Here is a 56,267-nt window from a genome sequence, read left to right as displayed (position 1 = left end):
GCGGCGTGATGGGCTGGTTCAAGGAAACCATCCTGCGCCAGAAACCGTCCGGCATCAACGTCAATGTCGGCAGCGGCGCGCCCGCCGCCGGCGCCTTGCCGATGGGGCCGGTGGGCCGCGAGTTTTCCGGTGTGGCGCGTCTGGTGGTGACCAAGGACAAGGATGCGTCGCTGATGCGCGGCTACATGGAAGCGCTATCCAAGCTGCGCGCCCGCTTCAACCAGATCAAGAACCAGGGCGATACGGGCCCCGGCGCCAAGCAGTTCATGCAGCAGACGCTGGACGGCACCGGCTCGGAACTGGCCGATGCGCTCAAATATGTGGATGAACAGATGCTGACCGGCATGACCGACGCGCAAAAGCAGGCGATCCGCCCGCTGCTGGTGCGCCCGCTGATGCAGACGTTCGCCGTCATCATCAAGCCGACCGAAACGGAAATCAACAAGGTTTGGCTGGCGCAAGTGCTTGAACCGTTCCAGAAAACCCTGGCGCCCAAGTATCCGTTCTCGCCCGCCTCGGGCAGCGAGGCCAGCAATGCCGATATCGGCCAGGTGTTCGGACCGGAAGGCAGCATCGCCAAGTTCTTCAATACCACCATCGGCCCGCTGGTGGTGCGCCGTGGCGATTCACTCAGCGCCAAGACCTGGGCCAACATGGGCGTCGGCCTGGCGCCGTCCGTGGTGGCCAGCTTCCCCGGCTGGATCGCTCCGCTCAGCGCCAACGGCGTGGCCACTGCGGCCGGCGCCGGCGAAGCGCAAACCCGTTTCGACCTGCAGGCGCTGGCCGCCACCGGTGCCACCGAGTACACGATCGAGATCGACGGCCAGGCGCTGCGCTGGCGCGGCCAGCCGCAACCGTGGATCCACATGGTCTGGCCGAATCCGCAAGGCACGCCAGGCGCGCGCATCAGCGCCATCACGCCGGAAGGCCGGACGGTGGTGTTGCTCAACGAGCCTGGCCATTTCGGCCTGAAGAAAATGATCGATTCGGCCAAACGCAAGCGCAAGGATGGCGGCGTATTCGAACTGAGCTGGGAAAACAGCGGCGTGAGCGTGGCGGCCAACCTGAAGATCGTCGCCACGCCGGCGCCGGCCGCTGCGCCAGCGACCGCCTCGGGCGCCGCCGGCTTCCGCGGCCTGAAGCTGCCGGAGATCGTGGCCCAGAGCGTGCCAGCCGTCAACACTCCCGCGCCTGCGGGCGCTGCCGCGGCCCATGCCGCCGTCGCGCCATGAGCCGCACCACCGCCACCCCGATCGGCTATTTCGGCAAGCTGCCCAGCCGCGGCGACTTCGTCAAGGCCAGCGACAACCCGGCCCTGCTGAAGATCCTCGACGAATGGCTGGCGCAGGCGATGGACCTGCTCAGCGCCGACGCGCGCTGGAAGCTGACCTACGATGCGCTGCCGCCCATGCATTTCGCCTTCATCGGCCCGCGTCGCGGGCGCGCCATCGCCGGTCATATCGCCGCCAGCAGCGACGCCTCGTCGCGCCGTTTCCCCTTCCTGATGATGAGCACCATGGAAGTGGACCAGCCAGCCGCGTTCGTCGCCAACAGTCCGCTGGTGCTGTCGCGCCTGTGGAACCGGTGCGAGGCGCTCAGCAACAACATGCGCGGCCCCGATGCGGGCGACGCGCTGCACGCGGCAAGCCATGCCAGCATCGACCTCGACCTGCGCTCCGCCGCCTATGAAGCCACCTTCAACGATTTCCTCGACATGCAGACCGTGGGCGAACTCGACGCGCTGCTGGCGCCCACCGGTTTCACGGGCACTGTGCGGCAGGTGCTGCTGGCGCTGGGCCTGCTGCTGCAGCCGGTGATGGCCAGCAGTTCCAGCCGGCTGGAGAAAAGCCTGGAACTGCCGCTGCCGGCCGACCCGCTGTACCGCAACATGGTGGCGGCATTCTGGATGCATCTGATCACGCCGTTCCTGGCACGCGCCGACTTCGAGCTGGCGCTGTTCATCACGCGGCTGCGCGGACGCCAGACGCTGGTGCTGGGATTTTCCGGCGCGTCGGCGCAGACCCTGCATGTGCTGATGAACCCGCAAGCGGCACTGGAGCACCATATCGCGTTCGACGACCTGGACTGGGTCGAGGAACAGGTCGGCAACGACTATGCGATCAAGAAAGTGTCGACCTATCTGGCGCAAGCCAACCTCTCGCTCAAATCGGCGCACGATTCCTTGCGCGCCGCCTTCATCGGAACCTGACCATGCGCGTATCCCGGATCGTTTTCTTCATCAGCATGGCGCTGGCCGCCATGTCCGCTTCAGCGCAAGCGCCGGCACCGGCCGTGCCGGCGTCCGTCGCCATATCGATACCCACGGCCGCCACGCCGCAGCCGGGCCAGGTGCTGGCCGCAGGCACCGTACCGGACGAAGCGAGCAAGGCCGCCGTGCTGGCGCGCCTGCGCGAGCTGTACGGCGCCGACAAGGTGGTTGACCAGATCGCCGTCGGCCAGGTGGTGTTGCCTGCCAACTGGAACGCCTATGTGCAAAAGCTGCTGTCGCCCAACCTCAAGCAGATCAGCCGCGGCCAGCTGAAAATCGACGGCAGCGTCGTCAGCGTGCGCGGCGAAGTGGCCAATGAGGCCCAGCGGCAAAAAATCGCCAGCGACATCGCCACCAGCCTCAATCCCACCTACACCGTCAATAATGGCCTGCGTGTGTCGGCCAGCGAACAGGGTGTACTCGACACCACCCTGGCCAACCGCACCATCGAATTTGAAAGCGGCAAGGCCACGCTGACGCCGTCGGGCCGCGCCATCCTCGATGAAATGGCGGCGGCCATGCAAAAACTGGCCGGCCGCAAGGTGGAAATCATCGGCCATACCGACAACCAGGGCTTGCGGGCCAGTAACCAGAGCCTGAGCCAGGCACGCGCCGAGGCCGTCAAATTCTACCTGGCGTCGAAAGGCATCCACGGCGAACTGCTGACGGCGTCAGGGCAGGGTTCCGACCGGCCGATCGCCAGCAATGACACGGCGGACGGGCGCGCCCGCAACCGGCGCATTGAATTTCGCATGGCGCAATAACCATCCATCAGAGGACCACATGTTTTCAGCCGAACAATTATTACTTCCAATTAGCAGCGAACAGCCGGCAGGCGTGGACCTGGCGTTTTCGCCCGAACTCGACGCCATTACCCTGGCGCGCAAGTTCGACGACCCCTCGCTCGACCAGGGCGAATGGGTCGCCGACCTCAAGGAAGCCGACTGGGACTTCGTCGTGCGCAGCTGCGCCGGCCTGCTCGCCGGCAGCAGCAAGGACCTGCGCCTGGCGGTCTGGCTGACCGAAGCGGGCGCCAAGCGCTACCACTTGCGCGGCATGGCCGAAGGCTTGCTGGTGCTGGCCGGACTGTGCGAAAAATTCTGGGACCGGGGCCTGTTCCCGGAAGCGGAGGATGGCGACCAGGAGCAGCGCATCGGCAACCTGGGATGGATACTCTCGCGCATCCCGGCGCTGCTGCGCGAGGTGCCCCTCACAGCTGGCCCGGGCGGCGCCTTTTCCACCATCGATTTCGAGACCGCGCGGCGCCAGGCCGGCCCGGGTGATTCGGCCAGGCAGCATGAGGGCGTCAAGTTGTCCGACATGGAAGCGGCGCGGCGCAACAACTCGGCCGCCTTTTGCGCCAGCTTCGCCGTCGACGCGCAAGATTGCCTGGAAGCGCTGCGCAAGCTTGAACGAGTCGTCGACGCGCGGCTGGGCAACGACAGCCCGGCCTTTTCCGGCGCGCGCGAAGCCGTCGAAGCGATGCTGCGCGTGATGCCCGCCAGTACCGGCGTGGCGCCCGCCGCCACCGCCACTGGTGGCGCACCTGCTGCTGACAGCGTGATGGCGCCGGCCATGCCGGCGGTCCCGGCCGGCCCGCCCGGGGCCGTCACCACGCGCGCGCAGGCGATCGAGCAATTGCGCGCCGTGGCGCAGTTCTTCCGCCGTACCGAACCGCACAGCCCCGTTTCGTATTTTGCCGACAAGGCGGCCGATGCCGCGGACCAGGACCTGCATACCTGGTTACGTTCGGTGGTCAAGGATTCCAGTTCGCTGGCGCATATCGAAGAGCTGCTGGGCGTGCAGCCGCCCGATAATGGCTGAAACCGCTGTTCACGCCGTGGCGGCGCGTCTGCCGCCGCCACGGTGTGCAGGGTATTGCCTGATTCAGTCTGATTTCGCTTTTTCCTGGTCTTCCTCGAGCCCGGCATCATGCACGTCGTGGCCGACGCGGGTTGCGCCATCGACGATCATGCGGCTCGTTTCCTTGTACGTTGCGACCGCCTGCCGTTCCAGCCGTTTTTCCGCCTCGCCCAGGATGCGAAAACCGGCCCGGGAATCGTGCACATAGACTTCAAACAGCGTGACGCAGCCAGCCGACGGCTGCGCGCCGCCCGTGATGATTTTCAAAAACCGCTCTTCCCAGTCGCTTAAGGGGTCTTTTCGGTCTTCGACAAACAGCATGCCAGCCGGACTGGTGCGATGCAGAACTGTCTTGGCACGTTCACCGAACCACCCCAGCACGCCTGCATTGGCGTTCTTTCGTTCGCGCCAGCGCAGATATTGTGTTGTATGCGCCCCGGTAAAGGTCTTCACGTCTGCGCCCTTGATGCCCTTATGCGTCAGCCAGTTGTTTCAGTCTGGGGTCGGTGGCAAAGGATTCCAGCAGCGCCTCTCACAACTGCTTGACAAAGGACATAGGCCCCCCCATGTCGGAATGCATGCCACGGCAACCGACATTACCCCGTCCGGTCGCCGATTCCAACGGAAAGCTGGCACGCTGCTCGTGCAGGGCGATGAAATGCGTGCACTCTTCGACTACGCAATGGATGCTCTGGGTTCTTTTCCCCAGGCCATATGCCCAAAGGTGACCGGTGTCACATCGCCGACGCCAACGGCGGCGACGGTATCAAGAAACGTCTCTACCGTATCGCCAATTTCCCTTTGGTTCATCAAGATGCGCATCCCATAGCCTGGCAATATTGCCATGTTTGTTTCTCTCCCGTTGCGGCAGGTTCTTGGGATTAGCTATCGCATCCTTCTGTTTCCAATCATGATTATTTCCACTGCCATCATGAAACAAACCGCTATAGTTCTGCCCCTGGCATTCTGTCTTCTTGGGGGGACCTGACGCAGGCCATCGCCTTGGCGCTCTGTGCAGACTCTTTCCCGGCAAGCCTGCCTCGCCTATCGAGAGGAGCTTTTCTTCCTGTATAGATGATAGATATTTTTATAAAAATTCCTGAATTATTTCACAAGATCTACAGGTTTTATTCCCATATTATTTCCAGTGGAACTCCCGGCTCCAGTTCCGCCTCCTTGCCAGAAAGTGGATATTTCCGATGTCCCAGCAAGTATTTAGTTGCAAAAACCTTTAAACTTCCATCGTGAAGAAAATGGACGACAAACCTGCCGGCATCGGAAGAATCGTAACGAGGTATAGAAACCGTCTTCTCCACACGGATCGGTTTACCATTTTTTAATACATGCATGGCAATAGTCGCATTCATGCCGGGCTTCCAGGTCGCTGGTATAGAAAGACAACAAGTTTTCCCTCCACCACCTTCCCCTGGTGCCAAATAACCGGCCTCAGCTGAAGATCCGTCATCGAGTGTCACGATATAGCTTCCAACACCATTTTCGGTATGGTTATACGCAGTCAGATTCACGACTATCTTCATTGGCTCCTTGCTACAAGCAATACTTGAAAAAGACAGAACAATACATAACAAAACACAACCAAATTTCTTTCCAAATAAATTCATCATGGCCTTTCAGGAATTCAAATAAATACCGCAAATAACATCACATCAAAAAAATTACTCCCATATTATTTCAAGCGGCACTCCCGGCTCCAGTTCCGCCTCCTTGCCAGCAAGTGGATACTTTCGATGCCTCAGCAAATATTTTGTTACAAATACCTTATAACTGCCATCATGAAGAAAAAGAACGACAAACCTGGCGGCATCGGAAGAATCGTAACGAGGTATGGAAACCGTCTTCTCTACTCGGCCCCCCTTACCATTTTTTACCGTATCCATGACAATGGTCGCTTTCATTCCGGGCTTCCATGTCGCTGGTATCGAGAGGCAGCAAGTTTTCCCGCCTCCCCCTTGGCCAGGGTCGAGGTAGCCAGCCTCTGCAGACGAACCATCTTCAAGTGTCACGATATAGCTTCCAACACCATGTTCGGTGTGGTTATACGCAGTAAGACTTACAGTGGCTTTCATTGACTCTTTATGACAAGCTGCAATTGAGAGAAAAATAAAAATAGAAAAAACGGCACAACCCGCTCGCCTTTCAAATAGACCCATGAAAATAATTTCCAATAAAAAATAAAATAGATCCAATCAAATTATTCACAACAACCTACTTCTATATTATTTCAAGCGGCACTCCAGGTTGCAATTCAGCTTCTTTTCCAGAAAGCGGATATTTCTGATGCCCAAGTAAATATTTGGCCACAAATACTTTGTACCGTCCATCATGCAGGAAATGAACGACAAATCTCCCAGCGTCAGAGGCCACATAGGGCGGTACCGGCACCACTCTCTCCACTCTGACATCGTTCCCGTCCTTTATAGTATTCATGATAACGGTGACTTCCATCCCCTTTTTCCATACAGCAGGGATCGAAATACAACAAGTTGTACCTCCACCACCCTGACCTGGAGCAAGAAAACCAGCCTCAGTCCAGGAACCGTCCGCAAGTTTTACAATATAGCTACCAACTCCATTTTCAGTATGATTGTATGCAGTGAGATTCATGCTAATTTTCATGTCTTCCTTTCCACATGCCGTATTTGAAAACGCCATAAAAATACACAAAAATACATTGAGTAAATTCTGGGGAAATAGTCTCTTTATCATCTGAGTTCCTGTTATCCGTTAACCAAATACATCCTGAAATTGAAATAAAAATTAAATTAGCTTTAGGAATAGCTTATCCCTTGGGTTCATACGCCTCCCACAACGGCGGCCCCGCCTCCCAAACCGACTCCGGCAAGGCTTGCAGCGCGTCTTAAAAAGCATTGAACGATGCGGGTGGGTTTTTCATGAATGCGATAAACAAGGGCGGTTCCATGGCCTTGCCCGAGGTATACAGCGCCAGCAAGAGGTACTGCGTCTGGCGGTCCAGGTCGTCGATGCCGGCGGCCAGCGGGCGCTGCTGGCATCCTCGGGCATGGCGCACGCCTGGCCGCTGTCGGCGAACAAAATCAGCATGTGCTCCTCGAAGCGCCAGGCGATGCCCTCTTCCGTCAGCCGGCGGCGGATAAAATCGAATCCGATTCGCGGTGCTGGCAGCAATAGCTGCGCGCTGCCGCGCCATCCATGAACGGGCGCATGTCGTCGCTCCAGCGCCACCGCGCGGCCGGCGCATAGGACGGGACACGGACTCCACGATCTCGATCACGCTCTTGTCTTGCAAGACGCGCCTGTTGCGCACCTGCGTCAGCCGCAGCCGGTAGCGCGCCAGGCCGCCATTACTGCCCAGCATGGCCACCTCGCTGACATGGCCGCTGAAGCTGGCGCGGCTGCCATCAAACAGGCTCACCTGCAGCGTGGCCAGCTTGCCCAGCAAAGGCGCCAGCACCAGCTGCGCGCTGGTCGACAGGGCGATGACGTCGCGCGCGCCAATTTCCTGCAGCCGTTCGTCGGCGGCAAAGGCTTCGACCAGCAGGCCGCTGTCCGCGCCCTCGCCGACGGTCAGTTCGTACAGCCGCGTGGCGCTGGTGAAGGCGGCCAATGCGTCAACAATCTTGTCGGTCGAGGTGGATGACATGCGGTTCCCGTCAGTCGTGTGCCACGCTTACATATTTGACAATTATTGTAACGAGGAATGTATATCGCGGGAGCGCGATTGAAACCATGGCGTGTACGCCCTCGCCGCTCAGGCTGGCATCACCACGACGCCGGAGCACTGTGCGCCGTTGGCGCAAAGCGCCAGCGCCGGCTGTTCATTGGCCAGCTCTACCGCCAGCACAAGGTGAACCAGATCCGCGGCAATGCCGAAGCTACCCGCCGACTCCATGGGGCTCAGCCGCTGTTCCAGTGGATCGAGACCGGGCAGCAGGTGCAGCATCGCGGCCACCACTGCCATGCTTGCCTGCAGGCGGTGATCGGCGTCGCTGACAACATGGGCAATATCGGTGGCGTCCATGCCAGACGCCATGAGCGCGGCGGACATCACGCTGCGCACGGCGGCGTGCGTCGCGGCACCCGGCATGTTGCTGACCGGCCCCAGTATTGCGGCATTCCCCCAAGCCTGTTCCGGTGCCCTGTCCGGGTTCCACAGCACGATGCCGCCCGCGCCTTCGGCAGGAATGAAGCCCTGTGGCGCGCCGCTGGAAAACACTTGCCCCAGCGCCAGCGCAGGCGCGAGTTCTTCGGGGTCCAGCAAGCTGTCGGCACCGACGATGATGGAACAAACGGCGGGCTCGCCAATGTCGTCCTGCAGGGCCGACAGCACGGTGAAAAGATGGGCTTCGCCGGCCGCCATCGCCTGCAAGACATACGGCATGTCACGCCAGGCCGAATGCTGCCAGGCACGAGCAAAGACGGCGCCCTGTTCCTCGCCGCCGGATATCGCATCGGGCGCCAGCCAGTACACGCTGACAGGCTCATCGACGGAGCGCACCAGCTGGCCTTGCTGCGCATGCAGATCGTCAAGGATGGCGGAGAGCAAGGTCGTGATGCGCGGGATACGCAGGCGCGTGCCGGCGGCATATCCCGTCGCAGCGAGATCGAGGGGATCGACGATACCCGCATGGGCCGGATAGCCGGACGGGTGCAGGATGGCCTTGTCGGGCTTGAAGACGGACTTGCGCGCCTTGCTGCCCTCAGCCGTTTCAGTCACTGCACCATGCGGTGTCAACGCACTCCAGGCGCCGATACGCAGGCGCAAGAGGGGCGCGGGAGGCGCCGGCGCGACCTCTGGCGCCGGCAAGGAGACAGGCGCGCTTTCAGCCAAGGATGACACGGATCTTGGCGCAGAAAGAAATTGCAGGCCTGTCCAGCCCAGCAGAACCAGCAGCACGGGCGGCACGCAAACCATCAGTATCGCGCGCCCGCCTGACACATCCAGGCGCGATGGCGCCACGCTTGCCAGCAGAACAATCCAGGCAAGGCCGACAATTGCCAGCACAAATATCCACAGGACTATCTTAAGCGCCAGCCGGCGGCCCGAACGCGGTACAGGCGGTGCTTGCGGCAAGGAAATATCGCTCATGATCCGCCTACCCTATCGTGGCCACGGGCAGGCTGGCGATCAGTGCGCAGCCGCAAGCGCTCTTATGCCCATGCAGCGCCACCTTGCGCCCGCCGATGCTGAAGACGGCACTGCCTTCGATGATGGGATTGCTGCCATGGCCCGGCAACGGGCACGCGACCATGTCGCCCACCCTGGCGATGCCGATGCCGTGGATCGTGTGCACGGGAGAGGCGCTTGCCACGACGCCGCCGTGGGTGGTCTTGTCGCCGAGCCGGATGATTGCGAGCGCCATGTCAGAATCCCAGCTGATTGCGTCGGAAGGAACTCCAGCCATCTTCGATCGCTTTTGCCTGCGCATCGATGCTGTCGCCAACCGCCTTGGCCGCCTTGCTGGCGCCACTCTGTACACTGCGTGCGGCCTCCGTGGCCATCTCCTGGGCCTGGCTGGCGCCACGCTGCACCTTGCCTGCGGCTTCGGTGGCCATGTCCTTGGCCTGCTTGACGCCGCTTTGCACCTTGCGTCCGGCCTCGGCCGCCAGCTCCTGGGTCGCGTCCACCACCTCGCCGGCCTTTTTCTGCACGGCCGTGGCGGCGTCGCTGACTTCTTTCTTGACGACATTAATCGACGTAATGACCATCTGCTGGCCGCGCTTTGCGGCAGCGATCACGACCTGCTTGCCGCTCTGATACACCTCCACTGTATAGGTGACGCCCGCCTTCACGGTCTCGACGACAAATTTTTCACCCACCTTGTACGTATGCGTGGCCACCCGCTTGCCGCCTTCCCAGGTTTCCATCACGACGCCCTCGGCCCGGTGGTACACCTTGATCACGCCCTTCTTGATGGCGGTGACGGTATCGTCCAGCCAGTCCAAGCCTTGCGCCAGCACATTGCGCGAGGATTCGGTCATGCCGCGTGGACGGAAATAACTGAACGGTTCCACGCCACCCATGAAGCCGGCCTTGGAATCATGCACCGCGGATTTGATGAAATTGAGGACGGGATCGGATGCCGTCGCTTGCCACGCATCGAGCCGCCACTTTTCCGGGCGTATGGCCATTCTGTACGTTTTGCCAATGACGTGCACCGCTTCTGAGGAAACTATTGACGGCAATTGTGCTAAAGAAAATTCTTTCACCTCGCTGACGTTCAGCAACAATTTGGCTTCCCACGCAATGCCAGGATGACCTTTTTTGCTGCCAGCTGCACTCTCGGCTTCAATCAGGTCCGGTGTCTTGATTTTTCGCTTGGTCATGGTGCCCCATGTGGAATACAGGGCTTTCATGTGAGCCGTAACAGCTTGTTCCACGGTGGCGGAAGCACCAATTGCTGCCATGTATTGCTTATAAGACGCTTCGACTTCAGGCTTAAACTCAAAACGTTCTTCAAAAATTACCTTACTAGACTTATGGATATCGTCATAATCGACCAACCGTACACCGCTCTTTACTGCCTCGCGCATCATGTCGCGCATCGGAATACGCGCATAGTTATTCAAAATATTCTGGTTTTTCGGTTCGTATCCTCCTCCGACATCGGAATGGGCTCCCGGATACACTGTTTCAGTCCAACCAGACTTGAGCGCCCCATTCTTCCGGATCAGATCGACGGGAAATGAAAATCGCAACTCATGCGCCGCTACATAATGTACGCAACGCTCGACCGCATGCGGTACTACCAGATTCTTTTCATTAAAGGGTGTATCGACGTTCAGCGCTGGCAAGCCAAACGAGGCAACCGTATCGAACAATCCCATAAAGTTGAAGCGTATGGGTACTCCCTTGTAACGCAGCAAGCCATCTTTTCCAGTAGTGCATGCTTTCAGCATGTCGTTGCTGAAAGCCCTGGCCAATGCTGCGCCGCGTGAAAAGCCAAAGATAGAAAGATTAATGATGGTAATCAGGCCATGCGCCTCGATCGCGGCAGCGAGACCACTGATATTAGCCGGCTTTCCCTTTTCTCTATAGGCCTTTAATGGGATGTTCAGCTTGGCAGCGTTTTGCATAAGGACGACACGCAAACCCTCATCAACGTTCGTTTTTCCGAATTCGGTTCGGCGTGTTCCGCCAGCACCAAGCCCACGTCCAGCGGCTTCCGAATCTTCCACCCTCCTCAGCTTCTCGTCCATCCAGTCTGTCGCTGTACCATTAAAACGCGTCCCAACCCCAGCGATATAAATAGCGTAATTCGGAAAATTACCGCCCAGAAGAAATTGAGCCGACTGCCACAGCCGCGCCGGATTCGACCAACGCCGGAGGTCTTTATCCGCGTCTCTATTATTCCCAGTTCCATCAAAGTAGATACTGATATTTACAGTATCCGAGCAATTCTGTTTCGCACTGGGTTCTAAGCCGGCCACATCACGGTTGCATGCGCGAGCTGCAAGCAATTTATCGCCTTCGGCCATATTATATCTTCCTGTTAGCAAGAATTTTTTTACCTCTGGCTGTCTGTTCTGGTATGGAATCCGCAAAGGTAAATTCGACCGTATCATCGGGATAAAGATGTATACCGAGATAACGCGTTCCCGGCGATATCTGCTCCGGCGAAATAACGAGTTGGTTCTTTGGCGTCACCACCTCGCCATTGCGCGGAGTACCCTCTGGTCCATCCAATCTCCATCGCAATGTTTGAAGTCCAAACGGAATGTAAACATCGGTAATAGTGCCCGTGCGCCCGTACCTATTCATCACGCCCAAGCCGGTGCCGTTAAAAGAAATGTCAATAATGATTCGATCAATATAAGAGAACACTTCTACATGCAGCGCTGTTTCTTTTTGCATTTTTTTCTTTCCTTGTCCACAAGCCGCAAGCGGCATCATCAAACCCAAACCTATCAAGCCGATGGCACTCCGCCGGCCTGATAGCAATGGTCGTGATTTATGAATAACCATATCTCGTGCGTCGCCTGTCATGATGTTATGCCCTTATGCTGTGTGTGTGACCAAGTGTGCTGCTAGCTATCATTTCAATGCAGTCTCGTGCCGGTTTTCACCGCAGCGATATCACGGCTGCAGGCGTGGACACCTGGCCGCCCTGTTTCATATATCAGCTTGCCTAGGTAAGCGAACATCGCCATGTCAGCCAATTTCTTTCCGAGAGACATGACCGCACGCCACCAGCCAGATTGCCAGGCCAGTGCAATCACCCTGGTAGCGTGACGCCTGCTTGGCGGCGAAAGTGCCAATTTTTGATTTGCCGCGTTCCTGCATCTTTGCACCCATACTATTTCTTCCTGTCAGCAAGAATTTTTTGGCCTCTGGCTGTTAGTTCTGGTATACCCTCAGCAAAGGTGAACTCGACCGTATCGTCGGGGTAAAGATGTATGCCAAGATAGCGCGTTCCTCGCGGCATCTGTTCCGGAGAAATCACCAGCGGCCCCTTAGCGGTCACCGCCTCGCCAATGCGCGGAGTACCCCTTGGTCCATCCAATTCCCATCGCAATGTCTGAACTCCAAACGGGATACGGACGCCAACAATAGTCCCAGTCGTACCAAATTTTGCCGTCACACCCAAGGTAGTATCGTTAAAAAAAATATTGGTATGGATCCGGTCAACATAGGAGTTCATTACGACATTCAGCCATATCTCTTTCCTTACCGCTTGCCCGCAAGCCGCCAGCGGCATCATCAAACTCAGGCCTATCAAGCCGATGGCGCGACGCCGGCTTCGCGGCGAAGGTGCCAATTTTTGAATTGCCGAGTTTTTTCCATCCTTGTCACGCATGTTATTTCTTCCTCGCCGCCAGAATTTTCTCGCCTCTAGCTGTTCGGTCAGGTATGGAGTCCGCAAAGGTTATCTCGGCGGTGTCGTCCGGATAAAGATGCAAACCGAGATAACGCGTTCCGAGCGGTATCTGCTCTGCTGAAATCAACAACTGGTTTTTGATGGTCACGACCTCACCATTGCGCGGCGAGTTCCTTGGTCCATCGAGCGTCCATTTGAGCGCCTGGATGCCGAAAGGAATTCGTACCTCGGTAATGGTTCCAGTGGAACCATATTCGTCCATCACACCCAAGTCTGTGCCGTTAAAAATAATATCGAAGATGGGCTGATCGACATACGAGACCATCTCCACATTCAGCCATATCTCTTTCCGTATCGATTGCCCGCACGCCGCCAGCGGCAGTAGCAAACCGTACGCCATCCATCCGAGCGCCAGCCGCCGACCTGGCTTCGTTGCTTCCTGTTTCCAGATATTCATGGAAACTGGTCCAGGGCAGCTTCAAAGCTGATATCACCAGCCTTGACCCTTGCCAGCAGTGACGCAATGGCCGGGTTGGTCTGGAGCTTGTCGCCGTAGATCAAGGCGGCGCAGGTGTAGTTAAGAATGTCGCGCATGCCGGACAGCTTCAGTTTGCGCGCGGCCAACAGGTGTTTTTGCACGAGGCGATAGTGTTGCGCGGGTGGAATATCCATCAGCAGTTGCGGCTGGTTTTCCTGCAGCATCGACAAAAGCTGGTCCGGCATGCCCGCTTCGACCAGCATGTCGACCTGCACCTGGGCCAGCTTGAGCGGCAAGGTCACCCGGTGGGGAGGCAGGCCGTGATCATTTTCCCCTGGCAGCACCTGCTGGGGATGGCCGTCGCGGTCCCAGTACCACCATGCCTGTATGCCCTGCAACAGGCGTTCGCGCTGGGAAACGGTCAGCGCCGGCACCCCTACGTGCAAAGTCAGGTCGCTTTTTTGTCCCGTCAGGGTACCCAGGATGGCCGGGTCCCAGAAGGCAAAAATCATGTCGGTGCCGTCCGGCAGCAGTATCTCGGTAAACGCCGCCAGGCTTTCCCACAGCGTGTCAAAATCATCAGTGCTTGCCAGCAGCGTCAGGCTGGCGGGATGGCTGGCGGCGCCTTGCGCGATGTCCGGCCACGCTTCGGTATCGGCAGCCAGCGGCGACAACGCCACCAGATGGGGCGCGTACGCTTCCGTGTCGGACCCAAGCGCCGCTGGCAGCAGGCACTTGCTGCGCATGCTGATCTGCTCTTTTTCAAAGCGCGCCAGCAGCGTGCCGTCCTGCGCCTGGTCGACAATGGCATAACAGCTCAGTTCACGATTGTCGAGCGCACTTGCCAGGTTTGCTTCAAACGAAGCCTTATCCAGAGGTAAAAATTTCATCGTTGAGGTCCCTTGTTGACGAAGGCGGAGCGCTGTTTGGCGCGCTTTTGCAGGCATTCTTTGCAGACTTCCTGCGGCCGCACTGCCCCACGCGCCGCGGCCGACTTTTTCGTGGTCTTATTTTTTTGTCCGAAAGCCGCAAGCGGCATCATCACACCCAGGCCTATCAAGCCCAGCACACTGCGCCGGCCTGACAGCAGTGGCGGCAATGACTTGTCGAGCCGATCTCGTTTATCGTTCCTCACAATGCTCTATCCTTTATGTATTCCAGCGATGAGAAAGTCATCGTTGCGATCCTTTGTTGACGAAGGCGGTACGCTGTTTTGCGCGCTTTTTCAGGCATTCCATGCAGACTTCCTTGGGCAGCACGGGCAGCGCATACGGCATGGTCTTCGGGCCAGGCATCGAGAAGTCGGCGTTATGGCTGATGCGCTGGCCGCTCGTCATGTCGGTGATGCCCGCGCCGTTGATCCTGATGGCCGAGCCATCGGCGCCGAGAATGATCTCCTTCTTGGCGAAAATTTCGATGCGGTCGGTGGCCGACAGCAGACGCAGCACTTTTTCCGCGATGATGTCGATATCGCCGCCCTGGGCCTGGATCTCGACCTTTCCTTTCGCGGCGAACAGCTTGATGCCCGCGTTGTAGGCAAACAGGCTGATCTTTTCCTTGACGCTGGCGATCAGGCTTTTGCCGACCGCCAGGTTGGTATCCTCGCCCGACGACAGGGTCACCTGTTCACCGCTGTGCAGGTGCGTGCTCTTCGGCGTGACGAGGCCGATGCCGGCCGGCGACGCCATCAGCAGCACCGGTTCGGCGAAGCGATTGGCGCCCTGCTGGCCGGCACCGTCGTATTGCGCCTGGGTCGCGTCGATGAATTGCTGGAACGCCTGCTGCCCGGGCAGCGCCTCGGCCTCGGATTTTTCCGCCACCTCCGACAGTGTCTGCGCCAGCTCGTGCGCCTGCGTCAGCTGATCGTATGCCTCGCGCACGTCGAGCTGCGAGCCGCGCCCGCCGGGCCGCCCATAGGTGCTGATGTACAGTCCCTTGTGCGTGGTGATGGCGCCATACGCATCCGAATTGAGGGCGAAGCCGGAACCGAAAAAGCCGTCGCGCTGATTGCCCTGCTGCCCCACCAGATAGCCCAGGTTGAGCTGCGCATGGGTATTACTGCTGTACAGCTGCACCCGGTTCTGCTCGGTGTTATCGTCCATCACCAGCTGGTTGAAGCCCGCGCCCCTGTATTCCTTCGATTTGTAGCCGGACAGGCGCCCGTCGGTATGCCACTGCGGCTGCTGCTCGCCGTTGTAGATGCGGCCCGTGATGATGGGCCGGTCCACGTCGCCGTCGAGGAAGGTGATGATCACTTCCTGGCCGACGCGCGGCACATGCACGGCGCCATAGCCCTCGCCGGCATTCGGATAGCTCACGCGGACCCAGCACGACGCCTTTTCATCGCCGGGATTGATGCGGTCCCAGTGGAAGCGCACCTTCACGCGATTGAGCGCGTCGGTATGGATTTCTTCGCCGGCCGGGCCGACCACGGTGGCCGTTTGTGGATGCATGGCCGGCTTGGCGTGCACGCAGGCACTGCGGTACTCCACGCTGCGGCGCTGCACTTCGAAGCGGTTGAAGCAGTGGCCTGTGCGCTCGCCGCCATCGCCAAGCTGGGCCAGCCCGTCGCGATGCAGGCCCGCCTCTTCCTTGAACTGCAGCAGCCGGCCTTTCAGGCTGCCCGAAAAATCCGTTTGCATGCTGGACAGCGGCAGGTTGTTTTCGATCGCCCATTCCACGCCCAGCACGACGAACTGGCGCTCCTCGGCGGCCTCTTCGGCGTGGGCCGGATGGTCGAACAAGGTGAACCAGCAGCCCACCGGCAGCCGGCGCACGCCCGAGATGCCGAAAAACCGCTTGATGCGCGACTCCCATTCCTGCACGCGGATGCGCGACTGCTCGGCGCCGTGCTCGGTATCGGCGCTGCTGTAGGCGCCCGTATATTCGTAGACCTCGAGCTGCGACGGAATGCTGCCGTGCCCGGGCAATATCTGCACGGCGTTCTGGTGATTGCTGCGGGGCGCCTTGTAGTCGTAGGTGCGGGTCGCCAGCTGGCTGTTCGACAGCGTGCGGGCGCCGCCCCACTGGACGATCTTGTCCAGTTCATCGGTGGTGCCGGCGCGGTGAAAGGCGATCTGCTCGGGCTGCAGCGGCTTGAGCGATTGCACCGAATCGGTGATGATCCACTGATGGCCGCTGCCATCGGCCGCCTGTTCGACATAACCGTACCAGCCTTCGCTTTCCAGCATGCGCATGACGAATTGCCAATCCGTCTCGTACTGGGTGCAATACGAGCGCTGGCGCACCGCCTGGTTCAGGTCGAAGCGGAACTTGCCCTGGCATTGCGGGTGGCCGCCCAATACCTCGGCGATGATGTCGTCGGCGCCCTTGTTCTGCCAGATGCGCGCGTCCTTGCGGAACCTGAGGAAGTGCAGGCAGCTGGCAAACGCGATCTGATAGGCCGACAGCTCGCCATCGCTGCCCAGCTTCCTGGCCGTATGCACGTAGCCGTGGACGGGCCGGTAGCTGGCGTCCGGCTGCAGCATCCACAAGGTCACTTCCTGGGCGATCAGCTGCTTGAGTTCCACCGCGTCGTCGAGCGACAGCAGATCGACGACATAGTCATAGCCGGCGCTCACGCGGTCGACCGCATGGACGCGCTGCGCCAGCAAGACGTCGGCACCGAGCGGCGTGTCGAGCTTGAGCAACCGGGCGTGCTGTCCTATCCCTGCAAACAGATTGTCTGCTCCCTGCTCCAGATTAGCCATGCATGTCCATTTCAATTCCTTTAAATGACGCCGCGCCTGTCGACGCAGCCAGATTGCTTCGCGTGCGCATGCTTACTTGATGGTGTACTTGAACTGCCCCTGCTTGCTGGCGCTGACCTTGATCTTCGTGATCGCCGCCCCTTCGGCCATCTTGGCCAGCACCGACTCGGCGATCTCGGGCAGCACGGTGCCGTTGAGGATATTGTCGACATTGCGCGCCCCCGAATCGACTTCGGTGCAGCGCGCCAGCACGGCCTCGACCAGCGCTTCGTCGTGGCTGAATTCGGCCTTGTGGTTGGCCGCGATGCGCCGGGCGATCTTGCCCAGTTTCAGGCCGATGATATTGACCAGCACCTCGTCCGCGATCGGATAGAACGGGATCACTTTCAAGCGTCCCAGGAACGCCGGCTTGAAGGTCTTCACGAGTTGCGGACGGAGCTTTTCCTCCAGCTGTTCCGGCGTCGGCAGGTCCGCCGCCGCCACATTTAGGCAGGCCTGCATCAGGATACCCGAACCGACGTTCGAGGTCAGGATGATGATGGTGTTTTTAAAGTCGATCTCGCGCCCTTCGGCATCCTCCATCACGCCCTTGTCGAAGACCTGGAAGAACAGTTCGAGCACGTCCGGGTGGGCCTTTTCCACTTCGTCGAGCAGCACCACGCTGTACGGATTGCGCCGCACCGCCTCGGTCAGCACGCCGCCTTCGCCGTAGCCGACATAGCCGGGCGGCGAACCTTTCAAGCCCGACACGCTGTGCGCTTCCTGGTATTCGCTCATGTTGATGGTGATCAGCTTGCGCTCGCCGCCATACAGCACGTCGGCCAGCGCCAGCGCCGTTTCGGTCTTGCCCACGCCGGACGGCCCGACGAACAGGAACACGCCCTTCGGCTTGTTCGGGTCGTCCAGGTTGGCGCGCGAGGTGCGCACGCGCTGCGCCACCACCTCGATAGCATGCGACTGGCCCAGCACGCGCTCTTCCAGCATGTCCTTCAGTTTCAGCACGGTGCGGATTTCATCCTTGACCATCTTGCCAAGCGGGATGCCGGTCCAGCCGGCGACGATTTCCGCCACCACGTGGCCGTCGACCTGCACCGGCACCATCGGCGTTTCGCCCTGCAGCGCGCGCAAGTCCTTGAGCAAGGCTTGCAGGTCGCCTGCCTGGCTGGCGTCCGCTTTCGTGCCGGCGCCGGCGCTTTCCAGGTCCTGGCGTGCCGCCTTGATCTGTCCAGTCAGGGCCTTTTCGCTTTCCCAGCGCGCGGCCAGCGCCGCATGCTCGCCGGCGGCGGCGCTGCGCCGCGCACGCAAATCCTTCAGGCGCACCGGATGACTCCCACCGCTCTTTTCCTCGCGTTCCAGCGTCGCCACTTCGGCGTCGATGCGGTCGAGCTTTTTGACCAGATTTTCCAGCAGGGCCGGCGTCGCGTTCTGGCCCAGCGCCACCTTGGCGCAGGCCGTATCGAGCACGCTGATGGCCTTGTCGGGCAGCTGACGGCCCATGATATAACGATGCGACAGCCGTACCGCCTCGGTGATGGCTTCGTCGTAGATGCGCACATTGAAATGCTGCTCCATCAACGGCGCCATGCCGCGCAACATGGCGCAGGCCAGTTCCTCGCTCGGTTCCTCGATCTTGACGACCTGAAAGCGGCGCGCCAGCGCGGCGTCCTTTTCAAAATACTTCTTGTATTCGCCCCAGGTGGTGGCGGCGATCGTGCGCAGCTCGCCGCGCGCCAAGGCCGGCTTGAGCAGGTTGGCCGCGTCATTCTGGCCGGCCGTGCCGCCGGCGCCGATCATGGTATGCGCTTCGTCGATGAAGAGGATGATGGCGTGCGGGCTTTTCTTGACTTCGTCGATGACGTTTTTCAGGCGGTTCTCGAACTCGCCCTTGACGCTGGCGCCGGCCTGCAGCAGGCCCATGTCCAGCGTATGGATCTCGACGCCCTTCAGCACATCGGGCACGTCGTCCTGCGCGATGCGCAGGGCCAGCCCTTCGACCACGGCCGTCTTGCCCACGCCGGCCTCGCCCGTCAGGATGGGATTGTTCTGGCGCCGGCGCATCAGGATATCGATCGCCTGGCGGATCTCGGCATCGCGCCCGATCACCGGGTCGACCTTGCCGTCGCGCGCGCGCGCCGTCAGGTTGGTGGTGAACTGGTCCAGCGCCGGGGTTTTCGATGCGGCCGCGCGCCCCGCCAGCTCGCCGACCGGATCGCCGCCCTCCCCGTCCTCGCCATCGGCAGCCGGAGCCCCTGCCGCCTCCTGCGAGCCTTGCGTGATCTTGTCGAGGTTGTACTTCAGGTCGTCGAGCTTGAATTTGTTGAACAGCTTCGAGCCGCGGTAAGCCAGCTGCGCCAATTCCGGGTCGGTCAGCAGGGCCTGCAACAGATGGGCGCTGCGGATGCTGGTCTGGCGGCCGGCCTGCACGTCGAGCGACGCGATCAGCCAGGCGTTTTCAAACAGCTTCGGCAGCCTGGACGAAAACACGGGGGTGCGCGCATTGCCCGTCTGCAGGCGCGCCACTTCCGCCTGCAAGTCCGCTTCGAGCATGCTGACGCTGATGCCGCTATGGCGGGCGATCAGCGCAAAGTCGCTGGCCGGCTGTTCCAGCAGGGCCAGAAACAGGTGTTCCAGGTCGACCTCGTACTGTCCGAGGCCGACGCAGATGCCGGCGGCGCGGGTGGCGGCGGTGCGGCTGGTGTCATTGAGCTTGCTGATCAGCGTCTTGAGGTTGATGCTCATGGGGCGAAAGTCCTTGTGGGGGAAACGGATGAAAGAAGAAGATGGTTCATGCCAGCGCATGCAGTGCGTAGCGCACGTCGCCGCGGTCCTGTGCGGCGCCGGCGGTGATCAGGAAACTGTCCCAGCCGAGACGCCCGCCGCTGCGCGGCTGTTCCAGCGTGACGCCATGCACGTCGGCGGCGCGCAGCACCAGCTGGACTTCGTATTCGAGGCACACGCCGGTAAACATGGTGAGCATTTTCTCCAGCGCGCGCGCCGCGGCGCCGCCCGGCAGGAAGGCGTCAAAGTGGCTGCGCGCCAGCGGGCCGACCACCAGCCGCATGCGCAGGTCGCGTTGCCAGACGCGTTCGCCGACCAGCGCGGTCGAGCCCAGCATCGCGTTCATGCCACCCAGGCTGCTTTGCTGGTCGCGCGGTACGTCATACCAGCAGCCGACAAACTGCGTCACCTTGATGGACTGGCCGAAATACGCGGACAAGACTTGCCCGATGGCCACCGCCGATGGCGGCCGGTGCCGCATGGCGGCGGCAAAAAAGCCCACCGACTCATCGAGCACGCCATTGCCGTCGTCGTACAGGCGCCGGCGCAGCGACTCGTTGCCCAGTCCCGCCAGCGACAGCAGCAGCGGCAGGAACTTGTCCCTGCCGTCGAGCTGGTATTTCAGCTCCAGCCGGTACTTGCGCCACGCTTCGTAGAACAGCGCCAGCGCGCGGCTGGAAAAGGTGTCGAGAAATGCCCGCGGACCCTCGTCCTTTTCATACAGCTGGTGCGCGGCGATGCGTTCGGTGTAATGGGCCGGCAGCGCACCGGCCACGCCGAGAAAGCCCATGAAGGCTGGCGTGATGCGGATGTATTTCAGTTCGCCGCGCCGCACGGCCTGGCCCAGCGCGCGCATATCGGCGGCCAGGGCGCCCAGCTCGCACGGTTCGGTCTGCACCGCTTCGAGCTGGCTGGGAGCGAAATTGAGCGACAGCGAATTTTGAAAGCGCAGGAAGTTGGCCACCGCGCCCTCGTGCGCCATGCCGTTGCGGAACAGCCACAGTTCGAGCATGCGCACCGCCTGGAAGTATTGGAATCGGTACGGCTCGGCGAACATCCGCTCGATTACACTAGGCTCAAATCGCCGCTGCGTGGTTTGCATCGCAACAACTCCTCTCCCGATTTTTTCGACAGCACCACCAGTTGCGTGAAGCTGTTGGCATGCACGTACAGGCCGAGAAAACACTCGACGATATGGGCGAACGCGTGGATGCCGCTGCCGACGAAGGCTTCCTCATCGAGCGTCAGCCGCACCTCGATGCCGCGCACCAGGCAGGCGAAGGGATTGCCCGGCAGCCAGGCATTGGCCGCCTTGTGCTCGATTGCCGCAATGCCGCTGATCTGCCGCTGCGAGGTCGCCGAACGTGGCAAGTCATACAGGGTCAGCATTTCCTGGAATGCTTCCAGGCCGCTGCCCGACAGCGACAGATGGTTCAACGACAGGTGCGAGATCAGGCGCCAGTGCGCGCCGCGGCCCCGCTCGAAGCGCTGCGATTCGGTCGGCTTGCGCAGGAAACTGATGCTGCGCACGCTGGAACCGCCTTCCAGGAACAGGTCACCGCCGCGCAGGCCGTAGGTGAGTTGCGCCGGCAGGTCGCGGTTGGTGCAGCTCAGCTCCAGGCTGAGGGTATCGGTTTCAATCGCGGCCGGATCGAAATCGATGTCGACGATGGAAATCTCGGTCTCGTAGCCGGGGCTTTTTTCGCTGATGGTGTCATCGCGCCGCATCACCCAGTAATGGCCATCCTTGGCCGGCGTCTGGCCGTGGCGCAGCGAATAGAAGGGGCGAAATTCGGTGATCGACTCCCCTTGCGGGGTTTGGCGCACCAGTTTGACCGACTCGATGGCCTGCACCTCGAAGGCGTAGGCGCGGCGCGCATCGGCCAGCACCGGATAGCTGGCGGCCGTGTGCGTCAGCCGTATCGGCTCGCCGCGCTGGCGGAACAGGTTGACCACCGGCGTGCAGCCCAGCAGCAGGTTATTGGTCGACATGGTGCCCAGCATGCGCGCCGTATTCGAATCGGTGCGCAGGCCGGCCAGGGCCAGGTGCAAGGTGATGCGCCGGCAGCCGGACGGCAGCGGCGCGCACAGCGCGGCCAGGTCGATGTCGAAAAAATTGAATTTTTCGGGAAAGCAGAAGTATTCGGTCAGCAGCCGGTAGGCCGGATGCGAACGGGCCGAAAACGGGATCAGCGCATCGTCCTCGGCATAGCCGGCGGGGCTGACAGGAATCTGCGCCAACGCGCTCCAGCGGCCGCTGTCGTCCGCTTCCACATAGGCCTTGAGCGTGCGCATGAACAGCGCGTCGCGCAGCGCCGCGCAAAATGAGGGTTCGCCCTCGATGAACACGCGCAGCTTCGCCACGCCCAGTTGCGCCAGGCTGATCTGCTCGGCGGTCGCTTCGATGACGATGCTGACGCTGGAGGTGGCGTTGGGCGGCAGCTGCAGGTGCTCGGGCGCGTCGATGATGGCGGCAAACGCCGCATGCGTCAGCGCCAGCGGCGCCACGGTGACCGGATACGCGGTGCGGAAGGTGCAGGCGACGCCATTGACGGCGCGCGTCGCCAGCTCGGTGCCGCGCGCAATCTCGGTGGCGGCCGTCAGCTGCGCCGCCGCGCCGCTGTAGTCGAGGCGCGCGATCGAGCAGGATGGAAACGGCCGCAGGTAATGCGGATACAGTACTTCGAACAGCGCTTCGGTGAACTCCGGATAATCGTCGTCGAGGCGCTTCGAGATGCGCGAATTGAGCAGCGCGAAGGACTGGATCATGCGTTCGATATGCGGGTCTTCGCAGACTTCGCCGCCGATCAGCAGCCGTCCTGCGATCTTCGGGTAGCGTTCGGAAAACTCGCGCGAATAGCGGCGCAGGAAACCCAGTTCACGTTCGTAATACGGCAATAACTCTTCCAAATTCAGGCTCCTTGCGCGGCGCGGCGCGCCTTGCTGATCGTGTAATGCAGGCTGGATGGCTGCAAGATGGCGTCGAAGTTGACGGGTTCCTGGGCCGAGTGCACCACCAGCAGCGCGGTGATGGCGAAATTGAGGCGGTTGATCGAGCCTTCCTGGATCTCCAGCGATGCGCGCACGCTGCGCAGGCGCGGCTCATGGCGCGCGATGGCCTTTTCCAGGCACTGGCAGATATGCGCGCGGTCGTCGGAGCTCGACAAGCTCAGGCCGGCGAAATCATTCAGGCCGTAGGTGACAATCGAGCGGCCGCATTCGGGAAATTTTTTCAGCAGCGCTTCCGGTATCACGGTGCGCGTGTTGAGCAGCGCCTCCAGGTCGCGCGCCACGGTGTCTTTCAAGTCTTCCAGCGACAGGCGCGAGACGGTGCCACTGGAAGCGCCCTGGACAGGCGTGTCCATCAGACGGTCGAACAATCCTGGCGTAAAACCCTTCATTGGTATCCTGTGGTTGGCGGTAGGAAGGAACAAAAGGGCGGCCTGCGGCGGCCCTTTGATCCAGAAAATCAGTCACGCGGGCACAAGCCGGCGTCACCGCCGGCGGCTGGCCGGAATGGCCTCAGCCGGCAGGCCGTTGTCGATCAAATCGTCTTGTTGGCCGACAGATCCCAACCGCCGGAGGTATTGCCGCCAGAACCACCACCGACTTTTTGCTGCGTGTATTTCCACTTGACCTTGGAATACTTGATCGACAGGTTTTCGCCGAGGATATCGCCAGGGGCGACGGACGGTGCCACACTGCTGATCAGCACGTTTTCCAGCTCGATCTCGAAGTACTTGATGCGCTCGCCCTGGCCATCCGCGCGCAGGAATTCGAACTTGGCTTTCGGGATCGTTTTACCGGATGAGCAATTTTGCAGCAGCAACGGCGTGGCGAGGTCGGCCAGCTTGGCGACGACGATATCCTTGTGTTCGGTACGCTCGGCGGTATGGCCGCCGCCGGTCGAGGCGGTGGCGGACTTCGGCTGCAGCACTTCCCACTGGACCGACTTGCATTCGATCCAATCTTTGTGGGTGGTGTCGGTGGATTCGCCTTTGATACCATCAATTTGCAAGTAAACGTCGATTGCCATGTCATTCCTTTCGGTTGTTTAAAAAAATCAGGATTTGGTCGATTGCGGCAGCTCCGCGACCAAACGGAGTGAAACGGACAGCTCGTCGAGCTGGAAATGGGGACGCAGGAAGGACACGGCGCGATAGACGCCCGGACGGCCCGGCACTTCCGACACCTGCACCGACGCTTCGCGCAGCGGAAACTGGGCCTTCTGCTCCTGGCTGGCGTTATCGTCGAGCAACACGTATTGCATCAGCCAGCGGTTGAGGAAGTCTTCCACGTTGGAGGCGGCGGCAAAGCTGCCGATCTTGTCGCGCATCATCGCCTTCATGTAGTGGGCGATGCGCGAGACGGCAAAGATGTATTGCAGCTGCGACGACAGCACCGCATTGGCGTTGGCGGAATCGGTGTTGTATTTCTTGGCTTTCTGCGCCGACTGGGCGCCGAAGAACGCCGCGTAATCCGTATTTTTGCAATGCACCAGCGAAATGAAACCCAGGTCGCTCAATTCCTTTTCGCGCCGGTCGGTAATCGCAATCTCGGTCGGGCATTTCAGCGCCACTTCGCCCTCATCGGTCTTGAAGGTATGGGTCGGCAAATCCTCGACCAGGCCGCCGCCTTCCACGCCGCGGATCGCCGCGCACCAGCCGTAGTCGTCGAAGGCCGCCGTCAGCTTGGTGCCGAAGGCATAGGCGGCATTGCACCACAGGTATTTCTGGTGGTCGGTGCCATCGACATCCTCGACGTAATTGAAGCCGTCGACGGTGGCGCCATCGGCCGGATTGAACGGCAGCCGCCCCAGGAAGCGCGGCAAGGTCAGGCCGACGTAGCGCGCATCTTCCGATTCGCGGAACGACTTCCACTTCGCGTATTCGACCGTGTCGAACACCTTGGCCAGGTCGCGTGGCTTGCCGAGGTCGGCATAGCTTTCAAGGCCGAACAGCTCGGGCGATGCGGCCGAAATGAAGGGCGCGTGGGCTGCGGCGGCCACGTGCGACATCTGCTCGATGAAATACATGTCTTCGGGCTGGCGCGTGAATTCGAAATCGCCCAGCAGCGCGCCGAACGGAGCGCCGCCGAAAGTGCCGAACTCTTCTTCATACACTTTCTTGAACATGGTCGACTGATCGAATTCCAGCGCGCTCTGGAAATCGCGCACCAGCTCGCGCTTGGTGGCATTGAGCAACTTGATCTTCAGGTTGGTGCCGGTGGGCGTGTTGTCGACCAGGTGATGCAGGCCGGTCCAGCTGCTTTCCAGCTTCTGGAATTCGGGCGCATGCATGATGACGCTGAGCTGCCGGGAAATGAGTCTGTCGAGCTCGGCAACGCGCGCATCGATGGTGGCCGCCAGGTTGTCCGACACCACCACGGTGCCTTCCATCACCTGGCTGACCAGTTCTGAAATCAGATCCTTGGCGCGCGCATGCTCGACGCTGGATTTGGCAACCTTGCTTTGTTCGACGATCTGGTCGAGCAGGCCGATATCGGCGGTCGCGGCGGCGCCGGACGCGGGGGTCAGTTGAGCGGACATGGGATCAGTCTTTCTTGACAGTGGATTGCTGTTCCAGCTGGGCCAACTTTTCGGTGCTGTTGAGCACGTCGTTGAGGATATCTTCCAGTTTGTCGTTGCCGGCCAGCTTGTTGCGCAAGTCGGCCAGCTTGGTGCGCGCTTCGAGCAGCCGGCGCAGCGGCGCCACCTGTTCCACCACCGCCTCGGGACGGAAATCGTTGAGCGACTTGAAACGCAGGTCGACCCGCATCTGGCCGCCCTCGTCACTCAGCTCATTGCTCACGCCAAACGCGGCGCGCGGCTCGACACCCTTGAGCACTTCGTCGAAATTGTCGCGGTCGATGCCGACGAACTTGCGGTCCTTCAGGCGTTTTTGCTCGACTTCGGAGTTGCCGCCGAAGTCACCCACGACGCCCATCACGAAGGGCAGTTCCTTGTTTTCAATCGCATCGCCGATTTCCACGTCATACGTCATCTGCACGCGCGGCGGACGGACCTTTTGCAGGCGTTTTTGCACACTTTCTTTTTTTGACATGACATCATTCCTTCACGAGTAATCGGTGGCATCCGCGATGCCCCTGGTAGATTGTTTGCTGCCTCAGTGTCACTTCAAGCCATCGAAGGGATTCGCGCTGCTTTCGGCAGCCTTCCCCTGCACCTTGCGCGATGGACGCGCCGGCGGTTTGTCGCGCCCCTGTGCGGCGGTCGGCGCAGGTACCAGCACGGTTTCACCCAGGCTTTCGCGCAGCAGCTTGGCCAGATCCTGCGATTCGGTGCGCAGCGGGCCGGACAGGTTGTTTTGGCGGCTCAGGTCAGCCAATGCGCGCGTCGACAGGCGCAATCCGCTGATGGCAATGACGCTGTTGGCCAGCTTGTCGGCAGGGTCGCGCACCAGCACTTCCTGGGCGCTGATGATGGCGTCGCCGTACTGGCCCGCCTCATAACGGGTCTGGGCCATGCGGGTCCATGGATTCTTATCGGCTGGAAATGCATCAGCGGCTTGTTTCCACAACCCCATGGCCGCTTCGTTGTTGCCCGAACTGGCGGCCTGGGTCGCCTTTGCCATCAGTTCGTCAAGCGAAGGCGGCGGCGGTGCGGTCTTGACCGCAGGTGCGGTGCTGCAGGCACTGAGCGTCAATGCGCACGCAACCGCGGCAAATAAATGGAATGTGAACTGGCGAGACATGGTCTGATTTCCCTCAAAAAAAGATGACGCGGTCATGAAAAAATGTTGCAATTTATAGTTGCTAAATTCTTATTTTTGCGAGACTAACACGGATTGAATATTGACTCCGTTCAATAGAAAATACGCGAAAACTCACAATCCGATCGGCCGCAAACGCACGCGCCATGCGGGAAACGTACCGTACGCACCTTTCTTTCAGATAATGTTAATGTTGTTGCAGTTGCGAAAAAAGCACATGATTTTTTGTTGCATGAAATGAATGATCGGCCGCTTCGGAAAGACGGCGATCGCGCGTCAAAAGAGCCCGGGAGCGCCAGCGTTCTCCGCGCTTTTATTTCCTCGGAAAAAAGGGCAATCGATGAGCATTACCAGCAAATTGTTATGGGGTGAAGGCCTGTTTCTGCGCCCCCAGCACTTCCAGCAGCAAGACCAGTACCATGAACATCGCCTGCACGAAAGCATCAAGGCGCTGCATCCCTACGCCTGGGGTGTCAACCACGTGCAGATCGACCGCGATGCGCTGGGCAACAACACGCTGCGGCTGCTGGAACTGTCGCTGGTGTTCCAGGACGGCGAAATCTACAACGCTCCTGGCGCCGATGAATTGCCCGATGCCCTGGACCTGAGCAAGCTGCTGCAATCGCAGCAAACCGTCACGTTCTATGCCGCCCTGCCCGCCTTCAAGCATTTCGGCGGCAACTTTGCCGCGCCCGACCAGCCCAACAGCGCGGCGCGCTATGGCCAGGCCAACCTGGAAACGCCCGACCTGTACACCCATGCAGCGCAGGCCGAACTGGCCTACCTGCAAAAATCGCTGCGCCTGGTGGCCGAATCGGAACCGCGCGATTCATATGTGAATTTTCCGCTGCTGCGCCTGCGGCGCCTGTCGACCGGGGGCTTCGAGCCGGACCCGTCGTTCGTGCCGCCGAGCTTGTCGATCCGCAGCGCGCCGCTGCTGTTCCTGCAACTGCGCCGCCTGATCGATGCGCTGCAGGCAAAGGTCAACGCCCTGTACGGCCACCATCGCGAACCGAGCAAGAATGTGATCGAATTTCGTTCCGGCGACATGTCCTCATTCTGGCTGCTGCACACGGCCAGTTCGGCATTCGCCTCGCTCAGTCATTATTTCCATCATCCGGCGCTGCACCCGGAGCGCCTGTACGAGGCCCTGCTGGCGCTGGCCGGCGCACTGATGACGTTCTCCAAAACCCATGCGCTGGCCGACCTGCCGGCCTACCAGCACGCCGATCCGGGACCATCATTCGCGCGCCTGCACGCGATCATCCGCGAACTGCTCGACACGGTGATTTCGTCGAAGTATTTCGCCATCGCGCTGACCGAAGTCAAGCCCTCATACCATCACGGCAAGCTCGATTCGGGCAAGATCGACGACAAGACCGCGTTCTACCTGGGTGTATCGGCCGACATGCCGGGCGTGGAACTGGTGGACGTGGTGCCGCTGCGCTTCAAGATCGGCGCGCCCGATGACGTGGAAAAGTTCGTGCTGTCGGCCCTGCCCGGCGTGCGCCTGCAACACACGCCGCAAGTGCCGGCCGCCGTGCCGGTACGCCCAGATACGTATTACTTCACCATCGAAGCAAAGGGCCAGATGTACGATCGCATGCTGCAGGCCCAATCGATCTCGATCTACGTTCCGTCCGGCATGCGGGATCTGAAACTTGAACTTGTCGCCATCACTTCCTGAAGATCAACGATGAATGCAAACGCCCCCTCCCTGATGTCCGGCGGCTCCGCCGCGTACGCATCGAGCGTACCGGCCGGCCCAGGTACCGAACACACGCTGACGGACCTGATGTACGACGGTTTCTATGCGCTGTTCATGCTGAAAAACGGCAGCGGCCCGCAAGACAATGCCGACTTCATCCGAAAGATGACGCAGTTTCTCGACGAATTCGGGCACGCGGCAAAAAAACATGGCGCCTCGGCCGATGATATCGATGCCGCCAAGTATGCATTTTGCGCGGCTGTCGATGAAATCATCCTGCGCTCGCCATATGCCATCCGCGACGACTGGGCGCGCCGCCCGCTGCAACTGGTGCTCTTCGGCGACCAGCTGGCCGGCGAGAACTTTTTCATCCGCCTCGAAGCGCTGCGCGCGCGCGGCAGCGCGCACCTGCAGGCGCTGGAAGTGTTCCACATGTGCCTGCTGCTTGGCTTCCAGGGGCGCTACATCCTCGAAGGCTCGGAAAAACTGGCATACCTGACGGCCCGCCTGGGTGACGAGATCGCCCAGATGAAGGGCAAGAAAGCGGGCTTTGCGCCCCATGCGGAACGCCCCGACCAGATTGCGCACAAATTGCGCCATGACGTGCCGCTGTGGGTGCTGTGCTCGGTATTCGCGCTGATCTGCGCGCTGGGCTACCTGGGCCTGCGTACCATGCTGGCCAAAAACACTGAAAAGCAGATGAACGCGTACAGCGATATCGTCAAGCTGGCGCCGCGCACGGCCAACCTGACGATCACCTTGCCGTAATGAGCGGCCTGGCAACGACAGAAGCTGCCCTGGACGTATTCGGCACCGGCCTGTCCCAGCATGCGCGGCTGATCACGCTGGCGACGGCGCAGGCATCGGGCCTGCCCGAATCGCTGATGGCCGAGCAAATGACGGGCCGCGAGGCGATCAACGAACTGTTCCGCTTCGAGGTCGACGCCTTGAGCACGGCGGCCAGCCTGGACCTGGCCAGCTTTCTCGGCGAGGAAATCACGCTCAAGCTGCTGCAGCCCGACGGCAGTTGGCGCGCCTGGCACGGACTGTGCACCGACTGCGCCTTTGCCGGCGCCGACGGCGGCGTGGCACGCTACCGGCTGCGCCTCGAGCCCGCCCTGGCCTTGCTGGGCTTGCGCCGCGACAGCTATATCTTTCAGGACAAGAACGCGCGCGACCTCGTCACGGAGCTGCTGAGCGACTATCCGCAAGTGCGCTTCGAATTCGATGTCAGCCAGGAGTTGGCGCCCCGCCCGGTCTGGACCCAATACCGCGAAAGCGACCTGGCCTTCCTGGTCCGCGTGCTCGCCTTCGAAGGCCTGAACTGGCGCTTCGAGCACGAGCAGGAGGATAGCGCGGCGCAACAAGGCGACCAACAGAATGCGCGGCAGGCAAAGCACAAGCTGGTGATTTTCGACAGCAAGGCGGTCGCGCCGGCGACGCCGGGCGTGGCTGGCCTGCGCTTTCATGGCGTGCGCGCCAGCGATACCGATGACGCCATCGACAGCTTCAGCGCGCGGCGCCAGGTGCGGCCCAATGCGGTCGGCATCAGCAGCTGGGATCCGCATCAATTGGCGGCGCCAGCCGCCGAACACAGCTCGAGCCTCGAGGCGGGCGAGCTGCCGTCCCTGCCCCTGTACGACGGCTCCGGCGAACGGCGCCATGCCGACAGCACGGCGGCCGATCCGCACGGCCTGCGCATGCTGCAGGCGCTGGAACTGGAGAACAAGCAATTCACGGGCGGTGGCGCGGTGCGCCGCATGGCGGCCGGCCACGCCTTCTACCTGCAGCAGCACGCACAGTATGCCGATGGCGCCAACCAGTTCACCGTGCTGTGGGTCGAGCACCAGGCACGCAACAACCTGGGACCGACCGGCGGCGCGCTGAAGGCCGTCCTGTCGAAACTGTCGGCAATGGCCAGCCCGGGCGACGTCGCCAGCCTGCTCGATGGCCAGCTCGAGGCCGGCACCTACCGCAACACCTTTGCCTGCGCGCGCAGCAGCGTGGCCATCGTACCGCCCGCCACGGCCGCGCGCCAGGCCGGCAGCGCGCTGGGGCCGCAAACGGCGCTGGTGGTCGGCCTGCCCGACAGCGTGGCGACCACCGGACGAGACCATCAGGTACGCATCCAGTTCGCCTGGCAGCGCGGCGGCGCCACCAATCCGGGCGGCATGACGCACAACACCGATCAACAGGGCAATGCGCCCGGCAACGAAGCATCGGGCACCTGGGTGCGCGTGGCCGAGGCGCTGGCCGGCCCGAACTGGGGCTCGCAATTTACACCGCGCATCGGCACCGAAGTGCTGGTCGATTTCATCGAAGGCGACATCGACCGCCCGTTGGTGGTGGCCCAACTCTACACTGGCAGCGATGCGCCGCCGTACGCGGCCGGCATCGATTCAGGCGTCAATCACGCGGGAGTCATCTCCGGCATCCACAGCCACAATTTCGATGGCGGCGGCTACAACCAGTGGGTGATCGACGACACGCCAGGCCAGTTGCGCACCCGCCTGGCGACCAGCAGCGCGGCCACCCAGCTGAACCTCGGCTACCTGGTGCAGCAAGGCGTGGGCACGGCGCAGCGCGGCGGTTTCCGCGGCAGCGGCTTCGAACTGCGCACGGATGCCTGGGCCGTGCTGCGCGGCGGCGAAGGCGTGCTCATCTCGACCACCGCCCGCGCACAGACCGGTACGGGCGTGGCCTCGACCCAGCTCGACACCACGGAAGCGTTGGGCCAGCTGAAAGGCGCGGCCGAACTGAACAAATCGCTGGCCGAGGCGGCCCAACAGCAAACGGCGCTGTTCAGCCAGGACGCGCAACAGGCCCAGCTGGAGCTGATCAAGCAGATCGACCCGCAGCAGGACGGCAAATACCAGGCCGGCGTGGGCGGACAGGAAGCGCTGAAGGCCGGCAGCGGCGAGCGCAAGCTGGCCGCCGACCAGCCGGTGGAAAAATTCGGCCAGCCGCTGGTGCTGATGGAAGCGCCGGCCAGCATCAACTGGGCCACGCCCGGCTCGACCGCGCTGTTCGCCGCGCAGCAGCTGCAATGGACGACGCAGTCGGACCTGCACATGACGGCCGGCCACACTTATTCGTCCGTGTCGGCCAATGCACATGGCTTGTTTAGCCACACCGGCGGCATCCAGGCGATCGCCGGCAACGGCCCGGTCTCGCTGCAGGCGCATACGGGGCAACTGGAAATCCTGGCCGACAAGGCCATCACCGTCATCTCGGTCAACGACGTCATCGACATCAAGGCCAATCAGAAAATCACCTTGCAGGCCGGGCAATCGTCGATCACGCTCGAAGGCGGCAATATCACGTTCACCTGCCCCGGCAGCTTCACGGTCAAGGGCGGCCAGCATGTGTTCAACGGCGGCGCCAGCGCGGCCGGCGCGTTGCCGGCGCTGCCGGACACGCGCATCAAGCTGTTCGACGAAGGCTTCGTGCTGAAGGATCGCGACACGGGCGAACCGATGCCGCGCCAGCCTTACCGCATCAAGCGCGAAGATGGCAGCTTCGAGAGCGGCATGACCGACGAAAAGGGCTTGACGCATGTGATTGCAGCCGCCGCCGCCGAGGCGCTGGTGATCGAGCTGCTGAAAACGGTGGGCGGCCAGGGTTCGGCACCGGCACCGGCCCCCTCTTCCGCGCCGGCGCCGGTGCCAGGTTCGCCAGGGCAGCCGGCAGCCAGGTCCAGCACCCCGCCGGAGCCGAAATACAAACCGGCCGGCGACTCCAGCACCACGCCGGTGGACAACAAGCGCCGCAAGGAAGTGCTGGTCAAGCTGCCGGCCTGCTGGATCGAGGACTACGAAAAGGAAATCGCCGGTCCCTCGTATGGCCGCTATGCGCAGCCTTACCAGCACGACGGCACGCCGCACAAATACAAGGACAGGATCTGGTTCAAGCTGTACGTGCCGGCAAAAACGGACCGTCCGGTGGTGGTGGAAGTGCGTTTCAAGGCCATCACGGTACTGGACGCCGTGGGACAGGCGCTGGAAGAGAGCGACAAGGGCACGGAATCGGCGGCGCTGCGCGTCAAGCAGCGCGCCAACGTGGTGGCGCTGGCGCAGAAAAACGCGACGGCCGGCATCGAAGGCAACTGGAACAACAAGTTCCGGCTTGAAATCAACGATCCGCAATGCGGTCAAAAAGTGTTGCCCGTGGTTTTCCGCGTCCTCTGGGTCGACGACCAGCAGCACTACACGCTGCAGATCCACAAGCGCTATGACCGCGAAAACGTCACCGGCGACGTGATGAATGTGTCGCTGGCAACGGAACTGACCACGTATGCGCATGAATTCGGGCATTGCGTCGGCATGCCTGACGAATACTCGTACACGGAGTTCGAAGAAACCGTACGCTATTTCAAGCCGGACGGCACGCTCGACGAACCCATCGTTTGTCACGTCAACGGCACCTCGCCGGAAGACCTGACGCAATCGATCATGTCGTATGCAGAAGGCGCGCTCATCCTGAAACGCCACGGCTGGAATATCGCGATTGAAGCGCAGGAATTGCTAAGCAAAAAAATCGGCAGGAAAATACGATGCGATATTGTCTGACCCTGCTTATCTATGCCATGCTGATGGCACTACCATTGAAAGCAAACACCATGACGAGCACCCCCGCGCCCCTCTCCATTTCCCTGCAATGCCTGGGCGACGCTGGCTGCGTCTATCAACGCAAGCCGATCGACATGCTGGTCACCATCCGCAACGATGGCAGCCGCGATATCGGTTTTCCGCTCGCCTACCTGCGCAAGTCGGGCCCGATCGTCAAATTCATCGATACCGACACCGGCGCCGTCACCTACGCCCGCCGCGGTCTGGCCAATCCGGCGCTGAAAACACAATTCACCACGATTGCGCCAGGCGCCTCGATTTCCATGGAAATCGACGTGCATCCAAGCGACATTGAGACGTTTCGCATCGAAAAAGTCGATATCAGCGTGGAGGTCATATTGAAGTGCAACATACGTATCGATGGCGAAACGGAACTGCAGGACTACCAGGGCGGCGCGAAGATCCGCATCGTTGAAAAAGATGAGTAGAGATAGGCCGGGATGGATGGTGCTGTACAGCATCCGCGTCTATGCGATATCGCGCTGCAGGCGGGGTGACCAGGTCAATTCCATCCACCTCGGCGACACGGCGCGCTGGACTGTGGAACCGGCCATCACGGGCGGCGGCGCCGCCGAAGTCCAGCACCGCATCATCAAGCCGCTCGACGTGGGACTGGAAACCTCACTGATCGTCACCACCAGCAGGCGCACCTACCGCTTGCGCCGGCGCTCGCACCGCAGCGAGTTCATGCCGCGCATCGCCTTCACCTATGCCGAAGACGCGGCCGCCAAGTGGGACGCCATCCAGACCAGCGATAGCAGGGAAAAGCAGAAACGCACCATCGCGCAGACCGGCGAGTACCTGAGCGCCCCTGGAAACCCGTCCAACAGGGAACGCCTGTCCGCCATCGTCCGGCTGCCCGTCTTGAGAAAGGAAACCTTCGGACGCGACCTGGCCGGCATGCGCGGCTGTCTTGGGAGTATATTCCCCGTGAACTGGGCTGCGGCAGCGGCATGAGTTGCTGGCGGCGCCTGTATGCATGGCAACAGGCCGGTGTGTGGCAATGCATCCATGACGCCATGTTGCAGCACTTGCGGGAATACGACCAGATTCAATGGGAACGCGCCAGTGTCGATTCGGCCAGCGTGCCATCCCCCCCTCGGCGGACAGCATACCGGCCCCAATCCCACCGACCGCGGCAAGCTCGGTTGCAAGCACCATCTGCTCGTCGATCAACGCGGTCTGCCTCTGGTGGAGAGCATATCAGGGACTCAGGTACATGATTCCCGCATGCTGGTTCCCCTGCTTGAGGCCGTTCCTTCACAGCGCCGGCGCAGGCGTTCCGCTATTCGGGCGCGTTCCTCAATTCGATTTTCATCTTGAGCCGCTCCCGACTCCTTCCAACCGCACCTGCATGAATTCCAGTAAAGCCCGAACCCGTGCGGTCACGGAATGCCGATGGCTGTACACGCCAAGCAATTGCAGCGGCGCAGGGATCAGGTCCAGCGGCACCTCCTGCAAGCGGCCTGCGGCAAGATCTTCCTGGCATGGATAGGCCGCCACTATCGCGAAGCCGATGCCTTGCCGCGCGCCCGCCAATGCCAGTTCTCCACTGTTAACACGATAGCGGCTACGCACAGCTACCTTCACGATTTCGCCTGTGGCGTCGAGAAACTGCCAGGGCTGGCCCTTTAACGCGCTCAAGGTGGTAATGCAAGGCAATGACCTAAGTTCGCGCACGTGGCGCGGTATTCCAGTTTTGGCGAGCAGTGTGGGCGCCGCGACCACGATACTGGGCAGCGTAGCGAGTTCGCGGGTGATGAAGGTACTGTCATCCTGGCGCCCACGATGGAAGACGATGGACAGGTCCATGTCTTCCCGGAGAGCTTCCAGACCGGTCAGGCGCGTGTCGCATTCCAGCTCGACACCGGGATGGAGGCTACAGAATTCGGCCAGGATAGGAGCTAGCAGCCTTGGCGCTTCGCCTGGCATGCACATCCTTAGGGTGCCGCGCAGTTCACCCTGCACTGCGCCAAGCTCTTCCTCAGTGGAGAGTAAGGCGTCGAGCAAGGGTTTTGCGCGTTCGTAGAGCAGCCTGCCAGCTTCCGTCATGCGCAGGTGGCGGGTGCTGCGTTCCAGCAAGCGGACGCCCAGCATGCGTTCCAGCGAGGCGACGTGGCGGCTGACGTTGGAAGATGGCAGGGTCAGCAGGCGTGCCGCGCCGGCAAAGCTTTGTTCATCGACGACCGCCACGTAAACGCGGACGGTATTCAGGTCGAGGGCATTGCGCATGATTATCCCGATTAAGGTATGAAAGCCGCCCATTTTCACATACTAGCGCTCGACAGTGGCGGAATTTAAGATGCCGTCTCGTCCGATGGACCGCCGTCGGCGGCGCGTCGGGACGAATTGAATAGGAGAGCTTCAGCATGGAAATCGGAATACTTGGCGGCGGTATTGCAGGGTTGAGTGTGGCGCTTGCCTTGAGCAAGCAGGGGTATAGTCCCCGGGTATATGAGCGCCGGGCGGAGCCTGCGACGATGGGGGCTGGCGTTACGCTCTGGCCCAATGCCGGCTTTGTGCTAGAGGAACTAGGGCTGCTGCAAGACATCGCTGCAGTGGGAGGCCGGCCAGTGGCCATGCACCGTCAGGATGCCGCGGGCAATTCTTTGGGGGGCATCGATATTGCGCTGCTGGACCAGATGATGGGACATCCGACCCATACGATTTTGCGCCGGGACTTGCAAGCGGTACTGCTGGATCATGCGGCACAGGCCGGGATCCCGGTAGAATTCGGGCATCGGGCGGTGGCGATCGACCTCGATGCTGGCGGCAAAGCCGTGGCGCGGTTCGAAAACGGGGTAAGCATTCGTCCGGATCTGCTGATCGGCGCCGATGGCCGCATGGACTCGGTGGCACGCCGGTTCGTCGCGGGGGACAACACGCCAGTTTATCAGGGCTTCGTGAACTGGGTGGGTGTGGCGCAGGCGCAGCGTGCATTGGTGGGCGATATCGCGATTCGGGATTATTGGGGCTCGGGGGATCGCTTCGGTTGCGTGGCGGTCCGGCCGGATTTGGTCTACTGGGCGGCGGCGCAGGCACGGCCATTGCCGGGGGCGGCGCCCGCAGCGGATATGCGTAAGGAGATTGAGGATCTGTTCGCGGGATGGCCGGAGCCTGTCACCCGCATCATCCAGGCGACACCGGCGCATGCCATCCGACTGATCGCCGTGCACGACCTGGAGCCGCTGCACACGTGGAGCCGGGCGAATGTGCTGCTCGTGGGGGATGCGGCGCACGCGCCGTTGCCGACATCTGGCCAGGGCGCCTGTCAGGCGCTGGAAGACGCCTGGCATCTGGCGCGGTGTCTGGTTGGGACGGACGGCTGCCTCGATGACGCCTTGCTGCGCTTCGCGCAGATCCGCGGGCCGAAGACCGCGAAGCTGGCCGAGCAGGGTCGCGTTTTCGCGCGCGGTCTGTTTGCCACTGATCCTGAAACCTGCCGCATTCGCAATGAGCGCGCCAAGGCGTCCGATCCCTTGCGTGACGTGCATGCCTTGGCAGCAGGATGGGCGCAAGGTTTGCCGATGGCCGGCTGCACGGACGGCACGCCGGCGGACAGCGTTGGCTCCGGCAGTCTGTACCGCCTCTGAAAGACTGTGCCAATGTAAACATCGCATGGCGTCTCCGGCCGCGAGACGCCTCACTATTGAGCGAACCGGGCATTTTCGGACGTTTTCATTTGATAACCACCTGATATGCTCTACTGGCCAACAAAGTCTGACCCGGCAGCTGGGCGTATCATAGGTAAGCTGCCGAAGACGGTAAGCGGCCAGTGGCAGACGGTCAAAGAAATGATCTGTATGGCCAGCGCCTCGGACACACCCATTCAGGCGCGGCCTGATCTGACGATCAACTCCCTTGGCTTACTGCTTGTGACGAATAGCTTCGACAACAATCCGAAGTGCCCTCGATTCGTGGCGGCGGCTGGGATAGTACGCATGGAGGCCAGGAAACCTTCCGCACCAGTCGCTCATAACGCTGATTAATCGGCCTTCACGTATATGTCCCGCCACCAGGTCTTCCGTGACGAACGCCAGGCCATTGCCGCTCAAGGCCGCTTGCACCATGGGCACGGCGCTGGTAAACACGGCCTGCCCGCTCACCCTGGCTTCCACGTTACGTCCATCATGCTGCAGTTCCCACGCGTAGATGCCGCCACTGCCTGCGAGCCGCAGCGTGATGCAGTTGTGCTTCATCAGGTCTTGCAAATTGGCGGGTTGCGCATGCCAGGAGAAGTAGGCAGGCGAGCCAACGATCATGGTAGGAATGTCGGGCGTGAGCCGCACGGCAATCATGTCGTCCGCCACTTGATCTCCATAGCGCACCCCGATGTCATAACGGTCCGCCGCAATATCGATCAGCTTGTAATCTGACTGAATCTCGATATTCAGGTCAGGATAATGAGGCAGCACTGGTGCCAGCCTTGGCCACAGCAGGGTATCAATCACATGGTCGATGGCGGTGATACGCACTGTTCCCGCCGGCTTGCCATTCAAATCGCTGACAGCGGCGATTTCGGCATGGACCTCGTCCAGCCGCGGCGCGACATTGGTCAGCAGGCGCTCGCCTGCTTCGGTCGGCGAAACACTCCTGGTCGTACGATTGAGCAGCCGCACACCCAGCCGGGCTTCCAGATCCCGAATGATGTGACTGAGTGTGGACTGGGACATGCCCAGCTTGATGGCGGCACGGGTGAAACTGCGTTCGCGAGCGACCTCGAAAAATATAAGAATATCAATAATATTATCTCTGGCCATTTGAATAATTCCTGAAACCGGCTGTTAAAGGTATCCCGTCGTGGGGCCTGGCAAGGGATGATACCAAGTGGAATGTGTGATTTTTAATATAAATATACAGAACATTCATGGCTGTTACACATATACCTGTTCGAGATTTCGGTGCGCAGGTGCGTTAAGCGCGACGTACGATGCACGTCCACACCTACAACGTGCCCCATACCTAACGAACTGGAGAAGCAGACATGACCATAGATGATGTAGCACGCCGTGATTTCCTGAAGACTGCTGGCACCGGCATGGCCGTGCTGGGCAGCCTTTCCGTTGCCGCTAGTCCAGTTTTCGCCGCCGATAACAGGCCCGTGCCGGACATGTCCAACAACGCTGACAACTTTTACAGGAGCGCGACAGTCACTGCGCGCAAGGCCAGTTTCAACAACCAGTACCAGATGCAGGTCGTCGGCGATCTGTTCACGCCCAAGGATCTCAACCGCAATGCCGGGCATCCCGCGATCATCATCGGCCACCCGATGGGCGCGGTAAAGGAGCAAAGCTCGAATCTGTACGCGCAGAAACTGGCCGAGCAGGGTTTCGTAACCCTGGCCATCGATCAGTCGTTCTGGGGCGAAAGCGCCGGCCAGCCACGCAATACCGTAGCGCCGGACATCTACGCCGAAGCCTTCAGCGCGGCGGTGGACTATCTGGGCACCCAGCCTTTCGTCGACAGGGAGCGGATCGGCGTTCTCGGCATTTGCGGCAGCGGCAGTTTCGTCATCAGTGCCGCCAAGATCGATCCGCGCATGAAGGCCATTGCCACTGTCAGCATGTACGATATGGGCGCCGCCAACCGCAATGCACTGCACCATTCGCAGACGCTGGAGCAACGCAAGCAGATCATTGCCGAGGCGGCGCAACAGCGCTACGTGGAATTTACCGGTGGCGCCATCAAGTACACCGGCGGAACCGTGCACAAACTTAATGGCAATACGCATCCGATCCAGCGCGAGTTCTACGACTTTTATCGCACCGAGCGCGGCGAGTTCACCCCGGCAGGGTCGTCGCGCGAACTGACGACGCACCCGACGCTGATCAGCAACGTCAAGTTCATGAACTTTTACCCGTTCAACGACATCGAGACGATTTCGCCGCGTCCCATGCTGTTTATCACGGGCGACCAGGCGCATTCCCGGGAATTCAGCGAAGAGGCTTTCCGGCTTTCGGCCCGGCCCAAGGAACTGGTGATCGTGCCAGGCGCCGGGCACGTGGATCTGTATGACCGGGTGAAACTCATCCCCTGGGAGGAGTTGAACGCATTCTTCCACAAGAATCTGGCATAGGCCCATACCATGACAACACCAATAAGCAGCACGATCCCGGATGGCGTGCAGGGGCACGCTGACGCCGGTACGCAGGCGGCCATGTGGGGCGGGGTCTTCGCCATGACGCTGTGCGTTTTCGCGCTGATCGCCTCGGAGTTCATGCCCGTCAGCCTGTTGACGCCCATGGCCAGGGATCTCCGGGTCAGCGAAGGCATGGCGGGACAGGGAATTGCCATTTCCGGCGCGTTTGCAGTGCTCACCAGCCTGTCGATTTCCACCATGGCTGGCAGCATGAATCGCAAAATGCTCCTGCTGGGGCTGACCGCACTGATGGCCGCCTCAGGGGCCGTTGTCGCGATGGCGCCGAACTATTTTCTGTACATGCTGGGACGTGCGCTGATCGGCGTGGTGGTTGGCGGATTCTGGTCCCTGTCGGCAGCCACCGCGATGCGCCTTGTGCCCTCCCATCAGGTGCCGCGTGCCTTGGCCATCTTCAATGGCGGCAATGCGCTGGCGACCGTCGTCGCCGCACCCCTGGGCAGTTATCTCGGTTCCGTCGTCGGATGGCGTGGTGCTTTCTTTTGCCTGGTGCCAGTGGCGTTGATTGCCTTTGTCTGGCAGTGGATCAGCCTGCCTTCCATGCCACCCCAGACTGCCTCGGCGGATTCCGGCAACGCCTTCAGACTGCTTCGGGATCCGAAGGTTGCCCTGGGCATGCTCGCTGTCAGCACGTTTTTCATGGGTCAGTTTGCCTTGTTCACCTATTTGCGGCCATTCCTTGAAAGCGTGACGCGGGTAGGCATATCCACCTTGTCGCTGATTCTGCTGGCAATTGGCGTAGGCGGCTTTATCGGCACCACCGTCATCAGCAAGTTCCTGAAGTGGAATTTCTCCCGGACACTGGTTACCATTCCCATCCTGATGGCATTGATCGCGGTGGCGCTGACCCTCTTTGGCAGCAAGGTCGCTGCCGTGGCGGCACTGCTGGGCATCTGGGGCATGGTCGCGACTGCCGCGCCGGTAGGCTGGTGGTCCTGGCTGGCAATAACGCTGCCCCGGGATGCAGAGGCGGGTGGCGGGCTGATGGTGGCCGTCGTGCAACTCGCCATCGCCCTGGGTTCCACGCTCGGCGGTCTGCTGTTCGACAGGAGTGGATACCAGAGCACGTTTATCGCCAGCGCGGCCGTACTGTTGCTGGCAGCCTTCCTGACCTCGCGTGCGCTAGCGCTGCGGGCAAGCTGATCCATTCACCGGAGCAAGCAATGACTGCGCGCAAGCCAGCGGTTCGTAACGGCGCACGGCATCCAGCGGCCCGGCAAGAGCGAACGCCGGCCATCCGGAGTGGCCCGCGCCTCAACGCGCAGCGTCGATGATCATTCCGCCATCGGGCGTGAGGCTGTAGCCGGTGATGAACTGCGCATCCTTGCTGGCGAGGAACAGAACCACCGGTGCGACGTCCTGCTGCGGCGAGCCATGGCGGGCGAGTGCATTGGCAGGCGGCGGCACATCGGCTGCGCCCCAGGTATCGGCGATCGGCAAGACGTTGTTCACGGTGATCTTGTCGGCGCCCCACTCGCGCGCAGCGGATCGCGTCAGTGCGCGCACGGCTTCCTTGGCCATGTTATAGGGGGCATAAGCCACCATGCCGAGGACACCCGCCAACGAGGCGAGGTTAATGACGCGACCTTCACCGCTGGCCTTCAGATGGGGATAGCAAGCTTGCATCGTCCGCAGATAAGCGATTGGCCCCATCTCAAAATTACGTTGCAGCTGCTCAACCGAGAGATCGAGCACCGACGACGCAACCGAGGATGGATCGAAGGCATTGTTGACGAGAATGTCGATACGGCCCCAGGTATCGGCCACCTGATCCACTGCAGCCTTGATTTGATCGCCATCGCTAACGTCGCAGCGCACGCCGATGGCCGTGCCGCCTGCCGCTTCGATGTCGGCCACGACGGCATCAATATTCGCCTGCGTCACCGAGAGCACCGCCACTTTCGCGCCTTCTGCCGCGAACAGTTTGGCGGTGGCACGTCCGATACCGCGACCGGCACCGAAGATGATGGCTACTTTGTTATTGAGTCGATACATGTTCGTTTCCATTAGAGTCGTTTCCATTAGTTGAGAGGGGTTTGGATCGCCGTCACGGCTGGTGCGTACGGCGAAGCAATGTCACGAGCGGCATTTTGTGTCGCGAAGGACGCCGCCAGGAGGATGAGGCCAACGGCCGCAGGAATGGCGCCTTTGGGTTTGCGCACGCCCAGATGTGCCAAACCGGACAAGACCAGGTGATAGAAGATGCCGGCATAGGCGAGATCACTGAGCGCGACGTTGAAGCGCCACAGAATGGCGGCAGGTCCGAGTATCTTCACTACGATCATGAAGGGTACGAGGTGCGAGGACGCGTAGCCTAACTCCGCCTGCGCTTGCCTGACAAAGGCGCCCTTGGCGATGTACATCAAGGCAGATGCGAAATAGAGCAGCGACAGCAGTGCAGTGCTGATCCAATATGTGTAGGTAAGAGCCATGGGTTTTTTTGCTATTCAGCGTAAGAGTTGGACATGCAGCCAGACTATCGACTAATATGAATGCCCACAAGTAGGATGAAAAAATGGGGCTTAGTATGGAAAAGCAGACTAATGGAGAGATGCAGCTGAATATGCACGAGGAAATGCGACGCGCCTTTTCCTTGCTTTCAGGCAAGTGGAAACTGGAAATCATGTGGCTGCTCAATCAGCGCCTGTACCGCTTCGGAGAATTGCGCAAGGCCATTCCAGGCATCACTCAGCACATGCTGACGGCGCAACTGCGCGAGCTGGAGGCGGACGGTCTGGTGTCGCGCACGGTGTTTGCGGAAGTGCCGCCACGGGTCGAATACGAAATCACGGAAAAAGCCCGCGGGCTCGGCCCGACGATGGCAGCGCTCATGGCTTGGTGGAGTGAGTATGGGCAAAGCGTGCCAGTCAGGCCGGCCATGCGTGGCCGCACAGCGCGGGCGCCAAGTGCAAAGACGCCGTCATGATAGCGAACATGCCGCTCTTTGTTGCCCGATTTCATCCTGGCTTCTGAATTGGCAACGCTTTATGACTCAACGCTGAACGGCCTCCCTCCTCTTACTTTGCGAGCATCCCGTGTTGGAGAGTTGCAGGTACGTCCGATTGGGTACGGACTATGCACCAGGGCCGTCGATGCGAGCGTTAATCGCATAGGCCGAGAAGCGACGTGCATTAGCTGATCTAGCATCATCTTCCGCCGAAGCTTGCGCCCGCGGAGCGACCAATGTGACACGAACGCCAAACTGGCGCAATTCATGATCCAGCGTTTCTGACAGCCCCTCCACCACATGCCTGGAGGCAGAATAGCCAGCCGGCAGCTTGTCGATTATAGGCTGAAGCTGCCTTGTAATAGCACCGGACACGTCCGGGGGCTGCAAGCCATCGGCGATGGCGCCGCGCACGGTGATGGTCGACGTGCGGTCGCGTCGCCGGTTGATCGGTTCTTCAGCGCGCACGTCGACCTTGCCTAGCATTTCGGTGATCGTGAGTAGCAAGCGTCGTGGTGTCATTCACCTCATTCCCTGCGGTTGGCGCATCACAGGCATCTTTACTGGCCGCTAAGCTTCGTAGACTATCCTGTAGAGATTGCCTTTGCGTTGGATGTGCGCGAAGCCGAGTTCGCCAAGGTGCATGCCGGCGATGAGGATGTTGTCCGAGCTGACCACATCCAGCAGTTTTGAACGTGTTTTGGCCGAAAGCAGCGGATCTTGGTCGAATGCGATGGATACGTCGGGACGCGCAATCTGGATTTGAGGGAAATGAACAATATCCCCCCAGATCAACAGGCTACGGTCAGCGGATTCGATGCGATAACCAGAATGCCCTGCGGTATGCCCTAGTAGTGGCATGGCACTAATACCTGGGAGAACTTCATTATCGGTAAACAGGCGCATCTTCTCCCGATACTGGTCAAACACCTTCCGAACAAACAGAAAGTTTCCGCGAGCGCGCTCACTGGCTCGGCTGAGATTGCTATCGTCTTCCCAGAAAGAAACCTCATGCTGGTGGATCACTAACTCCGCATCGGGAAAGGCTGCTTCTCCTGACGAATCAAGCAGCCCCCCGACATGATCGGGATGTGCATGCGTCAGAAGAATCGTGTCAATGTCGGAGGGTTGTACACCAGCAAGTGCAAGATTCACTTTCAGCTTGCCGCCCCATTGCTTGAATCCCCCTGCCCCTGCATCAATCAAAATTGTACGGCCCCGGCCGCGAACCAAATAGCAGTTGATATGAATGGAAGAGGGGTCGTTCACACCTGCGTCTTGCTGCAACTTTGACGCATCCAACAAATCGATATTGGAGAGTAAATCGAGACTGGCGGAAAGGTATCCGTCACTGATGGCCGTGATCGAAAACTCTCCAATCTGTTGGCTTGGAAATTGTATGTGATCCATTGACGTATTCCTCACTAATATTCAGTTGCGTGCATGAATGGCCTGGGCCGCGTAGCCAAAGCAACGGATGCGTGCAGTAAGGCCGGTATTTCCTTTGATGATGTCATCCAGTTTTTCCATAAAGAAATCCATGACGGGTTTCGTCCTGAACGGTTCAAGGCGGTATTTGATTTCTGCATATGCCTGATGATTCCCCCGACCATGACGGACAGCAACATAGATGATGTGTACATTCGCCAGCGCAGCTTGAAGCATCCCTGTGCAAAGTTGGGTGCATTGATCGGTGAGTTCCGCCAGATTTCCATCTGACGGCATCTTTTCGCTTGGTATGAAAATCGTAACGTTGGGCATTTGGCTCTACCGCGAGATTTGGAGAGCGATGTCACTGCCACTCGTCAATTGGCCGGTCATAGGCGCATACAGATGGACGCCCTTCGGAAGATGTTCCATGCCGAGGTCAATGGTGCGCCCCATCTTCGCCATCCATCGATGTTCAGGGAACCTCTCCAATGCGACAGCTTGCATCCGGTAAGGAATGAGGCCCATTTCGATGAGCGGCTCAGGGCCGACTGTACTCGTCACCAGAAGTTCGTCTTGACCGATGGCAGGTGCGCGGTCAAAGCCGCCATAGAGATTGCGGTGCCAGTCGCTGATGTGCTGCTGCCAGCGCGCGAAATTGCCGCCGCCTTTCCGGCGATACTCATCTCCATGAAGTACATCGAGATCGTCGATCGTATGCATGGCGAGGTAGACAGGGCATCCGGCGCTCAAGGCTTTGAAGCGCTGCGAGGTATGGAACCCGCTCACTGAAATGAGTGCGGGCAGTTTTTCCAGACTGTAGAAATGATTCCACTCTGCTTCACTGGCTGGATCGGCAAAGCTGCATTCGACTGTATAAATCATAAGATCATTTGTGACCGGCAGCGTTGCGCGCCGGCGTTCCTTGTTGATGTTCAGTCATTATGCGACCTGAATTTCGCCGTATAAATCGATTTTTTGGTATGCTTCCATGATTAAAAATCAAGGTGAGTCATTGCCTTGCTCTGTATCAGGAACTCTCATGCGCAGGAAGATCCCCAGCAACGCTGCACTGATGGCATTCGAGGCCGCCGCCCGCCATGGCAGTTTCGCCCGAGCGGCGGCGGAGTTGTCACTGACGGAAGGGGCCATCAGCCGTCAGATTGGCCGACTGGAAGCCTTTCTCGGCGTGATGTTGTTTGAGCGAGTCGGAAATCGCGTCCGGCTGTTGCCCAACGGGGAGCGCTATGCGGCGCAAGTGCGCGAGTCCCTCGACCGGCTGGAGCGAGACAGCCAGTACCTGATGGGACAGCCAGTCGATGGTGCTAGCCTCGACATAGCCGTCATCCCGACTTTCGCGATGCGGTGGCTCATTCCTCGCTTGTCACAATTCCAGCAGAAGCATCCGAACATCACTGTGCATCTTGCCGAACGCATGGACCCCTTCGTCCTTGCCGGCAGCGGGTTCGATGCCGCAATCCATTTCGAGCATCCGGCCTGGACGGGAATGAGGACTCACCACCTTTTGGATGAGGTGTTGGTTCCGATTTGCCATCCAGAAATTCTGACAGGAGACGAAGGCACAACCGTACTGGATAACCTACCGCGCCTGCACCGGCGACAGAACCCCGAGGCTTGGCAACGCTACTCCGAAGAGACTGGAATCCCTCTGACCAATCCAGCGATTGGTGCGCGCTACGATCTTCATGCGATGTTGATCGAAGCTGCGTTGGCTGGCCTCGGTGTCGCGTTAGTACCGCGCCTCTACGTTGAAACCGAACTTGCTCAAGGACGGTTGGTCGCTCCATGGCCAGAGGGAAAAACAATTTCCAAAACCTTCTGTCTCATCCTTCCTGAGTCGGTCGGATTAAGCGGGGAGCCAATCAAAGCGTTTGCTCAATGGTTACTAGACGAAGCCAAGAAACCATCGTCGACACGACATTGATCGCAGCACCATCGTCGACCAGGAACAAGGAGGCCAAGCGTGATACTGGCAAGTGTAAAGCCAGAGCCATCTTGAGCCTCGCCTTGATGTGCTGGACTGAATCGCCAAGCCGAACTCGAGCCACATGCCTGAGCACATCGAATGCCTCAAAGTCTGGCAGGTGCTTGACCAACCTGTTGGCATCGAACGGCAGATACGCCAAAACCGCTTGAGCAAGATCGCCAGCGAAGGTGGCCAGATGACTACCGCTGACCTGGCTGGTTGCGCTGGACATCGAAAGCATGGCCTTGGCGATTTCCAGCAACAGGCATTCGGCCACACGTAACTCTCCTAGCCGGCGGCCCGGATCGGGCCGCCGGCCCAGTTCGGCCAGCCAGCGCAGCGGGCCGCGCAACTCGCGCCCGAGAAAGAAATTCTCGCAGAAGCTCAGCTCGGCCACCTGGTTGAGCTTCTGATGGATGATCGCCAGGCCCAGCGCCTGCGTCGAACGGGCCCCGGACAGCTGCGCCGACACCCCGGCCAGCACCACCTCACCCTTCGTCCTAGCGGTAGACGCTGTTCAAAATCTTCATCAGCGTCGACTTGCCGGCGACAACGGTGTCGGCGATGGCGCTCATTGTGGCCCCGGCACGCCCTTGCGTAGCAGCATGTTGCCGTACTTGCGACGCTCGCCGGTGACGACGATGGCGAAGGCGGCGCGCGAGCGCGCCAGAAACTCCTGGCGGGCAATGTGGGCGATCGCCGGCGTGCCCGGCCAGCAGCGGTCGATGGCGGCGCGGAAGTCGCGCTCCAGCTCCGGGTCGCAGCGGTCATGCGCTTCGGGCTGCATCATCGCCACCGGCGCGGCAACGTAGTCGTCCAGGCACAGCAGCGGCAGCACGCCGGCCAGCAACTCGGCCGCCGTGCTGCCGTCGCAGCGGATCACCAGGTCGTTGTTGCTGTGGCCCGGATAGTAGGCGTCGACCACGGCGATCTCATCACCGTGGCCCATGCGCGCCAGGGCGTAGAGCAGCTCGGGGCTGACGCAGGGATGAATTCCAACAAGCATGTTTGTCTCCCTTATTCGCCGCTGGCGGTTTTTTTCATGTCGAAGTAGACGGCGACGATGATGATGCCACCCTTGATCACCAGCTGGAAGTAGGAGTCGACGCCGAGGAAGGTCATGCCGTAGTTGATGATCCCCAGCGTCAGCACGCCCAGCACCATGCCGCCGGCGGTGCCGATGCCGCCGCTTTGCGAGACGCTGCCGATGGTCACGGCGGCGATGGCGTCGAGCTCCATGCCCCGTCCCGTGAGGGCGTTGGCCAGGCCGAGCCGGCTCGACAGCAATACGCCGGCGATGCCGTACAGGACGCCCGCGTACAGATACACCAGCACTAGTTCCCGCTTGACGTTGATGCCCGATACCCGCGCTGCGGCAGGGTTGCCGCCGATGGCGTACAGGCTGGCGCCCTGGCGCGTGTGGGCCAGCATCAGGTATACGGCGGCGGCGGCCAGCAACGCGAACAGCGCCAGGTGGGGTATGCCGAACAGGGCGCCCTGGCCGATTTCCTTGTAGGCGTCCGTCAGGCTGCCGACCACGTTGGCACGGGTGTAGATCAATTGGCAGCCGAAGGCCACCGACATCGTGCCCAGCGTGGCGATGAAGGGCGGGATGCGCGCCAACGCCACCAGCAGGCCGTTGAGCAGGCCGAAGGCGGCGCCGGTCAGCACGCCGGCCAGCACCGGCAACCACAGCGGGAACACGACGCCCGGATACAGGGCGGCGGCGTAGTCGCTGTTCTGGGCGAACGAGGCGGCCACGCTGCTGACCAGACACACTACCGCGCCGATGGACAGGTCGATGCCGCGGGTGATGATGATCATGCCTACACCCAGCGCGGCCAGGGCGCGCACCGACTCGGCCACGGCCAGATTCTTGATCGATTCCGGCGACAGCGAGGCACCGTCGGTGAGCAGCGCCAGCGCCGTGGCCAGCACGACAAAGGTCAGCAGGTTGGTGCGCGCGCGCAGGTAGGCGAGCAGGCGGCGGCCCGGTGCCGGCGCCGGGGCGGGACGGGGCGCGGGCGCGCCGGGGGTGGCGGCCTCGTCGGCCACCTTGGTCAGGGTGTTCATGCTAGATTGTCTCCGTTTGTGATGTGGGACGGCGCGGGGCGGCGCCGGCGTCAGCGGTATTGCGTGGCCAGGCGCATGATCTCGTGCTGGCTGGCGTGGGCGCGTTCAAGAGTGCCGGTGTGGCGGCCCTCGCACAGCACCATGACGCGGTGCGACATGGCGATCAGCTCGGGCATTTCGGACGACACCATGATGATCGACTTGCCTTGCCGCGCCAGCTCGGCCATGACCGAGTAGATCTCGAACTTGGCGCCGACGTCGATACCGCGGGTAGGTTCATCCATGATCAGGATGTCCGGATCGGTCATCAGCCAGCGCGCGATCAGCACCTTTTGCTGATTGCCGCCCGACAGGCTGCCGATCGGCGTCTCCATCGAGGCACTGCGGGTGCCGAGCTGGCGGTTCAGCCGCGCCGCCTCGGCGCCAGCGCGGGCGTGCTGCAGCGTGCGCCAGCGGCCCATATAGCGCCCCAGCGAGCAGATCACCGTGTTGCGGGTGATCGACAACTGCGGGAAGATGCCAGAGCCGCGGCGGTCCTCGGTGACCAGGCCCATGCGCCGGACGATGGCCTCGCGGCTGCTGCCGATGCGCACCGCCCTGCCGTCGATCTCGATGCTGCCGGAGGCCACCCGGCGCAGGCCGAACAAGGCCTCGACGAACTCGCTGCGGCCGGCGCCGATCAGGCCGCCGATGCCGAGGATCTCGCCGCGGCGCAATTCCAGGCTGACCTGTTGGAAGGAGCGCGGGTCGGGCGAGCTGAGCGCGTTCACCTTCAGGCGTGTCGCGCCTGGCACACTGTCGAGCGGGGGAAAGCGCTGACTCGACTCGCGCCCGACCATCAGTTGGATCAATTGCTCCTCGTCGATCGCGCCGGCGTCGTAGGTGCCGAGCATGCGCCCGTCGCGCATCACCGACACCTCGTCGGCGATCTGGAAAATTTCGTGCATCTTGTGTGAAATGTAGACCACCGCCACGCCGCGCCGGGTCAGCTCGCCAATGATGCGGAACAGCTGCTCGGCCGCCTTGTCGGTGAGCGACGAGGTCGGCTCGTCCATGACGACGACGGCGGCGTCGTAGGCGACCGCCTTGGCGATCTCGCACGCCTGCTGGTGTGAAATCGACAGCTCGCCGATGATGGCGTCCGGATCGATGTCCATGCCTAGCTTGCGCATCAGCGCGGCGGTGTCCGAGCGCATCTTGCGGTGGTCCAGCAGGCGCAGCGGCCCGACCCGGCGGGTCGGCTCGCGGCCCAGCCACAGATTGCTGCGCACCGAGCGTGCCGGCGCGTTGGCCAGCTCCTGATGGATCATCGCCACCCCGGCATCGAGGGCGTCGCGGGAATGCTGGAACTGCCGCACCTGGCCACGCAAGCGCACCTCGCCCTGATCCGGCCGATACATGCCGAACAGGCACTTCATCAGCGTCGACTTGCCGGCGCCGTTCTCCCCCATCAGCGCGTGCACCTTGCCCGGGCGCAGCCGCAGCGTGACGCCGTCGAGCGCCTGCACGCCGGGAAAGCGCTTGCTGATGTTGTTCATTTCAATAACGTAAGGCGTTCCATCCATGTTCGTCCCCTCCAGTGACACAGCGCGCGGCCGGCGTCGCGGCGCGCGCTGCTGGTCCGCCTCACTTCTTCGTGAAGCTCTTGTAATTTTCCTGCGTCACGGCCTTGAAGGGCACCAGATAGACCTGCCCGACGATTGCCGCGTTGTTGGCGGGCGCTTCGTCGATGGCGACGGCCAGCGGCTTGTAGCCGCGCACCGTGGCGCCGCCGACGGCGCCCTTGGTGGCCATCAGGTAGGCAAGTTCAAAGGCCGTCGCCGACTGCTCGCCGGCGTCCTGCAACACGGTGGCGTAGAGTTTTTTCTCGGCCATCGAGCGCAGCGCCACCGGGGTGGCGTCAACGCCGATCACCGGTACTCTCAACGAGGTGCCGTCGCCGTCGACGTCCACGCCCGGCCGGGCCGGGTCATCGACATACTTGGCGGTGACCAGCGACTCGACCGCGCCCAGCGCCATCGAATCGTTATTCGCCAGCACCAGGTTGAACTTGCCGCGGTAGGCATTGAGCCAGGCGTCCATCTTTTGCTGCGCCTCCTCCGGCTGCCAGTTGGCGGTGTCCTTGGCCAGCACATTGACCTTGTAGCCCTTCTGCTGCAGCGACGCCAGCACCGCCTGGGTGCGGTAGATCTGCGCCGGATGCCCCAACTGGCCGAGCAGCATCAGCAGGTTGATCGACTTGCCGGGGCCCAGCTTGGCGGGAAACTTCTTGAAGTAGTCGTCGACGATGCCGGCCTGAATCTGCCCAGCCACCGATTCGGGCGAGGATGCGAGGAAGAAGTTGCGCCCCGTCTTGAGCGCCTTCACCGTCGGCGCCGTGTTGGAAAATGCTGCCCCACCACCCTTGGCCGCGATCGCCTGGGCGATCTGGTCGCTGCCTTCGGTCACCACCGGCACCACCACGAAATACTTGACGCCCTGACTAAGCAAGGTGTTGAGCTGGTCGAGCTGGGTCGCCATGTCGCCGTGGGCGTCCATCAGTTTCAGCTCGGCACCTTTGGCGGCAGCGATCTTTTTCAGGTTGCTGCCGTAGTCGCCGAGGAACTGGTCGTCGAGGTTGCGAATCAGGGCGCCGATCACCGGCTGGGCTGCCGCGGCGTTGCCGCCGAGCGCGGCCATTCCGGCCAGCGCCAAGGCGCTAAACAATGTTTTCATCTGTCTTGTCTCCATATAGGTAGTACTGGTCCGCCAAGTCGGCTGGTGCGGAGGCCGCGTCTGCGCGCGGTGCAATAAAACGGGCTCGCCGCGGTGCCGGCGGCCAGCTCATTTCAAGCTCCGAATAGATAGTACGACACATACAAGCGCTTGCGCAAGCGCTTGCGCGGTGAAAAAACCACTAATTTTTGACACTTTGCAATTTTCCCCATCTCTACGCGCAAGCGCTTGCGCCTGGCCGTGCTATCCTGCACGACTGAACACAAAACAATGGAAGGGCCGCTCTTTGGCTAACATGAACGACGTCGCCCGGGTTGCCGGCGTATCCGTGTCCACCGTTTCCCACGTCATCAACGGGACCCGGCGGGTCGACCCGGAGACCGAGCAGGTGGTGCGTCTGGCCATCGCCTCGGCCGGCTACATCCCCAACTCGCTGGCGCGCTCGCTGGCGCGCTCGACCACGAGCACGATAGGCGTGGCCATCTCGACGTTCGCCAACCACTATTTTTCGGAAATCGTCCGGGCCATCGACACCGCTTGCGGCAAGGCCGGCCTGATGATGCTGTTTGCAGACACCCACGACGACCCCGAGCAGGAACTGCGCGTGGTCCAGGCCTTCCACCAGCGCCGGGTCGACGGCATCCTGATGGCACCGACCAATGACGGCGCGCTGCGCTCGCTGAAGTATTTGGAGGCCAACCAGATCCCGGCGGTGCTGGTCGACCATCTGCTGCCGACACCATTCGACCAGGTCGGCGTCGAGAACACCGAGGCGATGCAGTCGCTGGTGGCGCACTTGATCGAACACGGCCACACCCGCATCGGCTACCTGTCCGGGGCGCAGTGGAACTCGACCAGCGGCGAGCGGCTGACGGGCTACCGCAGGGCGCTGGCGGCGGCCGGGGTGGCCATTGACGAGCGCCTGGTGGCGTGCGGCGAATCGAGCGTCGAACCGGCGCGCCTGGCAGTGCACGCGTTGCTGGCCCTGCCCGACCGGCCCAGCGCCATCGTCTCCGGCAACAACCTGATGACGCTGGGCGCGATGCGCGCGCTGAAGGAGGCTGGCGTGGAGATACCGGGGGAAATAGCCTTCGCCGGTTTCGATGACCTCGACTGGGCCGACCTGTTCAGCCCCAGCCTGACCGTCACCGCCCAGCCGCTGGAAGACATCGGTGCGCGCGCGGTGAGCTTGCTGATCCGGCGCATCAGGGAGCCGGACGCGGCGCGCAGCGTGGTGCGCATGCCCGCGACCATGCGCATCCGCCGCTCCTGCGGCTGTCCTTAGGGTGCGCCTGTAGCGGGACGGCCAGGCACCAGCACGTCGGCATCGCCCGTGCACTCATCGCCAACTCCAATATGCGGCTGATGGAGGGCTTCTTCAGGACCGACGAGACCAAGCGCGTGCGCGAGGTGGCGCTCGACCGGGGACGAAGCACTATAGACGACCTCTCACTCGCCAGCGTCACACGCTGGACGAACAGTGGGTAAGCCCTACAAGATTTTCTACGAAGCTTCGCGTCCGGTAGAGACGTATGCGATGCGCCAACAGCAGGGAGTGATATCAATGATCCCACGGCGCTCGCTGCCAGCGATCGAACAGAAAATCGCTGAACGCCGTCAGCCGACGCGGCACAGGCTCTCGCCGCGCCCGAACAATGCTGATTTTCGAGAGCGAGGCGTCCCATTCCGGCAACACGCGCACCAGTCGCCCGTCGCGTAATTCCTCGTGAATGTCCCAGGTTTCGCGCAACGAGATGCCCAGCCCTGCCAGGCACCACGCATGCAGTACGTCGCCGCTGTCGCTGCACAGCGTACCGCTGACCGCGACAGGCATCTCCCGGCGGCCCTTGCGCAGCGGCCAGGTGCTTTGCAGCAGCCCCGGATAGGCGAATACCAGGCAGTTGTGCTGTTCCAGCTCTTCCGGCTGCGCGGGCTGTCCATGCGATTCTAGATAGGCAGGAGATGCCGCCAGGATGCGCCGATTGTCGGCTATGCGCCGCGCCACCAATCGCGAATCGGCCAGCTCACCCATGCGGATCGCCAGGTCCAGGTCGCCGCTGTACAGATCCTGCACCTGGTCGGACAAGCGCAGGTCGAAGCCGACCCGGGGATGCAGCCGGCAGAAGTCGTGGATCGCCGGCGCCACGAACTTGCGGCCGAACGGCATGGGCGCCGTCAATCGGATGATGCCATTCAGTTCCTGACTGGCGCCGGTCGCCAGTTCCTGCACTTCTTCCAGCACCGCCAAGGCGACCCGCGCCCGTTCGGCGATGGCGCGGCCTTCGCCGGTAATGCGCAGGTTACGGGTATTGCGCTCGAACAGTGTGGTACCCAGCGCTCGCTCCAGCCGGGCGATCTGCTTGCTGACCGTCTTGGGTGCGAGGTGCAAGTCGCGTGCCGCAGCAGAAAAACTGTGGCGTTCTACCACACGCACGAACACCGCGAGGTCATCCAGATTGCGCAAAGCCATTTAGGTCATTCCGTGGAAAGTGTTTGTCTATTTTGCTCATTTCAAGGATATATCAAAATCATCAGAATGACACTCCCAGCACTTCATGTCGCAATGCACGCTCCCTCGGGAAGCCCATGACGACGTGCTCAATCCACTTGCAGGAGCCTATGATGACTCAACGTATTCTTTTCGTCCCGACCGACCACGACCGCAAAGGACCGTCCTGCGCCCCCGGCACCGCGCAGAGCGGCGTCTATCTCTCCGAATCCACCCATCCATGCCGGGTGCAGGCCCATGCCGGCGATGCAGTCGATTTCGTCAACCCCACTTCGACCAAGGGCGTAACCGAAACGACGCTGTCACGGCTGGCGGCTGCCTCAACGGATTGGGCCTGAGCCATGAACGAGCGCATGCCTTTCGTCATCTATGTGTTCGCACTCTGTGCGTTTGCTCTGGGTTTCACCGAGTTCGTCACCATCGGCCTGGTATCCACCATTTCCGCTGACCTGCATGCCAGCGTCAGCCAGGTCGGCACGGCGGTCACGGCCTATGCGCTTGGCGCGGTGATCGGTGCGCCGGGTCTGACGGCACTGGCCACACGCTGGCCGCGCAAGAGATTATTGTTGCTTGCAATGGCGCTGTTTACGCTGGGCAACATGGTGGTCAGCCAATCCGATGCACTAACGCCCATGTTGATCGCTCGCTTTGCGTCGGGACTGGGGCATGGCGTGTTCCTCGCCGTGGCCTCCAGCGTTGCCACGCAACTGGCGGGCCGGCAGCGTTCCGGCACGGCGATTGCGGTGGTATTCGGTGGCCTGACCCTGGCTCTGGCGCTGGGCGTTCCGCTCGGCACCTACCTGGGCAGCACGTTGAGCTGGCAGGTCGTCTTCATGGCCGTGGCGGCGAGTGGCACTATCGGATTCATCGGCTTGCTAGCCCTGATGCCGACGGATCGCGACGATGGCTCAGTGCAGGCCAACGCGATGGATGGCCTCAACGCCATGTTCAATCCCCGCCTGCTGGCCGGGGCTGGCATCACGGTGCTGGCCTATGCAGGGTCTTTCACGCTCTACACCTACATCTCGCCGGTCCTGCTGCAAGTCACACGGATCAGCGAAAGCAACAGCAGCCTGCTGATGCTGGGTTACGGCGTGATGGCTGCGATCGGCAACGTGTGGGGCGGACGCTTGGCCGACCGCAGGGGCGCGGACTTTGCTGTGATGATTGTGTTGACAGGCCTGACCGCGGTACTGCTGCTGGTATGGTTTTCGGCATCATCGCTGCCGTTGATGGTACTTCTGACAGGCCTGCTTGGTGCACTGACCTATGCGGCGGTGCCTGCTTTGCAAGCACGGGTAATCGGGCTGTCACACGTCCACGCGCCACAAGCGCCGGCAGTCGCGGCTGGCCTAAATATCGCAGGCTTCAATGGCGGCATCGCGCTGGGTTCGCTGCTGGGAGGCGCCAGCCTGGAAGCGATGGGCCTGACGAGTACGGCTTGGGTCGGCGCTATTGCGGTGGGTCTGGGTATCGTCTGGATGCTTTGGCAGATGCGAAAGGCATCCGCGTATCGCGTCGAATTGTCGGGGTAACCCCGCAGCCTGTCGCCTTTTGTGAAGTCTTCTGTGCGCATTACGGCCGGAGATGTAACCTTAGCGCGCTACATCCGGCAGGTGGTGAAGAGAACGTTGCCAAGTCTGCTTTGAGGTTGGGTATTCCGGTAGCCTGATTGCGGTGCGCAGATTGCCCCGCTGCCGCCGAGTTGCTCGGTTCCTTACATGGGAGGCGAAACTGCCGGCCGAAATTGCCGCGGCGTCACTCCTGTCACCTTGCGCATCAAACGCCGGAGTGCGCTCGTATCGACATAGCCCACGCGTTCAGCCACCTGCTCGACCGTCAACTTGCTCGTTTCGAGCAGCATGCGCGCCTTGTTGAGCCGTACGCTCTGCAGTAAAGCCGACGTACTGCGCCCCGTGGCGGCTCGTACGTGCCGAGAGAGCGTGCGCTCGGACATGCAAAATTCCGCCGCCAACGCTGAAACCCCGGGTGGATCAGGCAAGGCGGACTCGAAACGCGACACCAGCTTCGCGATCAATTCGTTGCCATTGGCGAGCATGGCGGGAACGATGAATTGTGCCTGGGATTGCCTGCCATCGATCAACAACGCGCGCGATACGGCGTCGGCGAGCGCCGGGCTGAACTGGGTACTCAACAGGTGCAACATCAAATCGGTCTGCGCGAGCGCCGCTCCGGCGGTCACGAGCGCTCCATCGCGTATCACCATACGGTCGGCATCGACCACGCAGCCCGGCTCCAGCTGCTGCAATAGCGGCGCCAGCCACCATGACGTGGTGACCCGTCGCCCAGCCAGAAGGCCGGCGGACTGCAGCAGAAAAACGGCCGAGCACGACGCCGCCACGCTCCCCCCTGCTTGCGCATGCGCTTGCAAGGCCTGCACGGCGCGCAGCGCGTCGGGCTGCGCCAGGCGCTCCTTGATGGCGCGCGGACTCTCCATGCCGAGGCCGGGCACGACCCAGGTAGTACCATCCGGGCGGGCGGTTTTCGGCAGAATTTGGGCGTCGATGCTCATGCCGTGCTTAAGCTGGACACTGCCCTGCATGGCAACCACGCGCCAGCGCGGCGTGGCGCAAGCGACCGTTGCAGCCAGCGACGCCGCAGCCGATAAAATATCCAGGGTCAACGCGACACTCGACGCAAAAGCGCCTGGCAAGACAAGAACCGTGAAATCATGCATTGGCTGAAAAAGCTTGAAATATGTCAAAACAGACACTTTCATTCTGCATCAATCGAGGTTGTAATACAAGCTCCGATTCATACACAGAAAAGCTGACCATGCCTAACATTCTCGTCAAGATACCGAAAGATGCATTTCCAACCGAGCATCGCGCCACCTTGGTAAAAAAGCTGAACGACGCCGCCGCTGCCGCGGAGCAAATTCCCGACGACCCGCGGAAGCGGTCGATGTGCTGGGTGATCATCGACGAAGTGGAGCCAGGATCGTGGACCTGCGGCGCAAGCGACATGAGCGCAAAGCTGCTGCCCTGCCTTGCCGTGATCTACGTTCCGTCTGGCGTCCTGGACGGTGCTTCCCAGGCCGTGTACGTCGACCTGGTGCACGCGGCCTTCAAGCAGTCTCTGCCAGCGACCGAGCAACGCCAGTTGGCGACGTCCGTCATATTGCATGACGTAGCCGATGGCAGCTGGGGTGCCAACGGCGCCGTCTGGCGGCTTCCCGACTTCGCGCAGGCTGCAGGCTTCGCGCATCTTCAAGCATTGCTTCCCCGCGCCTGACGCGGTCAACGGGTGCCGCCTTGACTGCGCCGGCACCATCCCGACGGCAGCTAGCTGCCACAGCGCGTGCCGGCCGTATGCCGGACATGCCATACTATCCACCCGATCGATCACGGTTCACTCAAGATGCGTTTACTTTCCTTGTCCGGCAGCTTGCGCGCTGCATCGTCCAACACGCACACACTCATCGCGGCTGCCCTGCTGGCGCCGCCAGG

The 56,267-nt window shown here is 61.2% G+C and carries 55 protein-coding genes and 3 pseudogenes (2 of these 58 running past the window's edge); 22 read left to right on the top strand and 36 right to left on the bottom strand.

Annotation, left to right across the window (positions count from 1 at the left end; translation table 11 throughout):
• From GCN78_RS13180 to tssA, 4 genes are all read left to right on the top strand, one after another.
• Positions 1-1,232: part of an ImcF-related family protein coding region (locus GCN78_RS13180; protein ID WP_319633133.1), annotated on the top strand (this coding region is incomplete at its 5' end). Its footprint begins 902 nt before the window's first position; the window shows 1,232 of its 2,134 annotated nt.
• The gene (gene tagF, locus GCN78_RS13175) at positions 1,229-2,209 is read left to right on the top strand and encodes a type VI secretion system-associated protein TagF (protein ID WP_152252116.1); all 981 of its coding nucleotides are present in this window, start codon (positions 1,229-1,231) and stop codon (positions 2,207-2,209) included. The genes GCN78_RS13180 and tagF, both read left to right, overlap by 4 nt.
• A gap of 2 nt (positions 2,210-2,211) precedes the next feature.
• The gene (locus GCN78_RS13170; protein ID WP_193316722.1) at positions 2,212-3,033 is read left to right on the top strand and encodes an OmpA family protein; all 822 of its coding nucleotides are present in this window, start codon (positions 2,212-2,214) and stop codon (positions 3,031-3,033) included.
• 19 nt (positions 3,034-3,052) lie between these two features.
• On the top strand, positions 3,053-4,093 hold the full coding sequence (gene tssA, locus GCN78_RS13165) for a type VI secretion system protein TssA (RefSeq protein ID WP_152252115.1): 1,041 nt from the start codon (positions 3,053-3,055) through the stop codon (positions 4,091-4,093).
• Between the two features lie 63 nt (positions 4,094-4,156).
• Here the strand turns inward: tssA and GCN78_RS13160 are convergent, their stop codons facing one another.
• The 22 genes from GCN78_RS13160 to GCN78_RS29675 all read right to left on the bottom strand — a co-directional run bounded on the left by GCN78_RS13160 (position 4,157) and on the right by GCN78_RS29675 (position 26,399).
• Positions 4,157-4,585 (bottom strand): hypothetical protein, encoded by a 429-nt coding sequence (locus tag GCN78_RS13160; RefSeq protein ID WP_152252114.1) that lies wholly within the window; start codon positions 4,583-4,585, stop codon positions 4,157-4,159.
• A 222-nt stretch (positions 4,586-4,807) separates the two neighbouring features.
• The gene (locus GCN78_RS29330) at positions 4,808-4,978 is read right to left on the bottom strand and encodes a hypothetical protein (RefSeq protein ID WP_193316721.1); all 171 of its coding nucleotides are present in this window, start codon (positions 4,976-4,978) and stop codon (positions 4,808-4,810) included.
• A gap of 281 nt (positions 4,979-5,259) precedes the next feature.
• The gene (locus GCN78_RS13155; protein ID WP_152252113.1) at positions 5,260-5,757 is read right to left on the bottom strand and encodes a DUF3304 domain-containing protein; all 498 of its coding nucleotides are present in this window, start codon (positions 5,755-5,757) and stop codon (positions 5,260-5,262) included.
• A gap of 51 nt (positions 5,758-5,808) precedes the next feature.
• Positions 5,809-6,339, bottom strand: coding sequence for a DUF3304 domain-containing protein (locus GCN78_RS13150; RefSeq protein WP_152252112.1), 531 nt, complete (start codon positions 6,337-6,339; stop codon positions 5,809-5,811).
• A 25-nt stretch (positions 6,340-6,364) separates the two neighbouring features.
• A complete protein-coding gene (locus GCN78_RS13145; protein WP_193316720.1) occupies positions 6,365-6,769 on the bottom strand; it encodes a DUF3304 domain-containing protein in 405 nt (134 codons plus the stop codon).
• 241 nt (positions 6,770-7,010) lie between these two features.
• Complete coding sequence (locus tag GCN78_RS13140; RefSeq protein ID WP_226939614.1) at positions 7,011-7,772, bottom strand: contractile injection system protein, VgrG/Pvc8 family; 762 nt, start codon at positions 7,770-7,772, stop codon at positions 7,011-7,013.
• A gap of 108 nt (positions 7,773-7,880) precedes the next feature.
• Entirely contained in the window at positions 7,881-8,846 is a 966-nt protein-coding gene (locus tag GCN78_RS13135) for a hypothetical protein (RefSeq protein ID WP_152252110.1), read from the bottom strand.
• A 379-nt stretch (positions 8,847-9,225) separates the two neighbouring features.
• Positions 9,226-9,492 carry a PAAR domain-containing protein gene (locus tag GCN78_RS13130; protein ID WP_152252109.1) on the bottom strand — a complete coding sequence of 89 codons (267 nt, stop codon included), beginning with the start codon at positions 9,490-9,492 and terminating at the stop codon, positions 9,226-9,228.
• A 1-nt stretch (position 9,493) separates the two neighbouring features.
• A complete protein-coding gene (locus GCN78_RS13125) occupies positions 9,494-11,608 on the bottom strand; it encodes a T6SS phospholipase effector Tle1-like catalytic domain-containing protein (protein ID WP_193316719.1) in 2,115 nt (704 codons plus the stop codon).
• A gap of 1 nt (position 11,609) precedes the next feature.
• On the bottom strand, positions 11,610-12,116 hold the full coding sequence (locus GCN78_RS13120; RefSeq protein ID WP_152252107.1) for a hypothetical protein: 507 nt from the start codon (positions 12,114-12,116) through the stop codon (positions 11,610-11,612).
• A 310-nt stretch (positions 12,117-12,426) separates the two neighbouring features.
• On the bottom strand, positions 12,427-12,927 hold the full coding sequence (locus GCN78_RS13115; RefSeq protein ID WP_152252106.1) for a hypothetical protein: 501 nt from the start codon (positions 12,925-12,927) through the stop codon (positions 12,427-12,429).
• Position 12,928: 1 nt separating this feature from the next.
• Positions 12,929-13,405, bottom strand: a complete 477-nt coding sequence (locus GCN78_RS13110; protein ID WP_152252105.1) for a hypothetical protein — start codon at positions 13,403-13,405, stop codon at positions 12,929-12,931.
• Positions 13,402-14,373 carry a DUF4123 domain-containing protein gene (locus GCN78_RS13105; RefSeq protein WP_152252104.1) on the bottom strand — a complete coding sequence of 324 codons (972 nt, stop codon included), beginning with the start codon at positions 14,371-14,373 and terminating at the stop codon, positions 13,402-13,404. The genes GCN78_RS13110 and GCN78_RS13105 overlap by 4 nt, the downstream gene beginning before the upstream one ends.
• A 225-nt stretch (positions 14,374-14,598) precedes the next feature.
• Entirely contained in the window at positions 14,599-17,136 is a 2,538-nt protein-coding gene (locus tag GCN78_RS13100; RefSeq protein WP_152252103.1) for a type VI secretion system Vgr family protein, read from the bottom strand.
• Positions 17,137-17,208: 72 nt separating this feature from the next.
• On the bottom strand, positions 17,209-19,875 hold the full coding sequence (gene tssH / locus GCN78_RS13095) for a type VI secretion system ATPase TssH (RefSeq protein WP_152252102.1): 2,667 nt from the start codon (positions 19,873-19,875) through the stop codon (positions 17,209-17,211).
• A gap of 46 nt (positions 19,876-19,921) precedes the next feature.
• On the bottom strand, positions 19,922-21,016 hold the full coding sequence (gene tssG / locus GCN78_RS13090; RefSeq protein WP_152252101.1) for a type VI secretion system baseplate subunit TssG: 1,095 nt from the start codon (positions 21,014-21,016) through the stop codon (positions 19,922-19,924).
• Positions 20,980-22,824: a type VI secretion system baseplate subunit TssF gene (gene tssF, locus GCN78_RS13085; RefSeq protein ID WP_152252100.1), complete on the bottom strand. Its 1,845-nt coding sequence runs from the start codon at positions 22,822-22,824 to the stop codon at positions 20,980-20,982. The genes tssG and tssF overlap by 37 nt, the downstream gene beginning before the upstream one ends.
• Positions 22,825-22,826: 2 nt before the next feature.
• Positions 22,827-23,315 carry a type VI secretion system baseplate subunit TssE gene (tssE, locus tag GCN78_RS13080; RefSeq protein WP_152252099.1) on the bottom strand — a complete coding sequence of 163 codons (489 nt, stop codon included), beginning with the start codon at positions 23,313-23,315 and terminating at the stop codon, positions 22,827-22,829.
• Between the two features lie 143 nt (positions 23,316-23,458).
• Positions 23,459-23,950, bottom strand: a complete 492-nt coding sequence (locus GCN78_RS13075) for an Hcp family type VI secretion system effector (protein WP_152252098.1) — start codon at positions 23,948-23,950, stop codon at positions 23,459-23,461.
• Positions 23,951-23,977: 27 nt separating this feature from the next.
• Positions 23,978-25,462: a type VI secretion system contractile sheath large subunit gene (tssC, locus tag GCN78_RS13070; RefSeq protein WP_152252097.1), complete on the bottom strand. Its 1,485-nt coding sequence runs from the start codon at positions 25,460-25,462 to the stop codon at positions 23,978-23,980.
• Between the two features lie 4 nt (positions 25,463-25,466).
• The gene (gene tssB, locus GCN78_RS13065; protein ID WP_152252096.1) at positions 25,467-25,976 is read right to left on the bottom strand and encodes a type VI secretion system contractile sheath small subunit; all 510 of its coding nucleotides are present in this window, start codon (positions 25,974-25,976) and stop codon (positions 25,467-25,469) included.
• 69 nt (positions 25,977-26,045) lie between these two features.
• Complete coding sequence (locus GCN78_RS29675) at positions 26,046-26,399, bottom strand: hypothetical protein (RefSeq protein ID WP_226939613.1); 354 nt, start codon at positions 26,397-26,399, stop codon at positions 26,046-26,048.
• A gap of 58 nt (positions 26,400-26,457) precedes the next feature.
• On the opposite strand from GCN78_RS29675, the gene GCN78_RS29670 reads away from it, so the two are divergent.
• From GCN78_RS29670 to GCN78_RS29665, 7 genes and pseudogenes are all read left to right on the top strand, one after another.
• Positions 26,458-26,634 carry a hypothetical protein gene (locus GCN78_RS29670; RefSeq protein WP_226939612.1) on the top strand — a complete coding sequence of 59 codons (177 nt, stop codon included), beginning with the start codon at positions 26,458-26,460 and terminating at the stop codon, positions 26,632-26,634.
• 351 nt (positions 26,635-26,985) lie between these two features.
• The gene (tssK, locus tag GCN78_RS13055; protein WP_152252095.1) at positions 26,986-28,332 is read left to right on the top strand and encodes a type VI secretion system baseplate subunit TssK; all 1,347 of its coding nucleotides are present in this window, start codon (positions 26,986-26,988) and stop codon (positions 28,330-28,332) included.
• A 9-nt stretch (positions 28,333-28,341) separates the two neighbouring features.
• Positions 28,342-29,121 (top strand): type IVB secretion system protein IcmH/DotU, encoded by a 780-nt coding sequence (gene icmH, locus GCN78_RS13050; protein WP_152252094.1) that lies wholly within the window; start codon positions 28,342-28,344, stop codon positions 29,119-29,121.
• Complete coding sequence (locus GCN78_RS13045) at positions 29,121-32,921, top strand: type VI secretion system Vgr family protein (protein ID WP_152252093.1); 3,801 nt, start codon at positions 29,121-29,123, stop codon at positions 32,919-32,921. Before icmH ends, GCN78_RS13045 begins: the two co-directional genes overlap by 1 nt.
• 50 nt (positions 32,922-32,971) lie before the next feature.
• The gene (locus GCN78_RS13040) at positions 32,972-33,409 is read left to right on the top strand and encodes a hypothetical protein (RefSeq protein WP_152252092.1); all 438 of its coding nucleotides are present in this window, start codon (positions 32,972-32,974) and stop codon (positions 33,407-33,409) included.
• On the top strand, positions 33,342-33,938 hold the full coding sequence (locus GCN78_RS30085; protein ID WP_152252091.1) for a TrbG/VirB9 family P-type conjugative transfer protein: 597 nt from the start codon (positions 33,342-33,344) through the stop codon (positions 33,936-33,938). The genes GCN78_RS13040 and GCN78_RS30085 overlap by 68 nt, the downstream gene beginning before the upstream one ends.
• Positions 33,881-34,277: pseudogene (locus GCN78_RS29665) on the top strand (transposase); the annotation flags it as partial. The gene GCN78_RS30085 and the pseudogene GCN78_RS29665, both read left to right, overlap by 58 nt.
• An 18-nt stretch (positions 34,278-34,295) precedes the next feature.
• On the opposite strand, the gene GCN78_RS13025 reads toward GCN78_RS29665, so the two are convergent.
• Positions 34,296-35,213: a LysR family transcriptional regulator gene (locus GCN78_RS13025; RefSeq protein ID WP_152252090.1), complete on the bottom strand. Its 918-nt coding sequence runs from the start codon at positions 35,211-35,213 to the stop codon at positions 34,296-34,298.
• Positions 35,214-35,350: 137 nt separating this feature from the next.
• On the opposite strand from GCN78_RS13025, the gene GCN78_RS13020 reads away from it, so the two are divergent.
• Positions 35,351-36,574, top strand: coding sequence for an FAD-dependent monooxygenase (locus tag GCN78_RS13020; protein WP_152252089.1), 1,224 nt, complete (start codon positions 35,351-35,353; stop codon positions 36,572-36,574).
• Between the two features lie 273 nt (positions 36,575-36,847).
• On the opposite strand, the gene GCN78_RS13015 is transcribed toward GCN78_RS13020, so the two are convergent.
• A complete protein-coding gene (locus GCN78_RS13015) occupies positions 36,848-37,741 on the bottom strand; it encodes a LysR family transcriptional regulator (protein WP_152252088.1) in 894 nt (297 codons plus the stop codon).
• A 224-nt stretch (positions 37,742-37,965) separates the two neighbouring features.
• Between GCN78_RS13015 and GCN78_RS13010 the strand changes: the two genes are divergently transcribed.
• Positions 37,966-39,057 (top strand): alpha/beta hydrolase, encoded by a 1,092-nt coding sequence (locus tag GCN78_RS13010; protein WP_152252087.1) that lies wholly within the window; start codon positions 37,966-37,968, stop codon positions 39,055-39,057.
• A gap of 9 nt (positions 39,058-39,066) precedes the next feature.
• Positions 39,067-40,281 (top strand): MFS transporter, encoded by a 1,215-nt coding sequence (locus GCN78_RS13005; protein ID WP_152252086.1) that lies wholly within the window; start codon positions 39,067-39,069, stop codon positions 40,279-40,281.
• 111 nt (positions 40,282-40,392) lie between these two features.
• On the opposite strand, the gene GCN78_RS13000 is transcribed toward GCN78_RS13005, so the two are convergent.
• Together GCN78_RS13000 and GCN78_RS12995 are read right to left on the bottom strand one after the other, a co-directional pair.
• Complete coding sequence (locus tag GCN78_RS13000) at positions 40,393-41,145, bottom strand: SDR family NAD(P)-dependent oxidoreductase (RefSeq protein WP_226939611.1); 753 nt, start codon at positions 41,143-41,145, stop codon at positions 40,393-40,395.
• A gap of 14 nt (positions 41,146-41,159) precedes the next feature.
• Complete coding sequence (locus GCN78_RS12995) at positions 41,160-41,570, bottom strand: DoxX family protein (RefSeq protein WP_152252085.1); 411 nt, start codon at positions 41,568-41,570, stop codon at positions 41,160-41,162.
• A gap of 95 nt (positions 41,571-41,665) precedes the next feature.
• Here GCN78_RS12995 and GCN78_RS12990 point away from each other — a divergent pair, with 95 nt between their 5' ends.
• The gene (locus tag GCN78_RS12990; RefSeq protein WP_152252084.1) at positions 41,666-42,064 is read left to right on the top strand and encodes a winged helix-turn-helix transcriptional regulator; all 399 of its coding nucleotides are present in this window, start codon (positions 41,666-41,668) and stop codon (positions 42,062-42,064) included.
• A gap of 246 nt (positions 42,065-42,310) precedes the next feature.
• Here GCN78_RS12990 and GCN78_RS29660 read toward each other — a convergent pair.
• The 4 genes and pseudogenes from GCN78_RS29660 to GCN78_RS12970 form a co-directional block, all read right to left on the bottom strand.
• Positions 42,311-42,403: pseudogene (locus GCN78_RS29660) on the bottom strand (oxidoreductase); the annotation flags it as partial.
• Between the two features lie 252 nt (positions 42,404-42,655).
• Positions 42,656-43,495, bottom strand: coding sequence for an MBL fold metallo-hydrolase (locus GCN78_RS12980; RefSeq protein ID WP_152252082.1), 840 nt, complete (start codon positions 43,493-43,495; stop codon positions 42,656-42,658).
• Between the two features lie 21 nt (positions 43,496-43,516).
• Positions 43,517-43,846 (bottom strand): hypothetical protein, encoded by a 330-nt coding sequence (locus GCN78_RS12975; RefSeq protein ID WP_152252081.1) that lies wholly within the window; start codon positions 43,844-43,846, stop codon positions 43,517-43,519.
• A gap of 6 nt (positions 43,847-43,852) precedes the next feature.
• A complete protein-coding gene (locus GCN78_RS12970) occupies positions 43,853-44,398 on the bottom strand; it encodes a sugar ABC transporter (RefSeq protein ID WP_152252080.1) in 546 nt (181 codons plus the stop codon).
• A 157-nt stretch (positions 44,399-44,555) separates the two neighbouring features.
• Between GCN78_RS12970 and GCN78_RS12965 the strand changes: the two genes are divergently transcribed.
• Positions 44,556-45,458, top strand: coding sequence for a LysR substrate-binding domain-containing protein (locus GCN78_RS12965; RefSeq protein ID WP_152252079.1), 903 nt, complete (start codon positions 44,556-44,558; stop codon positions 45,456-45,458).
• A 103-nt stretch (positions 45,459-45,561) separates the two neighbouring features.
• A pseudogene (locus GCN78_RS29655) lies at positions 45,562-45,741 on the top strand (hypothetical protein); the annotation flags it as partial.
• Positions 45,742-46,071: 330 nt separating this feature from the next.
• Here GCN78_RS29655 and GCN78_RS12955 read toward each other — a convergent pair.
• The 4 genes from GCN78_RS12955 to GCN78_RS12940 all read right to left on the bottom strand — a co-directional run bounded on the left by GCN78_RS12955 (position 46,072) and on the right by GCN78_RS12940 (position 50,288).
• Positions 46,072-46,506, bottom strand: a complete 435-nt coding sequence (locus GCN78_RS12955) for an RbsD/FucU family protein (RefSeq protein WP_152252077.1) — start codon at positions 46,504-46,506, stop codon at positions 46,072-46,074.
• A gap of 11 nt (positions 46,507-46,517) precedes the next feature.
• Positions 46,518-47,573 (bottom strand): ABC transporter permease, encoded by a 1,056-nt coding sequence (locus GCN78_RS12950; RefSeq protein WP_152252076.1) that lies wholly within the window; start codon positions 47,571-47,573, stop codon positions 46,518-46,520.
• A 50-nt stretch (positions 47,574-47,623) separates the two neighbouring features.
• A complete protein-coding gene (locus GCN78_RS12945) occupies positions 47,624-49,138 on the bottom strand; it encodes a sugar ABC transporter ATP-binding protein (protein ID WP_152252075.1) in 1,515 nt (504 codons plus the stop codon).
• A 61-nt stretch (positions 49,139-49,199) separates the two neighbouring features.
• Positions 49,200-50,288 (bottom strand): substrate-binding domain-containing protein, encoded by a 1,089-nt coding sequence (locus tag GCN78_RS12940; protein ID WP_226939610.1) that lies wholly within the window; start codon positions 50,286-50,288, stop codon positions 49,200-49,202.
• Between the two features lie 295 nt (positions 50,289-50,583).
• Here GCN78_RS12940 and GCN78_RS12935 point away from each other — a divergent pair, with 295 nt between their 5' ends.
• Positions 50,584-51,573 (top strand): LacI family DNA-binding transcriptional regulator, encoded by a 990-nt coding sequence (locus tag GCN78_RS12935; protein ID WP_152252073.1) that lies wholly within the window; start codon positions 50,584-50,586, stop codon positions 51,571-51,573.
• A gap of 276 nt (positions 51,574-51,849) precedes the next feature.
• Here GCN78_RS12935 and GCN78_RS12930 read toward each other — a convergent pair whose 3' ends face one another.
• On the bottom strand, positions 51,850-52,758 hold the full coding sequence (locus GCN78_RS12930) for a LysR family transcriptional regulator (RefSeq protein WP_152252072.1): 909 nt from the start codon (positions 52,756-52,758) through the stop codon (positions 51,850-51,852).
• 149 nt (positions 52,759-52,907) lie between these two features.
• Here GCN78_RS12930 and GCN78_RS12925 point away from each other — a divergent pair, with 149 nt between their 5' ends.
• Positions 52,908-53,135 carry a type 1 glutamine amidotransferase family protein gene (locus GCN78_RS12925; RefSeq protein WP_193316716.1) on the top strand — a complete coding sequence of 76 codons (228 nt, stop codon included), beginning with the start codon at positions 52,908-52,910 and terminating at the stop codon, positions 53,133-53,135.
• Positions 53,136-53,138: 3 nt separating this feature from the next.
• Positions 53,139-54,332: an MFS transporter gene (locus tag GCN78_RS12920; RefSeq protein ID WP_152252071.1), complete on the top strand. Its 1,194-nt coding sequence runs from the start codon at positions 53,139-53,141 to the stop codon at positions 54,330-54,332.
• Positions 54,333-54,514: 182 nt separating this feature from the next.
• Here GCN78_RS12920 and GCN78_RS12915 read toward each other — a convergent pair whose 3' ends face one another.
• The gene (locus GCN78_RS12915) at positions 54,515-55,537 is read right to left on the bottom strand and encodes a GlxA family transcriptional regulator (protein WP_319633132.1); all 1,023 of its coding nucleotides are present in this window, start codon (positions 55,535-55,537) and stop codon (positions 54,515-54,517) included.
• A 56-nt stretch (positions 55,538-55,593) separates the two neighbouring features.
• Here GCN78_RS12915 and GCN78_RS12910 point away from each other — a divergent pair, with 56 nt between their 5' ends.
• Both GCN78_RS12910 and GCN78_RS12905 read left to right on the top strand, forming a co-directional pair.
• Positions 55,594-56,052 (top strand): tautomerase family protein, encoded by a 459-nt coding sequence (locus tag GCN78_RS12910; RefSeq protein ID WP_152252070.1) that lies wholly within the window; start codon positions 55,594-55,596, stop codon positions 56,050-56,052.
• A gap of 126 nt (positions 56,053-56,178) precedes the next feature.
• Positions 56,179-56,267, top strand: partial view of an NADPH-dependent FMN reductase gene (locus GCN78_RS12905; protein ID WP_152252069.1) — the start only. It continues 469 nt past the right edge of the window; only the first 89 of its 558 coding nucleotides appear in the window; it begins with the start codon at positions 56,179-56,181; the stop codon falls past the right edge of the window.

It is taken from the genome of Janthinobacterium rivuli (assembly GCF_009208735.1).
Classification (GTDB): domain Bacteria; phylum Pseudomonadota; class Gammaproteobacteria; order Burkholderiales; family Burkholderiaceae_D; genus Janthinobacterium.
The sequence above is the reverse complement of the archived record's forward strand: the minus strand, read 5'-3'. Positions and strand labels throughout refer to the sequence as shown.

Excerpts from the sequence above, each read along its gene's own strand:
- GCN78_RS12935 (WP_152252073.1), top strand. The coding sequence starts at position 50,584 with ATGAACGACGTCGCCCGGGTTGCCGGCGTATCCGTGTCCACCGTTTCC.
- GCN78_RS12920 (WP_152252071.1), top strand. The coding sequence starts at position 53,139 with ATGAACGAGCGCATGCCTTTCGTCATCTATGTGTTCGCACTCTGTGCG.
- GCN78_RS12990 (WP_152252084.1), top strand. The coding sequence starts at position 41,666 with ATGGAAAAGCAGACTAATGGAGAGATGCAGCTGAATATGCACGAGGAA.
- tssH (WP_152252102.1), bottom strand. The coding sequence starts at position 19,875 with ATGAGCATCAACCTCAAGACGCTGATCAGCAAGCTCAATGACACCAGC.
- GCN78_RS13170 (WP_193316722.1), top strand. The coding sequence starts at position 2,212 with ATGCGCGTATCCCGGATCGTTTTCTTCATCAGCATGGCGCTGGCCGCC.
- GCN78_RS13120 (WP_152252107.1), bottom strand. The coding sequence starts at position 12,116 with ATGACAGGCGACGCACGAGATATGGTTATTCATAAATCACGACCATTG.
- GCN78_RS13075 (WP_152252098.1), bottom strand. The coding sequence starts at position 23,950 with ATGGCAATCGACGTTTACTTGCAAATTGATGGTATCAAAGGCGAATCC.
- GCN78_RS13010 (WP_152252087.1), top strand. The coding sequence starts at position 37,966 with ATGACCATAGATGATGTAGCACGCCGTGATTTCCTGAAGACTGCTGGC.
- tssA (WP_152252115.1), top strand. The coding sequence starts at position 3,053 with ATGTTTTCAGCCGAACAATTATTACTTCCAATTAGCAGCGAACAGCCG.
- GCN78_RS13020 (WP_152252089.1), top strand. The coding sequence starts at position 35,351 with ATGGAAATCGGAATACTTGGCGGCGGTATTGCAGGGTTGAGTGTGGCG.
- GCN78_RS29675 (WP_226939613.1), bottom strand. The coding sequence starts at position 26,399 with ATGGCCCAGACCCGTTATGAGGCGGGCCAGTACGGCGACGCCATCATC.
- GCN78_RS13130 (WP_152252109.1), bottom strand. The coding sequence starts at position 9,492 with ATGGCGCTCGCAATCATCCGGCTCGGCGACAAGACCACCCACGGCGGC.
- GCN78_RS13105 (WP_152252104.1), bottom strand. The coding sequence starts at position 14,373 with ATGCCTGCAAAAGCGCGCCAAACAGCGCTCCGCCTTCGTCAACAAGGG.
- GCN78_RS13025 (WP_152252090.1), bottom strand. The coding sequence starts at position 35,213 with ATGCGCAATGCCCTCGACCTGAATACCGTCCGCGTTTACGTGGCGGTC.
- GCN78_RS13125 (WP_193316719.1), bottom strand. The coding sequence starts at position 11,608 with ATGGCCGAAGGCGATAAATTGCTTGCAGCTCGCGCATGCAACCGTGAT.
- GCN78_RS13140 (WP_226939614.1), bottom strand. The coding sequence starts at position 7,772 with ATGTCATCCACCTCGACCGACAAGATTGTTGACGCATTGGCCGCCTTC.
- GCN78_RS13155 (WP_152252113.1), bottom strand. The coding sequence starts at position 5,757 with ATGATGAATTTATTTGGAAAGAAATTTGGTTGTGTTTTGTTATGTATT.
- GCN78_RS13000 (WP_226939611.1), bottom strand. The coding sequence starts at position 41,145 with ATGGAAACGAACATGTATCGACTCAATAACAAAGTAGCCATCATCTTC.
- GCN78_RS30085 (WP_152252091.1), top strand. The coding sequence starts at position 33,342 with ATGGCGAAACGGAACTGCAGGACTACCAGGGCGGCGCGAAGATCCGCA.
- GCN78_RS13110 (WP_152252105.1), bottom strand. The coding sequence starts at position 13,405 with ATGAATATCTGGAAACAGGAAGCAACGAAGCCAGGTCGGCGGCTGGCG.
- tssE (WP_152252099.1), bottom strand. The coding sequence starts at position 23,315 with ATGAAGGGTTTTACGCCAGGATTGTTCGACCGTCTGATGGACACGCCT.
- GCN78_RS12980 (WP_152252082.1), bottom strand. The coding sequence starts at position 43,495 with ATGGATCACATACAATTTCCAAGCCAACAGATTGGAGAGTTTTCGATC.
- tagF (WP_152252116.1), top strand. The coding sequence starts at position 1,229 with ATGAGCCGCACCACCGCCACCCCGATCGGCTATTTCGGCAAGCTGCCC.
- GCN78_RS12930 (WP_152252072.1), bottom strand. The coding sequence starts at position 52,758 with ATGGCTTTGCGCAATCTGGATGACCTCGCGGTGTTCGTGCGTGTGGTA.
- GCN78_RS12955 (WP_152252077.1), bottom strand. The coding sequence starts at position 46,506 with ATGCTTGTTGGAATTCATCCCTGCGTCAGCCCCGAGCTGCTCTACGCC.
- GCN78_RS13045 (WP_152252093.1), top strand. The coding sequence starts at position 29,121 with ATGAGCGGCCTGGCAACGACAGAAGCTGCCCTGGACGTATTCGGCACC.
- GCN78_RS12915 (WP_319633132.1), bottom strand. The coding sequence starts at position 55,537 with ATGAAAGTGTCTGTTTTGACATATTTCAAGCTTTTTCAGCCAATGCAT.
- GCN78_RS12945 (WP_152252075.1), bottom strand. The coding sequence starts at position 49,138 with ATGGATGGAACGCCTTACGTTATTGAAATGAACAACATCAGCAAGCGC.
- tssG (WP_152252101.1), bottom strand. The coding sequence starts at position 21,016 with ATGCAAACCACGCAGCGGCGATTTGAGCCTAGTGTAATCGAGCGGATG.
- GCN78_RS13100 (WP_152252103.1), bottom strand. The coding sequence starts at position 17,136 with ATGGCTAATCTGGAGCAGGGAGCAGACAATCTGTTTGCAGGGATAGGA.
- GCN78_RS12910 (WP_152252070.1), top strand. The coding sequence starts at position 55,594 with ATGCCTAACATTCTCGTCAAGATACCGAAAGATGCATTTCCAACCGAG.
- GCN78_RS12940 (WP_226939610.1), bottom strand. The coding sequence starts at position 50,288 with ATGAAAACATTGTTTAGCGCCTTGGCGCTGGCCGGAATGGCCGCGCTC.
- GCN78_RS12925 (WP_193316716.1), top strand. The coding sequence starts at position 52,908 with ATGATGACTCAACGTATTCTTTTCGTCCCGACCGACCACGACCGCAAA.
- GCN78_RS12975 (WP_152252081.1), bottom strand. The coding sequence starts at position 43,846 with ATGCCCAACGTTACGATTTTCATACCAAGCGAAAAGATGCCGTCAGAT.
- GCN78_RS12995 (WP_152252085.1), bottom strand. The coding sequence starts at position 41,570 with ATGGCTCTTACCTACACATATTGGATCAGCACTGCACTGCTGTCGCTG.
- tssK (WP_152252095.1), top strand. The coding sequence starts at position 26,986 with ATGAGCATTACCAGCAAATTGTTATGGGGTGAAGGCCTGTTTCTGCGC.
- icmH (WP_152252094.1), top strand. The coding sequence starts at position 28,342 with ATGAATGCAAACGCCCCCTCCCTGATGTCCGGCGGCTCCGCCGCGTAC.
- GCN78_RS13115 (WP_152252106.1), bottom strand. The coding sequence starts at position 12,927 with ATGCGTGACAAGGATGGAAAAAACTCGGCAATTCAAAAATTGGCACCT.
- GCN78_RS12970 (WP_152252080.1), bottom strand. The coding sequence starts at position 44,398 with ATGATTTATACAGTCGAATGCAGCTTTGCCGATCCAGCCAGTGAAGCA.
- tssC (WP_152252097.1), bottom strand. The coding sequence starts at position 25,462 with ATGTCCGCTCAACTGACCCCCGCGTCCGGCGCCGCCGCGACCGCCGAT.
- GCN78_RS13015 (WP_152252088.1), bottom strand. The coding sequence starts at position 37,741 with ATGGCCAGAGATAATATTATTGATATTCTTATATTTTTCGAGGTCGCT.
- GCN78_RS13145 (WP_193316720.1), bottom strand. The coding sequence starts at position 6,769 with ATGAAAATTAGCATGAATCTCACTGCATACAATCATACTGAAAATGGA.
- GCN78_RS12950 (WP_152252076.1), bottom strand. The coding sequence starts at position 47,573 with ATGAACACCCTGACCAAGGTGGCCGACGAGGCCGCCACCCCCGGCGCG.
- GCN78_RS29330 (WP_193316721.1), bottom strand. The coding sequence starts at position 4,978 with ATGGCAATATTGCCAGGCTATGGGATGCGCATCTTGATGAACCAAAGG.
- GCN78_RS12965 (WP_152252079.1), top strand. The coding sequence starts at position 44,556 with ATGCGCAGGAAGATCCCCAGCAACGCTGCACTGATGGCATTCGAGGCC.
- GCN78_RS13040 (WP_152252092.1), top strand. The coding sequence starts at position 32,972 with ATGACGAGCACCCCCGCGCCCCTCTCCATTTCCCTGCAATGCCTGGGC.
- GCN78_RS13005 (WP_152252086.1), top strand. The coding sequence starts at position 39,067 with ATGACAACACCAATAAGCAGCACGATCCCGGATGGCGTGCAGGGGCAC.
- tssB (WP_152252096.1), bottom strand. The coding sequence starts at position 25,976 with ATGTCAAAAAAAGAAAGTGTGCAAAAACGCCTGCAAAAGGTCCGTCCG.
- GCN78_RS29670 (WP_226939612.1), top strand. The coding sequence starts at position 26,458 with ATGGCCGCTTCGTTGTTGCCCGAACTGGCGGCCTGGGTCGCCTTTGCC.